Here is a 57,671-nt window from a genome sequence, read left to right on the forward strand (position 1 = left end):
GCGGAACAGGGAAAACCCGTGGTCCTATCCGACATTTTTTCGCCGCCTGCGTGGGTGGGTGTCGGGGTGTGGTGGCGTCGACTGGGATTCCCGTTGCTGCGGCGTGGGGTGGTGCAGCATCGCCATTGCCTTCCCCAGGGGGGAAGGTGCCCCAGTGCGCACACTGGGGCGGATGAGGGGGGACGTTGGGGATTAGCCGGCCTTTCCCCTCATCAGTCGCCTTCGGCGACAGCTTCCCCCAGGGGAAGCCTTATGGTCAGGCCAGCTCGCCGAAGAGGGCCCAGGTGGAGGCGTCGGTGATCTTGAGGTCCACGTACTGCCCCAGCAGGGACTCGTCCCCGGAGAAGTGGACCAGCCGCCCGCCGGCGGTGCGGGCGTTGAGGTTGTGCCGGGGGTCGTCGCTGAGCACGTCCACCAGGCAGCGCATGGTCTTGCCCACGTAGGCCGCCTGCTTCTCGGCGGAGATGGCGTTCTGGAGGTCTACCAGTCGCTGGAAGTTGGCCGCCTTCTCCTCCTTGGACATGGGGTCGGGCATTCTGGCCGCCGGGGTGCCCTCCCGGGGGGAGTAGATGAAGGTGAAGAGGGCGTCGAAGCGGACGGCCTCCAGCACTTTGAGGGTATCCTCAAACTCCTCGGTGGTCTCCCCGGGGAAGCCCACGATGATGTCGCTGGTGAGGACGATGTCGGGGATGCGCTGCCGCAGGGCGGCGATGAGCCCCAGGTAGTGCTCCCGGGTGTAGCCACGGTTCATGGCCTTGAGGACCCGGTCGTTGCCCGCCTGGAAGGGGAGATGGAGGTGGGGGGCCACCTTCTCGCACTTGGCCATCACGTCGAAGAGCCGCTCGGAGGCGTCCTTGGGGTGGCTGGTCATGAAGCGGATGAGGAAGTCCCCGGGGACGGCGTTCACCTGCTCCAGGAGCCAGGCGAAGTCCACCCCCTCCCGGCCCAGGTCCTTGCCGTAGGAGTTGACGTTCTGGCCCAGGAGAGTGATGTCCTTATATCCCTCGGCGGCAAGCTGCCGCACCTCGGCCAAAATGTCCTCCGGCTGACGGGAGCGCTCCCGGCCCCGGACGTAGGGGACGATGCAGTAGGAGCAGAAGTTGTTGCAGCCGTACATGATGGACACCCAGGCCTTCACCTTCCCCTCCCGGCGGACGGGGATGCCCTCGGCGATGGAGCCGGCCTCGTCGGGGGTGTCGAAGATGCGTCCCCTCCGGGTGTGGATGCGCCAGAGAAGCTCGGGGAACCGCCACAGGGCGTGGGGTCCAAAGACCAGGTCCACGTGGCGGAAGGACTGCTTGATCTTCTCGGAGACGTGCTTTTCCTGGGCCATGCAGCCGCAGACGCAGATGATCTGCCCCGGGTGGTTCCGCTTGGCGTGGACCAGGGCCCCCAGGTTGCCGAAGACCCGCTGCTCGGCGTGCTCCCGGATGGCGCAGGTGTTGAGGATGATGACGTCGGCGGCGTTCTCGTCGGCGGTGAAGCCGTAGCCCATCTCGCTCAGGTAGCCCCGCAGCCGCTCCGAGTCGGCCTCGTTCTGCTGGCAGCCGTAGGTGTCCACGTAGGCCAGAGGCTCTTTGGGCAGGGCGGCGTTCATGGTGTGGATCTGGGCGCAGAAGTCCTTCTGCCGGGCGATCTCCTCGGGGGAGATCCGGGTGGTGTTCTGGTTCAAGGCGCTTCCTCCATCGGTTCACGGTTTTCCCTTCATTTTATCAGCTTTTCCCCGGAAATACAAGCGCAGCGCCGGAGTTTTCCCCTGGAAAGGCAAGGGCTTTTCGTTGACGCTTCTGCCGGGGACTGATATAATGTTGTCTACGATACACCATAGACGAGAGAAAGGCGGCGACGCCGTGAAAACACTGGTGATCGAGAAGGAAGCCGTCCGCCGCAACGCGGCGGTCATCAAGGAAAAGGCGGGGAGCGCGGCCATCTACGCCGTCCTCACCGGGGACGCCTGCGGCGCCGGACTGGTGGACCTGGCCAAACTCCTGCGGGAGGAGGGCATCGGCCGTTTCGCCGTGTCCGAGCCGGAGGAGGCCCGGCAGCTCCGGAAGGCGGGCTTTGTGGACGAGGAGATCCTCATGCTCCGCTCCACCACCGACCGGGAGGAGCTGGAGGAGCTCATCGACCTGGGCGTGGTGTGCACCATCGGCTCCCACGACACGGGGGTGGCCCTCAACGCCCTGGCCGAGGCCCGCTCCACCGTGGTGGAGGCCCACATCCAGGTGGACACCGGCATGGGCTACGGCGGCTTTCTGGCCACCGAGCCGGAGAAGGTCCTGTCCATGTACCGGTATCTCCCCAACGTGGCCCTCTCGGGCATCTATACCCAGATCCACGCCGCCGGGAAAAAGGGCCGGGAGGCGGCGGAGCAGCTGGCCCTCTTCCAGCAGGTGGTGGAGGCCGTCCACGCCGCCGGGTTTGAGTCGGGCACCGTCCACGCCGCCGGGTCTACCGCCCTCATGAATTACGAGTTTGCCCGGCTGGACGCGGTGCGGGTGGGGTCGGCCTTCCTGGGCCGGTGCCGCCGCAGCCGCGGGGACCGGCTCACCACCGTGGGCACCGGCGAGGCCGCCATCGAGGAGGTCCGCTGGCTCCCCAAGGGCCACACCGTGGGCAACAGCGCCCTGGTGAAGCTGAAAAAGCCCACCCGGGTGGCGGTGGTGCCGGTGGGCTACCAGAACGGCCTGGGGGTGGAGCGCCCCCGGGAGACGGGACTCTTCTCCTTCCTGAGCGCCTGGCGGCGGAGCCGCCGGCGGTATCTCCGCATCGGGGAGCAGAAGGCCCGGGTCATCGGCCAGATCGGCGCCCTGGAGACCCTGGTGGACGTGACCAATATCAAATGCGCCCCGGGAGACCTGGCGGTCTTTGCGGTGGACCCGCTCTACGCCAAGGGCCTCAAGCGGGTATACAGATAACAAAGGAGTTTTTTACGCCATGAGAGCAGTCGTGACAAGAGTGACCTCCGCCTCGGTGACCATCGACGGCAAGGTCAACGGCGCCATCGGCCGGGGCTTTCTGGTGCTGCTGGGCATCGGTCCCAACGACACCCCCGCCCAGGCCGCCAAGCTGGCCGACAAGGTGGTGGGCCTGCGGGTCTTTGAGGACGAGAACGAGAAGATGAACCTGAACCTGGCCACCGTGGGGGGCGAGCTGCTGGTGGTGAGCCAGTTTACCCTTTACGCCGACACCAAGTCCCGCCGCCCCAGCTTCACCGGGGCCGCCAAGCCGGACCTGGCCATCCCCCTCTACGAGGAGTTTCTGAGACAGTGTGAAGCCCTGGGCTTCCCGCCCCAGCACGGGGAGTTCGGCGCCGATATGGCGGTGGCCTCGGTGAACGACGGCCCCGTCACCATCCTGCTGGATACCGATACAATGTGAGGTGTTGAATATGCTGGTCAAGACCATGCAGGTGCCCCCCATCGGCACCAACTGCTACGTGCTCGCGGACGAAAAAGAAAAGGTCTGCGCCGTCATTGATCCCGGCGGGGACGCCGCCGGCATCCTGGAGCTGCTGAAGGAGGACGGCCTCACCCTGACCGCCATCCTCCTGACCCACGGCCACTTCGACCACACCGGCGGCGTGGCCGACCTGGAGAAGGCCTGCCCCAACACCCCCGTCTACATCCACAAGGGGGATGTGGAGGGGGCCAGTCCCTCCGTCTTTCCGCCCCTCACCGGCATCGCCCTCACCTACTACGACGAGGGAGACAGGGTCATGGTGGGGTCCATCCCCGTGGACGTACTCCACACCCCGGGCCACTCCAAGGGCTCGGTGGTGCTGAAGGCCGGGGACATCCTCTTCACCGGGGACACCCTCTTCCGGGGCTCTATGGGCCGCACCGACTTCCCCGGCGGCAGCTATGAGGAGATCATGGCCTCCCTGAAGCGGCTGGCCGCCCTGCCCGGGGACTACCGGGTCTGCCCCGGCCACGAGGGCCTCTCCACCCTGGAGACCGAGCGGCAACAGAACTACTATATGCGCGCGGCGGTGGAGGGCTGAGCCCGTCATCCCGCGACAGATAGGATCATATTATGAAGCTATACCTCAAAGGACACGACTACAAGTACGCAACCGAGCAGATGATGCTCATGCTGTTCCCGGGCCAGCGGCCGGAGTATCCGGCCGAGCCAACCGCGGAGGGAGAGGACAGCCTGGTGCTCACCCTGTCACGGACGGCGGGCCGGGCCACCGGCCACGCCGTGCTCACTTGGGCGGGGCGGCTTTACAGCCGCTTTGCCTGGGCGGCTGACCCCGGGGAGGAGGACCGTCTGGAGCGGGACCGGGTGCTCCAGCGGGTGCTCAAGAACGCCTTCTACCGGGCGGGGACCGACGCCCTGGGCCGGGAGCCGGCCTGGGGGGCCCTCACCGGGGTGCGCCCGGTGAAGATCCCCACCAAGGCCCTCACCAAGGGCCTGACCCCGGCCCAGGCCGACCGGCAGCTCCGGGACCTCTACCGGGTCTCCCCTGACCGGCGGCGGCTGGCCATGGACTGCGCCCGGGCCACCCTGGCTGTCCGGGACAGCCTGAACCCCGAGGAGCTCTCCCTCTATGTGGGCGTCCCCTTCTGCCCCACCCGGTGCGCCTACTGCTCCTTTGTCTCCGCCGACGTGGGCAAGACCCTGAGCATGCTCGAGCCCTACGCCCAGGCCCTGTGCCGGGAGATCGCCGCCGCCGGGGCCATGCTGAAGCGGGCCGGGCGGAAGGTGCGCTCGGTCTACTTCGGGGGCGGCACCCCCACCACCCTGTCCGCCCAGCAGCTGGACCTGGTCATGTCCGCCCTGGAGGAGCACGTGGACCTCTCCGGCTGCACCGAGTACACTGTGGAGGCGGGGCGGCCCGACACCATCACGGCGGAGAAGCTCTCCGTCCTCAGACAGCACGGCTGCGACCGGATCTCGGTGAATCCCCAGTCCATGTCGGAGGCGGTGCTGCGGGCCATCGGCCGCTCCCACACCCCGGAGGACATTCTCAAAGCCTGGGACCTGGTGGCCCAGGCCGGCTTCCCGGTGCGGAACATGGACCTCATCGCCGGGCTCCCCGCCGACAGTGAGGCGGGGTTCCGGGACTCCCTGGACCGGGTCATCGCCCTGGACCCGGAGAACATCACCGTCCACACCCTGGCCCTCAAGAAGGGCTCCCGGCTCATGCTGGAGGGGAGCGGCCTCCCCACGCCGGAGGCGGTGGCCGCCATGCTGGACTACGCCTGGCAGACCCTGCGCTCCGCCGGATACGTCCCCTACTACCTCTACCGCCAGAAGTACATGTCCGGCGGCTTTGAAAATGTGGGCTGGTGCCGTCCGGGCACCGAGAGCCTTTACAACATCTGCATGATGGAGGAGCTCCACACCATCGTGTCCCTGGGCTCCGGCGGGGTGACCAAGCTCATCGACCCCGCCGCCGGCAGCCTGAAACGGCTCAGCAACCCCAAATTCCCCAAGGAGTATATCGAGCACATCGACGACATCATCGCCCAGAAGGAGGAGATCGCGTGGCCTATCAGCTAGAGGAGATCAACCGCCGCCTGAAAGAGGACCCGGCGGGATTTGTGGCCGAGTGCGACGGGGTGTACCAGAAGCGGCTGGAGACGGCCGCTGACCGCATCCTGGAGCGGATGAAGGAGAGCCCCATCGTCCTGCTGTCGGGGCCCTCCGGCTCGGGCAAGACCACCACCGCCCTGAAGCTGGAGCAGGAGCTGGAGCGGCGGGGGGTGCAGACCCACACCATCTCCATGGACAACTACTTCAAGACCCTCAACCGAAAGACGGCCCCCCGAAACGCCGAGGGGGACATCGACTACGAGTCCCCCGAGCTGCTGGACATGGACCTGCTGGACGAGACCTTCACCAGGCTCTCCCGGGGGGAGTGGGTCATCGTGCCCAAGTTCGAGTTCGCCCGGCAGATGCGCAACGACAGCCGGGGCACACCCCTGAAGCTGGACAAGAACGAAATTGCCATTTTTGAGGGCATCCACGCCCTTAACGACGACATCGCCGGGCGCCACCCCGAGGCCACCACCCTCTATATCTCCGCCCGCTCCAACATTCTGGAGGGGGAGGCGCTGCGGTTCAAGGGCACCTGGATGCGCATTTCCCGCCGGGCGGTCCGGGACTATAATTTCCGGGGCACCGACCTGGTGGAGACGCTTTCCATGTGGTATAATGTGCGCCGGGGCGAGAAGCTGCACATCTCCCCCTTCAAGGGCCGGGCCAACGTCATTATCGACTCCTCCCTGCGCTACGAGGTCCCCGTCTTTGCCAACTACGCCGCCCCTCTGCGCCAGGCGGTGGAGCAGGTGCCGGCGGACAACGAGCGCCGGGCCGAGCTGGAGGCCATGGTGGACGCCTTCCGGTACTTCCAGCCCCTCTCCCCCGACCTGGTCCCCGCCGACTCCCTCATCCGTGAGTTCATCGGCGGCGGCAGCTATCACTACTGATCCTCCCCCGACCCGGGGGTACAACAAAGGAAAGAAGGAAACGACACCATGTCAGAATGTACCCATGACTGTTCCACCTGCGGCGAGAGCTGCGGGGAGCGCACCGCCCCCATGGACCTGAGAGAGCCGGTCAACGGCCTGTCCAGCGTGGGCAAGGTCATCGCCGTGGTCAGCGGCAAGGGTGGCGTGGGCAAGTCCACCGTCACCTGCTCCCTGGCCACCGCCATGGCCAAGCTGGGCAAGAAGGTGGCGGTGCTGGACGCCGACATCACCGGCCCCAGCGTCCCCACCGCCTTCGGCATCCATGAGCACGCCGTGGGCAGCGAGCTGGGCATCTATCCCGCCGTCAGCAAGGGCGGCGTGGAGCTCATGAGCCTCAACCTCCTCACCGAGCACGAGACCGACCCCGTGGTGTGGAGAGGCCCCATCATCGCCGGCACCGTGAAGCAGTTCTGGACCGACGTCATCTGGGGTGACGTGGACTACATGTTTGTGGATATGCCGCCCGGAACCGGCGACGTGCCCCTCACCGTATTTCAGTCCCTGCCCGTGGACGGGGTCATTGTGGTGACCTCCCCCCAGGACCTGGTGAGCATGATCGTCACCAAGGCGGTGAAGATGGCCGAGATGATGAACATCCCCATCCTGGGCCTGGTGGAGAATTACAGCTACTTCAAGTGCCCCGACTGCGGCAAGGAGCACGCCATCTTCGGCGAGAGCCACATTGAGCAGGTGGCCGCCGATCTGGGCCTGAAGGTCCTGGCCAAGCTGCCCATCGACCCGGCTCTGGCCGCCGCCTGTGACAACGGCGGCGTGGAGGACTACCAGCCCAATCCCCTGTCCGGCCTGGCCAAGGCCCTGGACGAGGGCACCGTATAAGAAACCCCGAACGCAAAAAAGATCCCGTGGACTGCGGTCCACGGGATCTTTTTTTGCCTGTCGGCGTTTATACGGAGATGGTGCTGCCCCGGAGACTGGCGTCCATGTTCTGGTGGTCCAGGGAGGCGAAATGATCGCAGATGTGGCTGAAGAGCTGGTTGGCGGCGAAGGAGCGGTAGCCCTCCCGGCGGCGGATGATGGCGATCTCCCAGGGGATCACCGGCTCCAGGGGGACGGTGACCAGCTCCTCGCACAGGTCGGGCTGGAGGATGGGCAGGGGCAGCACGGCGATGCACTGCTGCATGCCCACCATCTTGAGGCAGAACCGGGTCATCAGGCTCTTGTAGGCGATGCGGGGGGCAAAGCCGCACTCGCCGCACATGCGGATGAAGCTGTCGTGAAGGGTGGCCGTCTCGCTGTAGGTGAGGATGGTCTCGTCCTTCAGATCCTTGATGTGTACGCTGCTCATCTGGGCGAAGGGGTGGTGGCGGCTCACCACCAGGGAGCAGACATTGCTGATGAGGGTCTTGCTCTCGAAGCGGTAGGGCTCGTCCACCGGCAGCATGACCAGGCCCAGGTCGGCCCGGCCGGAGCCCACGGAGGCGGCGGTGAGCTTGGAGCCCTCCTCCACCACGGAGATGTCAATGCCGGGGAAATGGCGGTGGAACCGGGTGATCAGCGGAGGGAAGTAGACGTCCAGCAGCACGCCGGGGGTACTCAGGTGAACCTCACCCACCCGCACGGAGCGCACGTCGTCCATGGTCTGGAAGAGATCGTCATATTGGAGGAGGAAGTCCAGGGCGCGGTCATAGAGGATGCGCCCGGCGTCGGTGAGGTAGAAGCTCTTGCTGGTGCGCTCGATGAGCCGGACGTTGAGCTCCTCCTCCAGGTGCTTGATGGAGCGGGTGAGCATGGGCTGGGTGACAAAGAGCTGGGCTGCCGCCTTGGTAAAGCTCTGCTGACGAACCACCTCTACAAAATACTTCAGCTGTTGGATCTCCATACCTATCCCTCCATATTCTCTCAGAAACAATAAAAAAAGTGACAGTGCCTCCTCACATCACTAAGACTTGTCCTCTATCATACCGGAAAACGGGCCATTTTTCCAATAAAACTTATCTAAATAATTGTAATGATTTTTGAAACAAATCCACAAAACCATTCTTCAGATGCATGGACCGATAACCAGGAGGTATAGTTCTGGAGAACTTCCACAAAAACCAGGAAATAATTTCTTTCGAAAGGTGTAAAGTATAATTTTTTTGCATGCTTGCCGCTGGAAACGGCATTTTACACCCCCGGCCTTCTGCGGCTATACTTTGGCTACGCCGAGTGGCTTGCAGGCGTCCAACAGCCATTTTTCCCAAAAACTGTTTTCGTCTGCCCCAAACGGCGCGGGACAAAAAACACGATCGCAAGTCAGGAAAGGAAGTGGTGTTCCATGCCAAAGGTCATGTCAGCACAGGAGGCCGTCCGCGCCTACATCCATGACGGAGCCACCGTCGCCTTCGGTGGCTTTGTGGGCGCCATGGTGCCGGAAGAAGTCAACAAGACCATTCAGGAACTCTACCTGAGCACCGGTTCTCCCAAGGGGCTCACCGCCATCTATGCCGCTGGCCAGGGCGACTCCGACCAGCGTGGCCTCAACCACCTGGGCGAGGAGGGCCTGCTCAGCCGGGTCATCGGCGGGCACTGGGGCCTGGTTCCCCGGCTGCAGAAGCTGGCCCTGGAGAACAAATTTGCTGCCTATAACTACCCGCAGGGTGTTATTTCTCAGCTTTTCCGCGACATTGCCGCCGGCAAGCCGGGGCTCATCACCCACGTGGGCATGAAGACCTTTGTGGACCCGGAGCTGGAGGGCGGTATGCTCAACGACAAGGCCCGGGAGGCCGGACCTCTGGTGGAGCGAATCGACATCGGCGGCGAGACCCGCCTGCTGTATAAGGCCCTGCCCATCAATGTGGCTGTCATCCGTGCCACCTACGCCGATACCCACGGCAACTGCACCTTCCAGCGGGAGGGCGTCAGCGCCGAGACCCTGGCCATCGCCCAGGCCGCCAAGAACTCCGGCGGCAAGGTCATCGTGCAGGTGGAAGACGTGGTGGAGTACGGCGCGCTGGACACCCGGCTGGTGCGGCTCCCCGGCATCTATGTGGACGCCATCGTGGTGGCCGCCCCGGAGAACCACATGCAGACCTTCGGCACCGGCTACAATCCCTCCTACTGCGGTGAGATCCGTGTGCCCATGAGCTCTGTGAAGCCCCTGAAGCTGGACCAGCGCAAGATTGTGGCCCGCCGGGCGGCCATGGAGCTGGTGCCCAACGCCGTGACCAACCTGGGCATCGGCATGCCCGAGGGCGTGGCGGCCGTGGCGGCCGAGGAGGGCCTGGAGGGCATGGTGCTCACCACCGAGGCCGGCACCATCGGCGGCATCCCCGCCGGCGGCAAGGATTTCGGCGTCACCATCAACCCCGACTGTATCCTGGACCAGCCCTATCAGTTTGACTTCTATGACGGCGGCGGTCTGGATGTGGCCTTCCTGGGCCTGGCGCAGGCCGACGAGAAGGGCAACATCAACGTCTCCAAGTTCGGTCCCAAGATCGCCGGCTGCGGCGGCTTCATCAACATCACCCAGAACGCCAAAAAAGTGGTCTACTGCGGCACCTTTACCGCCGGCGGGCTGAAGATTGGTGTGGCCGACAGCAAGCTGCAGATCCTGCAGGAGGGCCGGGACAAAAAGTTCCTCAAGCAGGTGGAGCAGGTCACCTTCTCCGGCGAGTACGCCGTGGAGAAGGGCCAGCCGGTGCTCTATATCACCGAGCGCGCGGTCTTTGAGCTCACCCCGGAGGGTGTGGAGCTCAAGGAGATCGCCCCCGGCGTCGATCTGCAGAAGGACGTGCTGGATCTGATGGACTTTACCCCCATCGTCAGGGACGTAAAGACCATGGACAGCTGCATTTTCCAGGAAGGCCCCATGGGTCTTTCCAATTGAGAGATGATTCAGTGAGAGATCCCCGCTCCTCCGGGAGAGAAAATGTGTTGAGGAGGTATCATTTATGAGTTTGTTGGGCATCGTATTGGGTCTGGTGCTCCTGATGTTCCTGGCCTACAAGGGCTATTCCATCATCTGGGTCGCCCCGGTGTGCGCCGTGGTGGTGGCCGTCCTGGGTGGATACAGTATCCTGGACGCCTACATCGGCGACTACATGAAGGGTATGGCCGACTACGTATTCCAGTGGTTCCCCGCCTTCTTCCTGGGCGCTGTCTACGGCAAGGTCATGGACATGACCGGCTCCGCCCGGAGTCTGGCCGACGCCCTGGTAAAGCTGATCGGCTCCCGTTTCGCCGTCCTGGCCGTGGTCATCCCCTGCCTGCTGATGACCTACGGCGGCATTTCCCTCTTCGTGGTGGTTTTCGTCATCTACCCCATGGGCTACTCCATCTACCGGGCCGCTGACCTGCCCCGCACCCTGCTGCCCGGCGCCATCGCCACCGGCGCCTTCGGCATCACCATGACCGCCATCCCCGGCACCCCCCAGATCCAGAATATGATCCCCACCCAGTACTACGGCACCACCGCCATGGCCGCTCCCCTGCTGTCCGTGGTGGCCTGCATCGTGATGTTTGTCCCCGCCTATATCTATCTGGAGTGGCGTGTGGCCCAGTGCCGCAAGAAGGGCCTCCACTTCGTGCCCGATCCCAAGCACAAGGAGACCGACTTCAGCGACCGCAACCTGCCCTCCTGGCACTGGATCACCGGCCTCATCCCCCTCGTCGTTGTGGTCCTGATGCTCAACCTCTTCCCCAAGCTGCTGCTGAACGCCACCGGTGTGGAGCTGGCCTCCAACTACGCCATCGTCATCGCTCTGGTCTGCGGCATCCTGGTGGCCTGCCTGCTCAACCTGAACCAGGCCAAGCTGCTGCTGCCCGCCATCAATGAGGGCGCCAACGGCTCCATGGGCGCCATCATGAACACCGCCTGCGCCGTGGGCTTCGGCTCCGTGGTCAAGGTGGTCCCCGGCTTCGCCGTTCTCACCAACCTGGCTCTGAACATGCCCGGCTCCATCCTCTTCTCTGAGGCCGTGGCCGTCAACGTGCTGGCCGGTGCTACCGGCTCCGCCTCCGGCGGCATGTCCATCGCCCTGGAGGCCCTGGGTCCCAAGTACCTGGAGATGGCCAACGCCATTGGCATGAGCCCTGAGGTCCTCCACCGCATCGCCTCCATCTCCTCCGGCGGTCTGGACACCCTGCCCCACAACGGCGCCGTCCTCACCCTGCTGGCGGTGTCCAACTGCACCCACAAGGAGTCCTACATCGATATCTGCATCACCACCTGCATCATCCCCCTGGTGGGTTCCCTGCTGCTGGCCCTGGTCTGGGGCTTCATCGGGATCTAAATTCCCCGGTTTGCTGTGCCCGGCCCCATCCACGGCTTCGGCACAGGCCAAATAGGAAGGAGCATACACCATGACCATTCAGGAAATGAAGATCGGTGATTCCGCCAGCACGGTGAAGACCATCGGCGAGTCCGACGTCTATCTCTTTGCCGGCATCACCGGTGACCTCAACCCCGCCCATACCGACGAGGTGTCGGCCAGCCAGACCCCCTTCGGCGGCCGGATCGCCCACGGTATCCTCTCCGCCGGCCTCATCTCGGCGGTGCTGGGCATGAAGCTCCCCGGCCCCGGCACCATCTATCTGGGCCAGGAGCTCAAGTTCACCAAGCCCGTCCACATCGGCGACACCGTCACCGCCACTGCCACCGTCAGTGAGATCGTGGCCGAGAAGAACATCGTCAAGCTGGAGACCATCTGCACCAACCAGAACGGCGATGTGGTCGTCAAGGGCATGGCCACCGTCATGCCGCCCAAACACTGAGTTCCCCTTTTTTCTGGGATCGTTCCCCTCCATACCAACAGCCATCGTGCCCCGGACGCTCTGCCGCGCGTCCGGGGCACGGTGGCGTTTTGGCAAAGCAGCGCGTCCCGCAGATAGGGAAAAGCCCGCCGTGAGGCGGGCTTTTTCGCGGATTTGTGGATGTCACTGTCCCAACAGAGTGCGGTACTCCTCCTCGGGGGCGGGGCGGCCCACCACGGAGAGGGAGGACTGGGAGAGCTGGAAGAGCCGCCCGGCCAGGGCCCGGATGTCCTCGGCGGTGACGGTGTTATAGGCGTCGATGACCTCACTGGTGGTGAGGGTGCGGTTCTGGAGGAGGAGTCCACGGCCCAGGGCGCTCATCCGGGACTGGGTGGACTCCAGACCCATGAGGACGTTGGCCTTGGAGAGCTCCCTGGCCCGTTCCAGCTCCTCGGGAGTGGGGCCGTGTTCGGCGAAGTCGGCCACCACCCGGAGGATGGTCTCCAGGGCCTCCCGCTCGGTGTCCTTGCTGAGGGCGGTGTAGATGGCGAACACGCCCGTCTCGGCGTGGCCGGCGCCGTAGGTGTAGATGGAGTAGCACAGCCCCCGCTTCTCCCGGACCTCCTGCCACAGCCGGGAGGACATGCCGGAGCCCAGCATGGTGGAGAGAAGCTGGAGGACGAACCGGTCCTTGTCCCCGTAGGGCAGGCCGGGGAAGGCCAGGGTCAGGTGGTTCTGCTCGGTGGCCTTCTTCTTCAGGGTGATGGCGGGGGTGTAGACGGCGGGGACGGCGGTGGGGGTCTCCCCCGGCTCCAGATCCAGCAGCCGGGCTTTCAAGGCGTCGGCCATGAGGGGGGTGAAGCTCCCCGCCATGGCGGCGACCATGGCGCCGGGCCGGTAGTGGGTCCGCTGGTAGCTTTTCAGCCACTCCCCCGTCATCTTGTCCAGGGTGGCCTTCCTGCCCAGGATGGGCCGGGCCAAGGGGCTCCCCTTGTAGACGGCGGCCATGAGCCGCTCAGAGCACAGGTCCTCGGGGTTATCCTGGTACATGCCGATCTCCTCCAGGATGACCCCCCGCTCGGTGTCCACGTCGGCCTGGTCGAATTTGGAGTCAAAGACCATGTTGCACAGGAGGTCCAGGGCCCGGGGCAGGTGCTCGTCCAGGCACCGGGCATAAAAGCAGGTGCACTCCTTGGTGGTGTAGGCGTTGACCTGGCCGCCGATGGCGTCCATCTCCTGGGCCAGCTCCCGGGCGGAGCGGCGCTGCGTGCCCTTGAAGACCATGTGCTCGATGAAGTGGGCGGCGCCGCTCTCCCCCGCCTTCTCGTGGCGGGAGCCGGTGGCCACCCACAATCCCAGGGAGACCGACCGGACGGCGGGCACGGCCTCCGTGACGATACGGGCCCCGTTGGGCAGGGTTTCGATGTCGTAGTGTTCTTCCATGTGGTGACCTCTCCCGTGGTGAAAATGGAAACGCCTCAGCCGTCCCGGCGGATGGTGGTGCCCATGGTCTGGCCGGAGACGGCGTCCAGGAGCATGACGTGGTCGATGCGCCCGTCCAGGACCACCACCTCCGTCACCCCGTTCTCCAGGGCGCGGATGCAGCTTCTCAGCTTGGGCACCATGCCGCCCTGGATGAGGCCGCTGTCCAGCAGGTCCCGGGCCTCGGAGGCGGTGAGGGAGGGGATGGCGGTCTTGGCGTTGCGGTTGTCCATGAGGATGCCGTCCACGTCGGTGAGGAAGACCAGCTTGTCCGCCTTCAGGGCCTCGGCCACGGCGCAGGCGGCGTCGTCGGCGTTGCAGTTATAGCTTTCCCCATTTTCTCCCGCGCAAACCGGGGAGATGACGGGAACATAGCCTCCGGAGAGGAGGAGGCGGATGAGGTCCCCGTCGGCGGCGGTGATGTCGCCCACGTGGCCCAGCTCGGGGTCCTTCTGCCGGGCGGTGAGGATGGCGCCGTCCTTGCCGGAGACGCCGGCGGCCTTCACGCCCAGACCCCGGAGGGCCATGACCACCTGCTTGTTCATCTGGGCGGAGAGAACCATCTCGGCCACCGCCATGGCGGTGGCGTCGGTGACCCGGTAGCCGTCCCGGAACCGGGGGGGCTCCCCCAGTTTTTCCAGCCAGCCGGAGATGGTCTTGCCGCCGCCGTGGACCAGCACCACCCGGACCCCGGCCATCTGGAGAGCGGCCACATCCCGGAGGATGGAGTCCACCGCCCCGTTCTCCCCCAGGGCGGAGCCGCCGTACTTCAGGACCACCGTCTTTCCGGCGCTCCGGGCCAGCCGGGGCAGGGTGTCCAGCAGCCCCAGCACCTTCTCCATGCCGTCCAGGTGGTGGGCCACGTCGTACTCGTGGAGCCACTGCTTGGTGTAGTCCACGTCGGAGATGCAGTTGATATAGGCGGTGCCCCGCTTCTGCCGGGTCTCCGCCCCCTTACCGGTGATGAGGATGACGGTGGGGGTCTGGGCCTCCATCACCGCCATGCGGATGGCCTCGCCTCGGTCGGGCTCGATGGAGTAGTCACACTTGCCCTCGATGTGCCCGGCCATCTCACGGGAGATGTCCAGCACGTCCTCCTCGCCGGGGTCCTCCTCGGTGATGATGATCTTGTCGGCGTATTTGGCCGAGATCTCGGAGAGGTCCTTCCGCCGGTCCAGGGCCTTCTTGCCCGGGCAGCCGAAGACGATGACCACCTGCTGGCCCGGGTACTCCTCCTTCACAGAGAGGAAGAGCTTTTCAAAGCTCAGGCGGTTGTGGGCGTAGTCCACGATGGCGGTGATGTGACCGTCGGCGTTCTGGTAGACCTCCATGCGGCCGGGCACCCGGGCCTTCATGAGGCCCACGTAGATGTGCTGCTCGGGGATGCCCAGGCCCTCGCACACGGCGATGGCGGCCAGGGCGTTCTGGACGTTGAAGAGCCCCGGCATGGTGAGCCGGAACTCCCGGCTGAACCGGGGGGTCTTGACCCGGAAAAGGATGTCCCGGCCCTGCTTGCGCACGTCGGTGGCGTAGACCGTGGCGGCCGGGTCGTGCTCGGAGAAGGTGATGAGCCGCCCGCCGGCCTCCCCGGCGGCGTTGAGCACGTCCTCCACCCGCTCGATGTCCAGGTTGACCACGGCCAGGGGCGCGTGGCGGAAGATCTTCAGCTTGGAGGTAAAGTAATCCTCAAAGTCGGGGTGCTCGATGGGGGAGATGTGGTCGTAGCCGATGTTGAGAAAGACGGCGGCGGAGAGGGCCACGCAGTCCATGCGGTCGTATTTCAGGGCCTGAGAGGAGACCTCCATGGTGAGGTACTCCACCCCGCTCCCGGCGGCGTTGGCGAAGTGGCGCTGGAGGTCCAGGGGCTCCGGGGTGGTGAGGTGGGACTCGAACCGCTCCACGCCGTCGTAGGTGTCGATGGAGGAGATGACGCCGCTCTCCGGCTTCTTCCGGGCGGAGAGATACTCATCAAAAATATACTTGAGGTAATATGTGGTGGAGCTTTTACCCTTTGTACCGGTAATGCCCACCACGTGGAGCTTGGCGCTGGGGTGGTCGTAGTAGAAGTCGGCCAGGAGGGCCATGGCCCGGCGCACGTCGGTCACCTGGAGGCAGGGGGTCTCTCCTGCCTCCGGCCAGACATGGTCGGAGAGGTAGATAAAGGCCCCTTTTTGGAGGGCGTCGGTCAGGTACTGGCCTTTGAAGTGGGCGCCCTTGACGATGAAGAGGGTGTTGGGGCGGACGTTCTGGGAGTCGCAGGAGACCAGCTCCACGGGGGTGGAGAGGAGGGCGGGCGAGAGGGCCTGTCCGCCGGTGAGGAGCCCCTCCTTCTGGAGAAGCTGCCAGTAGTCGCCCAGGGGGCGGATGGGAAGATCCATGTGTGTCACCTCATGAAAGATTATCGCAGGAGGGTATTTTCCGGGGTCACGGTCTCCATGCCGCTGCCGGCGGAGAAGTAGTACTCCAAAATCTCGGCGGCGATGTTGGCCAGGGTGGAGCCGGAGCCGCCCTTTTCCACCACGATGGCCAGGGCGATCTCGGGATTTTCATAGGGGGCGAAGGCCACGAAAAGGGCGTTGGACTCGGTGGCGCTGCTCACCTGGGCGGAGCCGGTCTTGGCGGCCACCTGGACGCCCAGGTCGGCGAAGTAGGCCTTGGCGGAGCCCTCGGCGGTCACCCGGAGCATGCCCTCGGTGACGGCAGCCAGGTTTTCGGGGTCGATGTCCAGCTGGTTGAGGACGGTGGGCTCATACTGCTCCACCACCTGGGAGAAGTCGTTGGACTTGACCTCCTTGAGGAGGTGGGCGGAATAGTGGGTGCCGCCGTTGGCCAGGGTGGCCACGTAGTTGGCCAGCTGGAGGGGGGTGAAGCGGCTGTTGCCCTGGCCGATGGCGGCGGGGAGGGTGTTGCCCTCGTACCAGGTCTGGCCCTGGCTCTCGGTGTACTCGGGGCCGTCCATCCAGCCGGTGGCCTCGTAGAGCTCAATGCCGGTGGGCTCCCCCAGGCCGAACATGGCGGCGTACTGCTCCAGCAGGCTGATGCCCAGCCGCCGGCCCACGTCGAAGAAAAAGACGTTGCAGGAGTCCTTGATGGCACCGGAGACGTTCTCGCTGCCATGGGTGCTGCGGCCGCCGCTGTCGCGGTAGATCCAGCACTGGGGCCGGTAGTCGTCGTAGTAGAGGTAGCGGCCGGTGTCCAGGATCTCGGTGTCCGGCTCGATGATGCCCTCCTCCAGGGCGCCGATGGCGGTGACCATCTTGAAGGTGGAGCCGGGGGGATAGACCTCCTGGGTGGCCCGGTTCAGGAGGGGGTTGAGGGGGTCGGCCAGGAGGGCATTGTAGTTCTGGGTGTAGGTGGTGAGGTCGAAGGTGGGGTAGGAGGCCATGGCCAGCACACCGCCGTCCCGGACGTCGATGACCACGGCTGCGCCGCCCTGGGTGTCCTCCGATTTGAGGCCCCCGATGCCGGTGGCCAGGGCCCGCTCCACCGCCTCCTGGAGCTTGATGTCCAGGGTGAGGATCACGTTGTCACCGGGGTCGGGGGCCTGGACCTCGCCGGTGGTCTGATTCACCACCCAGTTGTCGTCCCCGCTGACCACCTTGCCCTGGTCGTTGGTCTCGATGTTGCGCTTGCCGGGGGTGCCGTGGAGGTAGGACTCGAAGGCCAGCTCCACCCCCTCCTTGCCCACGGTGGCGTTGTAGGGGTAGTTGAGGGCCTGGTAGACGTTGTTCCACTCGTCGGAGTTCATGAGGCCCACCCGGCCCAGCAGGTGGGCGGCGTAGGCGGTGTTGTACTCCCGGACGGTGGTGGTGTCGATGTTGACGCCGGGCAGGTCGGCCTCCTTCACCGTGACGATGAAGGGCATCTGCACGTCCTGGGCAAAGACGTAGGCGGTGTAGGTGATCTCACGGGAGCGGAGGGTGAGCTCATAGCGCACCCCCAGCAGGGCCCGGGCCTCGCCATCGGGCAGGAGGGGGTCGATCTCGTAGTATTCCCGCAGCTTGTCCAGGAAGGCGTCGGCGCTAGGGTAGCTGACCCCCTGGCCCTCCTGGGCGGCGGTGCGGATGGCGTCGGCCTCCTCCCGGGCGGGGAGGGTGTCCGTCCACTTCAGGCTCTCGGCCAGGGCGTAGAGGTTGCTGATGGCGCCGGAGGAGGCGGTGTCAAAGGTAAAGACAAAGGGAGTCTCCGCCGAGATGGGCAGGGTGTCGGCCCAGGTCACCCCCTGGGTCCGGCAGATGTCCAGGAGCTTGGTGAGGGTGGTGTTCACGTCCTCCATGAAGGAGGTGTCCAGGCTCACGTTGTAGCTTTCCCGGTTGGTGACCAGCACCCGGCCGTAGCGGTCCAGGATCTCACCCCGGGCGGCCTCCACGGTTTCGGTCTTGGCGATCTTCCGCCGGGACTGGGCCAGGTAGTCGGCGCCGTGGACGTACTGGAGGTCGTAGAGGACCCAGGCAAAGAGGAGGATGAGGATGAGAAGCACGCCCACAATGCTGCGGACCCGCCAATGAAATTGCTTGCCGTCCATGAAGGCTCCTTTCTTGTATGGATGGGGGGTGCGGTCAGAGGCGAAGAGTTTTGATGATGCGCCGGCGGACCCAGTAGAACCAGGGGTACAGCAGGCACACGAAGCACAGGGACCAGAGGAGCTCGGGCACGGCCACCCGCAGCAGGGAGTAGAGGTCGGCCAGGCCGGTGAAGAGGCCGAAGGCCAGGTGGCAGAGCTCCAGCAGGCTCAATCCGGCGGCGCAGCAGAGGAGGCAGCCGCCGAAGTTCCGGCGCAGCACATACTGGGAGGCGGCGCCGGCGCCCCAGCCCAGCAGGCACAGCCCCAGGGTCATGCCGCCCCAGGCGCCGTAGTAGACGGCGTCGCAGAGGACACCCACGGCCAGGCCGAAGCCGGCGCCCCCCACGGTGCCCTCCAGCACCGCCACAGTGATGGCGGCCACGGGCAGCAGCCGGGGGCTCACCCCCAGGACGGTAAAGCGGTTGAGGACAAAGACGTCCAGCCACCACACCGGCAGCAGGGAGAGGGCATAGAAGAGCCATTTTAAGATGAAATCCTGTCGGGTCAAAGGGGACACTCCTTGTGCTCAGATCATTCCACGATGTCGAAGGACTTGATGATAAAGACCTGGAGCAGGCTGTCCAGATCGGCAGAGGGCTGGATGACGGCGTACCGGGAGACGCCGGAGGCATCGGTGTGGATGGACTCGATGGAACCCACCACCAGGTCGGAGGGGTAGTTGCCCCCCATGCTGGAGGTGAGCACCAGGTCGCCGGTGATGAGCTCGGTGTTCTCGGGCAGGTAGGTGAGCTTCAGCTTGCCCTCGGCCATGAGGGCAAAGTCGCCCTCCAGGATGGCGATGGACTCGGTGCGGGAGAGGAAGGCGCCCATCTCCAGGTTGGCGTCCACCACCGTGAGCATGGCGGACCAGTTGGTGCCCACCTCGTCGATGATGCCCACCAGGTTGCCGGCGGCGTCCACCACGCAGTTGCCCGCCGCCACCCCCTGGCTGGAGCCCTTGTTCAGGGTGAGGGTGGAGGACCAGTTGGTGCTGCTCCGGGCGGTCACCGTGGCCGACTCAAACTCCAACTCCCGGCGCTTCTGCCGCAGGCCCAGCAGCTCCCGGAGCCGCTCGTTCTCCTTGCTGTCGGCCTCGCCCTCCCGGGCATCCTCCTCCAGCTCGGCGATCTCGGCCTTGAGCCGCTCGTTTTCCGCCTGGAGCTCATCGTAGCGGAAGGAGTAGTTGTACACACCCTCCGCCCAGCCGGCCAGGGAGGAGATGCCGTTGCGGACGGGGGTGGTCACCACCCCCAGCACGTTGCCCAGGGGGTTGGGCACCCCCTGAAGGGCATAAGAGGCCACCGCCGTGATGGCACAGAGCAGCACGGCGATGACCAGAATGAGCCATCCGTTGTTGCGGAAAAAGTCCTTCAAGGCATTTCCTCCCCGGTCCCGCCGGCCAGGGGGTCCAGGCCAAAGCGGGTGAGCATCCTGCCCACGCGGCACAGGGGCAGGCCCATGACGTTGAAGTAGTCCCCCTCCAGGCGTTCGGCCAGCAGGGCGCCCAGGCCCTGGATGCCGTAGGCGCCCGCCTTGTCCATGGGCTCGCCGCTCTGGACATAGGCCTCGATCTCGGCGGCGGTGAGGGGGCGGAAGGTAACGGCGGTGACCTCATGCTCGGTGAGGATATTCTCCCCCCGGGCCAGGGTGACGCCGGTGTAGACCTGGTGGGTGCGACCGGAGAGGGCGGTGAGCATGCTCACGGCCTCCTCCCTGCTGTGGGGCTTGCCCAGGATGGCCCCATCCAGGGCCACCACCGTGTCGGCGGAGAGGATGAGGTCCCCCTCCCCCGCCTGGGCCCGAGCCGCCTCCCCCTTCCGCCGGGAGAGGAGCTCCACCGCCGCGCCGGGGTCGATGCCGTCGGGCAGGGACTCGTCGGCGTCAGTGGGGCGGACCACAAAGTCGCGGATGCCGATCTGTTCCAGAAGCTGGCGCCGCCGGGGAGACCCGGAGGCCAGAATGAATTCCATAGGGATGAGCTCCTTTCGATGTGCGCGGACGTTGGCGGATGCCGTTCGCCTGCTGACCTTCCCCCTTTGAGGGGGAAGGTGGCCCGCAGGGCCGGATGAGGGTGGGCATCGAATGTGGTTTGGCGCACCGGGGTCGTCGCGCCCCACAAGGGAAGCGGTCAGAAAGACGGCCTTATAGCCCAGTCGAGCCGAAGCCGCCGCTCCCACGCTCGGTCTCGTCCAGGTCGGCCACGGGCACGGGGTTCACCTGGACCACGGGGACCACCGCCAGCTGGGCGATGCGGTCGGCGGGGGAAATGGTGTAGGGGGTGCGGGAGAGGTTGGTGAGCCCGACCTTGATCTCGCCCCGGTAGTCGCTGTCGATAACCCCCACCCCGTTGGAGAGGGCGATGCCGTGTTTGACGCCCAGGCCGGAGCGGGCAAAGACCAGGGCCACATAGGTCGCCGAGGGGAGGGCGATGGCGATGCCGGTGGGGATGCTCACCAGCTCGCCGGGGGCGATGGTGACGGGCTCGTCCAGGCAGGCGTGCAGGTCCATGGCGGCGGCGCCGGCACTGGCGTAGAAGGGATAGGGGATCTCCCCGCCGATCTTGGGGGAGACAGCCTTGATGGGTAAATCCATAAATACCTCCAGGGAAAGGGGGTCACTCCACGTCGCGGTAGTAGAGCCCCCGGGTGATGTCGTCCAGGGCGGGGCGCTCCTGGCCCAGGTACTGCCGGGCCACGTGGAGGCACTCCTGAGCGCTCTCGGTGGTGAAGCTCAGGCGGGCGGCCCAGGCCCCCACCCGGCGGTAATCATTGGCCTTGTCGGCCAGATAGAGCCGCTTGGCGTTGAAGATCTCGCTGCGGCAGCCGGGGGCACGGAGCACCGGGAACCGCTCTCCCTTCCGGTCCACCAGCAGGCGGTTTTGGCCCTCACAGGACCGCTTGCAGCCGCCGTCCCGGTTTTTGAGGATGCAGTTTTCGGTGATCATCAGGGGCAGCCGGCCGTAGACCACCACCTCCAGGTCGATGAGCTTGGAGAGGTCCCGGATCTGGGCCAGCTTGAGCTCGAAGGAGGCGGTGCAGGAGGCAAAGCCCAGGCGCTTAAGCTCCTTGATGGCCTGGGAGTTGAAAACGGGCAGACCGAAGTCCCCACGGAGGGTAAATCCGTGGTCACGGGCGGGGGCGATGAGGTCCAGGGTGCCCACCAGGGCGTCGGTGACCCCCAGGCCCCGGGCGGCCTCCAGCTGCTTGTCCAGCTCCTCCCGCTCCCGGTCCCAGCAGACCCGGGGCAGGGTCACCCCCACCCGGACCCCGGCGGACAGGGCGGTCTGGGCGGCCTCGGGGTGGGCGGCAAGCTCCTCCGCCGGGAGATAGACCAGGGCGGGCTTTATGTCGCACAGCGCCGGGGTGAGCTGTCCGGCGGAGCGGAGGGACAGGGTGAGGAGGGGGGGCTCTTTGCGGTTCTCGTACCGGACTCCGGCGTGGAAGGGCCCCACGTTGGGGGCGGCGGGGGCGGCCCCCCGCTGGCGGGTGAGCGCCTCCAGCACCTGGCGGCGCAGGGCGTTAAGGGCGGCCACCGGCACGGAGAGGTCGGGCTCCACCAGGGCCCGGACCTTGGCGCAGCGGTAGGGGGTGCCGCCGGTGCGGGCGAGCTGCTTCTCCACCGCCTCGGGGGTGAGGGGCTTGGTGCGGGCGGCCTCGGGGACGGGGCCGGAGGCGGTGACCACCCGGCCGTCCACGTCCTGGACCCCCACCTGGACCGGCTCACCGGGGCGGACCATGGCGTAGAGGATCACGTCCACCCGCTGGAGCTCGCCGCTCTGGTACTGGCTCCGGGCCTGGGCAAAGAGCTCCCGGGGCTCCGGGGTCTCCTCCCGGACGCCGAACATGGCGGGGCCCTTCTTGTCCTGATAATAGCCGTCGGTAAAGCCCTGGCGGGAGAAGGCGGCCTCCAGGTCCCGGAGCTCCTGGTCGGTGGGCTCCCTATCCTCCTTGATGGCCCGGGCGTAGACCCCGGTGACCACCGAGACGTACTCCGGCCGCTTCATGCGGCCCTCGATCTTCAGGCACTTGACCCCCAGCTTCTTGAGGTCCTGGATGTAGCCGGCCAGGGACATGTCCTTGAGGGAGAGGGGGTTGCCGTCGGCCTTCTTGCCCCAGCCGTACTTGAGGCGGCAGGGCTGGGCGCACAGGCCCCGGTTGCCCGACCGGCCCCCGATGACGGAGGAGAAGTAGCACTGACCGGAGTAGCACATGCACAGGGCCCCGTGGACGAAGGTCTCGATCTCGATGGGGGAGTTGAGGCAGATGTGCTCGATGGCGTCCCGGGAGAGCTCCCGGGAGAGGACCACCCGGGACATGCCCAGCTCGGCGCAGCGGCGCACGCCGTCCAGGGAGTGGACGGTGAGCTGGGTGGAGCCGTGGACGGCCAGGCCGGGGGCGGCCTGGCGGAGCATCCGCAGCATGCCCAGGTCCTGGATGAGAACGGCGTCCACCCCCACCTCGGCGGCCTGGGCGGCCACCTGGGCGGCGGCGGGGAGTTCCCGGTCGGTGACCAGGGTGTTGAGGGTCAGATAGACCTTGGCGCCCCGGACGTGGCAGTAAGAAACCGCCGAGGCCAGCTCCTCCAGGGAGAAGTTTTTGGCGTTGCGGCGGGCGTTGAAGTCCCCGTAGCCCAGGTAGACGGCGTCGGCGCCGGCCTGGATGGCGGCGGTGACGGCTTCTAAGGACCCGGCGGGGGCGAGCAGTTCCAGCATGGCAAAAGTCCTCCAAGGGAAAAATGAGGTGGGTACGTCACCGCCGCGACCGGCGTGAGCCGGCCCGGCGCAGTGCGCCGCACAAGCGTTTTGGGCCTGGCCCAAAACCTTGCCGCAGGGGCAATTCACTTGCCCCGAGAATGTGAAGTGAGAAGGGGTGCCCCGCGGGAGCGGTCAGCTCCCGTGGGGGGTGACGATCCGGCGCGCCCTATAAAACCTTCCCCCTCCCAGGGGGAAGGTGGCATTTGCGGAGCAAATGACGGATGAGGGTGGGCTGGTAAAATGGATTTCACTTTCCGTTCTATCCAACGCCCCCTCATCCGCCCCTGCGGGGCACCTTCCCCCCATTGGGGGGAAGGTTATGTTATTTGGGCAAATGCCAATCAACATACGTTTTTGGAGAAAGGAGACGATCTCAAAACCCGTTTCGCTTCCCTGCTGGAAAAAGAACGGTTTTTGGAATCCAAAGAAAAAGGGGCTCCCGTGGGGGTTGAGTGGTCCCAAATAGGAATCCGGCGGCCCGTCTTTACGCCCCCGTTGCGGTCCAGCCCCGTCCACGGTAGACTACCTGGTTGGAACAGGGGCAAGCTGTGGTCCTATCCGACATTTTTTCGCCGCCTGCGTGGGTGGGAGTTGAAACGTGGGGGTGCGTCAGTTGCGGCGTGGGTGCGGTTTGCAGCGTGGGGCGCGGCTCCGTCTCTATTCCCTATTCACACTTCCCTCTTCCTTTTATTTGTGGGGCGCGACGACCTCGGCGCGCCAAATCACGCCGCAGGGTGGGCGTAGGGGCGGATATCATCCGCCCGCGGTCCCCGTTTATTTCTTGTTCTGGAGCTTGAAGATCTCCCGCTTGGCCTCGGAGAGCTCCATTTTCAGCTTGGTTGCCTCCTCCAGGTACTCCTTGAGCTGGCGGCGCAGGTTCTCGGAGGCCTCCACCTCCTTGAAGTATTCGTCGGCGATGTTGAGGGCGCCCAGGATGGCGCCGTCTACCAGGGAGACCTTGGACTCGTCCAAAACCTCCTGGACCTTGGCGTCCACGTGGGACGCCACCTTTTCCATATAGGCCGCGTCCTCGGCGGCCACCAGAGTATAGCTCTGACCGGCGATATTGACTGTGATCTTGTTTTTCACGACGGGCCCTCCCTATCTGTTTTTTCAGGCGTGTTCCGGTGGGGAAAGTCCCATAGACCGGAGCGAACATGCTTGGAGAATATTATACCATAACTCCCCCCGCCGGGACAAGGGGCGGTGGGCCTTTCCAACCTGGGCCGCAGGAGGGAAAGTGGCAGAAATTTGTCTTTTCTTCCGACGGATTTTGAGATAAAATAGTTCCTACAGCTTCTACGCAAATGACGAAAGGAGGAGATGGATATGGCCGCAGGGGTGCTGCTCCCGGGGGGCGTGCTCTCCATGACGTCTTCGGCGGCGGAGCGGCTGGTCCGGTCCGGCAGCGGGGACGCCGCCCTGCTCTATCTCCAGCTCCTCCGCCAGGGTGGACAGTTTGACGCCGAGGGGGTGCGGAAGGCTCTGGGCTGGTCGGCGGACCGGATTTCCACCACCTACACCCAGCTGGCCGACCTGGGACTGGCCCGGAAGGACGCCGACCTCTCCCCCGCCCCGGCCCCGCCGGAGCCGGACAGCCCGCCGGACTACACCTCCGCCGATATCGCCCGGGAGATGGAGGGCCCCGGCGCCTTCCCCCACCTGGTCCGGGAGCTGGAGCGACGGCTGGGGAAGGTCCTCTCCGCCTCAGATCTGAAGATGCTCTACACCATGTTCGACTACCTGGCCCTGCCGGCGGAGGTCATCCTGCTGCTCACCACCTGGTGCATCGAGGAGACCGAGCGGAAGTACGGCCCCGGCCGGAAGCCCCGGATGTCCCAGCTCAAGAAGGAGGCCTTCGTGTGGCGGCGGCTGGGGGTGGACACCCCCGAGACCGCCGACGCCCACGTCCGGGCCCTCTCCGCCCTCCGGAGCCGGGAGGCCCGGTTGCTGCCCCTGCTGGGCATCTCCGGCCGGGTGCCGGTGGAGGGGGAGCGCAAGTACATCAACGCCTGGATCGAGATGGGCTTCGACGACGAGGCCATCGCCCTGGCCTACGAGAAGACCGTCCTCAAGAAGGGCTCTCTCAACTGGCCGTACATGAACTCCATTCTGCGAAATTGGCACCAGAAGGGCCTCCACACCCGGCAGCAGGTGGAGGCCGGGGATTCGGCCTGGCCCAAGGACCGGCCGGCCAAGGCGCCGGCGGCCCAGGGTCCCGGCGCCCAGCCCACCGGCAAGGCGGTGGAGCGGCTCAAGGAGGACATGGACTGGATGGACCGCTTCCTGGAGCAGACCGGGGGAAAGGAGTAAGCCATGTCATACAGCCCCAACGTACTGCGCCGGGCCCAGGCCCGGCTGTCCCAGCGGCGGGAGGAGCGGCAGGCCCGGCAGGAGGCCCTGCGGCGGCAGGTGTACGCCCAGCTGCCCCGGGTGGCCGAGATCGACCGGCTGCTGCGCCGCACCATGGCCCAGGTCATCGCCGCCGCCCTCCGGGAGGGGGGCGACCCCACCGCCCAGGTGGCGGACATCCGGCAGAAGAACCAGGCCCTCCAGCGGGAGCGTGCCGAGCTCCTCACCGGCCACGGCTTTCCCGCCGACGCCCTGGACGACAAGCCCCTGTGCGCCAAGTGCGGGGACTCGGGCTGGGTGGGCTCGGACATGTGCGATTGCCTGAAGGTGCTGTGCACCCAGAAGCAGATCCAGGAGCTCTCCCAGCTCCTGGACCTGGGAGAGCAGTCCTTTGACACCTTCGATCTGGGCTTTTACTCCCCGGAGGTGTGGCCGGCCTGGGGCCGGTCGCCCCGGGAGAACATGGAGAAGGTGTTGAAGATCTGCCGGGATTATGCCCAGAATTTCGGCCGTTACTACTTCAACAACCTCTTTCTCAGCGGCAGCACCGGCCTGGGCAAGACCTTCCTCTCGGCCTGCATCGCCCGGACGGTGTCGGAGAACGGCTTTTCGGTGGTCTACGACACGGCGGGCGAGGTCTTTGCCCGGTTTGAGACCCAGAAGTTCTCCCGGGACGAGGAGGACGCCCGGGAGGCCCGGGACGACACCCGGCGGTATTTGAAGTGCGACTTGCTGATCCTGGACGACCTGGGCAGCGAGATGACCACCCCCTTCGTCCAGTCGGCCCTCTACCAGCTGGTGAACAGCCGGCTGACGGCGGAGAAGCGGACGGTCATCAGCTCCAACCTGACCATGGATGACGTGCGGGGGCGGTACAGCCCCCAGATCGCCTCCCGGCTGGAGGGTGAGTACCGGGTCCTCCCCTTTTTCGGCGAGGATATCCGCCTTCAGCGGAAGGGACGCATGTGAAAAAGCGAAACCACAGGGCCACCGCAATTTGTCATGTTTCCCGGGAATAAGGCCAGCGGACATGGAGCAAAGGGAGGGACGGCTATGGAGAGTGGGAAACGAATCGCGCTGGCGAGGCTGACAGTAAGCCAATACGATGCCATATTAAATCATTGCGATTCTATTATTTTTGTCACCGATGGAGCAGGACAAATTATATATGCTAATGATGCGGCGGAACGTGGACTAAACTGCTCATTTGAGAAAATGAAGCGGATGGACATCTACCAGTTTCGGAAAGAGGGGTATACCAGCAAATCTTCCAGCGAAGAGGCGATCCGCACCAGAAAAAAGGCCCTTGTAGTCTATAAGAATAATTCAGGTGAGGAAATCGCCGCGACTTCTATTCCTGTGTTTGACGCAAAAGGGAATATTACCATGGTGGTGACGCGCAGCAACGAGATGGAATATATTCTCGAGTGGCAGAAGGCGGTGGATCATTATCGTGTTCTGTATGAGCGGGCGCTGATGCATGAGAATTCGCAGGCGGTAAAAATTATTGCGGAAAGTCCCCAAATGAAAAAAATCTTGTCTATTCTCCAAAAATATGCGCAAACCGATGCAACAATACTGCTCACAGGTGAATCTGGGACAGGAAAAGAAGTTTTGGCAAACTATATTAAACAAAAGAGCAATAGGTGTGGAGAAACATTCCTGTCCATAAACTGTGCCGCTATTCCCAATGATCTGATTGAATCAGAGCTATTCGGATACGATCGAGGTGCATTTACAGGTGCAAACAAAGAGGGCAAGCCCGGTATATTTGAGCTTGCCGACGGCGGCAGTATCTTTCTGGACGAAGTGGGAGAGTTGCCGTTGCTTGCACAGTCTAAGCTGCTGCGTGTATTGGAAAGTGGAGAGTTCATGCGGGTAGGGGCGAAGAAGGTACAGAAAACAGATGTCCGCATTGTTGCAGCAACCAATCGCAATCTGCAGGAGATGGTCGAAAAAAAGCAGTTTCGTGAGGATTTGTATTATCGGCTTTGTGTGATCCCAGTGAAAATTCCGCCGCTCAGGGAGCGGGTGATGGATATCGAACCTCTGGCGTTACAGTTTTTGGATTCCTTTAATCGCAAGTATCGCGCAGAACGAATGATTCCGCCGGGGATGATGGAGCATCTGCTGGCATATCAATGGCCGGGAAATATCAGAGAGCTGCGCAATATGATGGAAAACTACGTCATAACAGGAGAAGAACCAAATTGGGTGGAAAAAAGCCTGGCTACAAGCACGAAGAATAACCCGCCTGCTCAGGAATTGGAGGCGGAGGGGAGCTGCACGCCACTAAAGGAAATTATGGAGCGTGCGGAGAAAACACATATTAAAGCAACACTAAAGGCATGTCATGGAGATGTCAACGAAGCTGCCCGGCGGCTGGGCATTCATAGAAGCGTGCTTTATAAAAAAATAAATAAGTATCAGTTACGGCTGCGTATTGGGATGGACTAGACAGAAAAAATCAGGGGCACAGCAAATCAAGTAGGCAGTTGCAACAAAGAATATGCGTGGCCTATAACAGCGGCGGCGAAGAATTGTGCATGGTGCAATTCTTCGCCGCATTTTATTTTAAAAAGGGTACATTTCATTTCGGGGTGGCATAGGTGGTGCCGTATTAAAAATGGTAGGAACATCTGCACGTCAAATGAATCTTAAAATAAAGAAAAATTCTCAATATAAAGACAAATATTCTTTCAAATGAGAATTGTAAAGTGAAAATACACAAAAAAACGCTTAAATATTATAAATTGTATCAAAATATAACAATGTGAAATTTGGCACACTTGTTGCTTAAGTTAAATCCAGAGGAAGAGCCACACAACTCTCGACAGGATCACTCAATTTTGAAAGGCAGGTATTTATTATGTCTAATCTAAGCAACAAGCGCATCATTACTGTAGCTACAACTGGAGCATGGCCCACCAAGAAGAACAATCCCAATCTGCCGCTCCAACCGCCGGAGATCGTGGAGGAAGTCTATCAGTGCTGGAAGGCGGGTGCCGCGATCGCGCATATTCATGTCCGCGATGAGGCGGGCAACGACTCCATGAAGGTAGAGACCTTCAAGAAGGTCATTGATCTGCTCCATGACAACCACCCCGACTGTGACATTATTCTAAACTTGACCGCCGCCGGCGGCATTGCTAACTCTGAGGACGACCGGATGGCACCCTTTAAGACGCTGAAGCCGGAAATGGCCAGCTTCGACTGTGGTACCATGAACTGGATGCATATGGGTGTGTTCAACAACAATCCCCCCTTCCTGGAGAAGATGGGGCTCGCCATGCAGGAGGTAGGTGTAAAGCCGGAGATCGAGGTTTTTGACACCGGTATGATTTACGATGCGGCATACTACCTGAAAAAGGGAATTCTCAAGGCCCCCTTACACTTCCAGTTCTGCATGGGCTGTGCAGGCGGAATTTCGGCCACTGCTGAGAATCTGCTGTTTATGAAGCGTACGATGGAAGAGGTGGCGCCTGGTTCTACCTGGAGTGCCTTTGGCGTAGGAAAAGGTTCTATGGAGATCATGTACACTGCCATTGCCGCCGGCGGCAATATTCGCGTGGGCATGGAGGACAACGTAGTGTACAAGGCGGGTGTTCTGGCTGAGAGCAACAAACAGCTGATCGAGCGGGCTCGTCGGGTGGTGGAGGAGTACGGCTGCGAGGTGGCCACCCCTGCCGAGGCACGTCAGCTCCTGGGGCTGGTCTGAGTTCGGAAAAGAGAATTGCTAAATATGTGAGGAGGGGTTTCAGTGTCATTTGCTCTGGGGTTAGGCGGTATTATCGTTGCCCTGGTCTTTCTGACTGTTGCGGTCTATAAGGGCTGGAGCATTCTTTACAGCAGCATTATCACAGTCATTATCATCGCCGTTACAAACGGATTAAACCTCTATGAGGCGTTATCGGTCAACTATGTCAGCAGCTTTACCTCCTATGCCGCCTCCTATTTCATCCTGTTTTGTGAAGGGGCTATGCTGGGCAAGCTGTATGATGTCAGCGGTGCCGCCTGGAAAATCGGCAAAACGGTTGTGGAAAGGTGCGGCACCAAATTTGCCTTGGTAGGCTATATCGCCGTGGCCGCCATTCTGGAGTACGGCGGCATTTCCACCTTCGTCATCTGCTTTGTGTTGCTGCCCCTGGCTAAGCCCATCTTCAAGGAGACTGGTACCCCCTGGTACATGTGGCCGGCCATCACCATTGTCCCCATTATCGGGCCCGAGCTCATGACACCCGGAGGTCTGCAGACTCACAACATTATTCCCACTCAGATTCTGGGCACCGAGCTTACCGCCGCGCCGGTGATGGGCACAGTATTTACAGTCCTCTACTTTGCAGTGTGTGGCATATATATCGTATTTGAGCTGAAACGGGCAAAAAACGTAGAATGGAAACGCAATTCTCTGCCGCCGGTCGATCCGTCTGATGCCGGTGCCGAGCGGGACAACCCACCCAATATCATAGCTTCTATCATTCCGATTCTTGTGGGCGTTCTGCTGATAAATGTTGCAAAGCTTCAGCCTATCTATGGTTTGGGCATCAGCGCCATCCTGGGAATCATTCTCTTCTATCGCAATATTCCAAAGGGCAGTATGGTGCCTACCCTGAATGAGGGCTTTGCAAACGGTGTCATGCCCCTCATTATGGTCACCGCTGTGGTGGGCATTGCCCAAGTGGTGGCTCAGACCGATGCCTTTGTAGTGGTGCGGGATGAGTTGCTTACCTTCAGCAGCACCTCCAAAGTCGCCACCGCTCTCTCCGTCGTGGGCATTACCAACGTGATGGCCCTTATCTGTGGCTCGGCCTCCGGCGCAATCGCGATGACTCTGGACATGTTCAGTGATGCTTGGCTGGCTGCCGGCCTGGACCCGGAGTGGATCCACCGCATTGTTACGACGGCCTCCGGCGGCTTTGATACGGTACCCTGGAACTCTTTTGTGGTGCTTATGCTGACCATGAGCAAACTGGATCACAAGAGATCCTACATGCCCGTCTTCTGGGTCTCCCTGGTGGCTCCAATCCTGATTTCCTTGCTGGGAGTATTCTTTATCTGATCCCCCAATGAGAACTTGTTTAATAAAGGAGGAATATAATGATGATTCACACTATTACTGTTGTAGGCGCTGGCACGATGGGCCACGGCATTGCCCATACCTTTTCCAGACATGGATATCAAGTCCATCTGTATGAGCCCTTTGAGGCCGTGCGCACGGCTGCCCCGGATAAAATCCGCACTGAGCTCCAGTTTATGGTGGATGAGGGATACATCACCCCGGCCGATCTGGAGACCGGCATAAATAATATTACCATGTTCGATGATCTGGAGGCTGCCGCCAAGGATGCCGACTATGTCATTGAGGCCTGTCCGGAAAAGTTGGAACTTAAACAGGAGCTCTTTGCTCAGCTGGACAAAATTTGTAAGCCAACCACCATTTTTGCCACCAATACCTCCAGCCTGAAACTTTTCGAGATGATTGCCCAATTACCCGAGGAGCGCAAAAAACGTTGCATGGTGAGCCACTGGTATAACCCTGCCTACCTGATCCCCATTGCTGAACTCTCCAAGTTCGGAAACATGGATGAGGAGACCTTTCAGGAGGTCTATGACCTCTATGTTGCCTGCGAAAAGCAACCTGTCCGGGTGCTTAAGGATATTGCTGGGATGGTAGCCAATCGCATTCTCCATGCCCAGGCCCGGGAGTGCTTCTATCTGGCCGAGATCGGTGCCGCATCCCCGGAGGATATCGACAAGGCCCTGAAATATGGACCCTGCTTCCGCAATGCTACCACTGGCATGTTGGAGGTGGCTGATATGGGAGGACTAGACATATGGCTGGCGACCGAGGACAACATGTTCCCGGTGCTGTGCAATGGAGATAAGGCCTGCTCCGCCATGAGAGAGTTGGTAGAGGCCGGGCACTTGGGCATTAAGACAGGACAGGGCTTCTTTTCCTATCCCGAGGAGAAACGTACCCGGACTCAGATGGAGTTTTACAAGCGCCTTATCGTCCAGCTCAAGGCCAGCAAAGCCTACGGCTGACCGCGAAAAGAAAAGAAGACAGCCCTGCCGGCTTTCCGGCAGGGCTGCTTAGCTTGGCCTGTTCCGTTAACTAACGGGGGTCACCTGAGCTGTGCTCAGGTGACCCCCGTTATCAGCGTTAATTGAGGTAGGCGGAAGGGTTGACGGCGGTGCCGTTGATGCGGATCTCGAAGTGGCAGTGGCTGCCGGTGGAGCGACCGGTGGAGCCGGCCTTGGCGATGACCTGGCCCTGATAGACCTTGTCGCCGGCGGAGACCAGCAGGCTGGAGTTGTGGCCGTAGTAGGTCTGCTCGCCGTTGCCGTGGTCGATGATGACCAGGTAGCCATAGCTGCCCTTGTAGCCGGCGAAGGTGACGGTGCCGCCGTCGGAGGCCTTCACGCTGGTGCCGTAGGGGACGGCGATGTCCAGGCCGGAGTGGTAGCTGTAGGAGCCGAAGATATACCGGTAGCCGAACCGGGAGGTGATGGAGCCGTACACCGGCCAGATATAGTTGCCGGTGGGGTACCAGGTGGGACGCTCCTTGGTGCCCACGGCGATGACCTTCTCGGTGGCCTCACGGACGGTGGTGGAGGAGGTGATATTCCGCTCCCGCTCTACGCCATTGACGTAGGTCACGTCGGCGGTGATGAGGGCCTCGCCGGGGACGCCCTCGTCCAGGACCTTGGAGTCGCCCTGGTACATGCTGTCGTCCTCCACCTCGCGGACGGGACACTCAATGGCCTCGGTGTAGGTGAGGGAGTCCACCGTCTCCACGCCCAGGAAGGGGATCTCCTCCTTGATGTTGAGGATCTGACCGATATAGAGCTTGTTGATGTCCACGTCGGGGTTGAGGGCCTCCATCTCGGCCATGGTCATGTCGTTGTCGAAGGCCAGGGCCATGAAGGTGTCGCCCTTCTGGACCTCATAGGTGGTCTGGCCGTTGGTGTTGGCGGTGAGGGCGGCCATCATGTCGGTCACGTCCTGCTCCACGTCGGAGGGGACGTACTCCCGGGTGATGTGGACGTTCTTGGTGTAGTTCACAGAAATGGTGTTATCGTTGACATAGGGGGCGGCCAGGTCCTCCAGCAGCTGGTCCAGGGCGGCCCGGTCCTCGGCGGCGCCCACCAGCTGGCCGTCCACGGTGAGGACGTAGCTCTTCATGACCTCGCCGATCTGATCGAAGAGATAGGTCTCCAGCTCGGCGGAAGGGGTGAGCTCATCCTGCTCCACCAGGGCCGAGGCGTAGGTCACGGTGTGGTCCAGGGTGTAGTCATAGCCCAGGATCTCACTGGCCCGCTCCGCCACCCGGGCCTCGGCCTGCTCAAAGACGGCCTGGTCCCGGACCACGCCCACGTCGGTACCGTCCACGGTGACTACATAGGCGGGGGTGTACATGGTGCCCACCACGGCCGCCACGCCGATGACGGCGCTGATGGCCAGGAAGGGCAGCGGCGCCATCTTGGGCTTGCCGGCGATGGCCGACCAGGCCCGGTGATAGACCCGGGTGCCCTGCCGGTGGAGCACCTGGCTCCTGGCGCCGGCGGCGTCCATGAATTTGGAAAACCGCTCCTTCAGGCGCTCGGCCCTCTCTTCCCCGGCGGGGACGGAGCCTTTGCGCTGCCGACGGCGCGGCAGTTCTCGCTGTGGTGAATGCAGGATTTCATCCATGCAGGTGATGCCTCCCTTGCACGATCTACAGAAATTCCGACTGGAATAGTCGGACAAAAATGACAAACCGATCATAAATAATTACAAAAGGTTACAAAGAAATGATACACGCTTTCCCCCCCACCGTCAAGTCCTTTTTGGTCGAAGTGGGTCGGGTGGCACAGCACTTTTTAAACAAGAAAAAGTGAATATATCATTGGTTTACAATGTTATTTGGCATGTTTTGTCGATGTGGGACCTGAAATGGGGGGCTTGTTCCCCCGGCGCCGAGGGAAAATTTCGTGATTTTGCCGTAACAATTCTGTAACATAACGAGAAAGATCGCCCGCCTTAACTTCCAGAAAATAACTAAAAAGGCACTCTCGCCCTTCGGCTTCCACCGGTGGGCGGGAGTGCGCAGAATGTCAGGAGACGTTGTTTGACTAAAAATGGTGGAGGTGCCGGCTTTGTCAGCCCACGGCAGGGGTCATGAGGCGCTGAAGGATGACGGCCAGCTGGGCCCGGGTGGCGGCGCCGGCGGGCTCCAGGTTGCCCTCGTCGGTACCGGTGATGAATCCGGCGCCCACGGCGTGGGCCATGCCCTCCTTGGCCCAGGTGTGGACGCTGTCCACATCGTTATAGATGTCCAGGACGCCGTTGGCCAGCTCCTGACCGGCGTACTGGCTGTACCGGTAGAGGAAGACGGACAGCTGTTCCCGGGTGACGATGCTGCCGCCGCCGAAGGTGCCGTCACCCAGGCCGCTGGCCACGCCTGTCTCCTGGGCCCAGGCCACGGCGTCGGCGTAGTAGTACCAGTCCTCCACGTCGGGGAAGGTGCTGGGGGCGCTGGGGGCGGGGCTGCCGGAAAGCCGCCAGAGGACGGCCATCACCATGCCCCGGGTCACCTGCTCGTCGGGGGAGAAGGTGGCGGCGGTGGTGCCGTTCATGATGCCGGCGGCAGAGACCTCGTTCACCGCCTGGGCGTACCAGGCGTCGGAGGCCACATCGGTAAAAGCGGCGGCGGAGGCGGGCAGGGCGGTGCCGACGGCCAGACCCAGGGCCAGAAGCCACGCGCAGATCGTTCGTTTCATCCTTGGAGTCACCTGCTTTTCTCTGTCCCGCCGGTGAGAGGGGCGGGCATCGTATTTGAGCAGGGTACATTTTATCCTACTTTTGTTTCTAAACTGTGAACAAGGGCGAAAAAAAGAAAAAGGACCCCGGTCAGATGGCCAGGGCCCAGTTGAGGAGGAGGAGAAGGCCGAAGCCCGGGGCGCCCAGGAGGGCCATGACCAGGGCGTTGGCCAGGTTGACCCCCAGGGAGCAGCCCAGGAGGGCGCCCAGGGGGCTGAAGGCGGCCAGGGCGCCCAGGGAGACCAGGGTGCGCAGGCACAGGCCGCCCAGGCAGCGGATGGGCTCCCGCAGGAGGAGCAGGGCGCCCACCGCCGTGAGGCCCACCAGCAGCCAAGGCAGGGTGTCACCCAGCATGGCCATCCTCGGTCACCTGCCCTTCCAGGCCCTTGACCCGGCGCAGCAGGTAGGCGTACCGGGCCTGGAGGGAATTGATCTCAAAGACGTAGGACTCGATGAGGTCGGGGTCGTCGGTGCCGTTGAAGCCGGCGTAGGCCTGGTTGATGAGGACGCGGGTGCGGTCCAGGCCCTCCTTCAGGGCCCGGAGCTCCCCCTCCCGTACGCTCTCCCCTTTGCGGCGGAAAAAAAAGACTTTTTTGCGCTGGGCCTCCACCATGGCAGCGCCTCCTTTCCGGTCGTACCTGTTTTCAGTAGACTCTATGCCTATTCTGGACAAATATGACAGGCTCTATACCAGAAAATGGTGTGTATGTTCCGTATGGGCCGGGACATACTAGACTCGGACAGGCCGAAAGGCAGTCCGCTGGACCTGGACAAAGACCTCTCCTTTTAAGCCGGTGCCGGGTGACGTCACCCTCTGGCGAAAGGCGAAAGGACGGGGCGTTTCCTCCGACGAAGGGGGAGACGGACAGCGGAATTGGACTCTGTGGTCCCTGTCCCGCAAATCCGGGCCGGTCCGGGTCGGGGCAATGTCCCCGGCCAGACGGACCGGGCACGGTAAAAAGGCCCTCCGCCGGGTAATCCGGCGGAGGGCCTTCAGCATACATTTCTATATTTATGGTAGAGCCAACCTCAATAGGCGGGGGCGGAGGTGGGGATGCCGTGGAACTCCTCCCGGGGCAGGAGCCCCTTGAAGTCCCGGTCCAGCCAGGGGTCCAGGGCGGCGCCGGTCTCCACGGCCCGGAAGAGCCGGGCGATCTGATTGGCGGCCTCGGGGACGGTGTCGGCCAGGCGGCGGGTGAGGAAATCGTTGCTCTTGGCAAACCGGCTGTGGGAGTCGGCAGTGAGAAAGACCCCCCGGAGGGCCCGCAGGGCGGGCAGGGTGCCCACCAGACGGTTCACCGGGCGGCTGAGCTTGTGGCCGGAGAGCCGGGCGAAGAGGGCGGTGTCCCGGCACATGGAGCGGTAGCCCTCCTCCACCTGCTCGGGGGAGGATTTGACATAGGCCCGGGCGGCGGCGGCAAAGACGGCGGCCTCCGGCGGGGCGGGCAGGTAGGACTTGCCCAGGGAGACCAGCCCCGCCCGCTCCATGAGGAGCCGGTCGAACTCGGCCTCCATGGCCAGATGGGTCACGGGGCCGGCGGCGGCCTGCTGGTCCACCCACTTGTGGCAGGCGTGGTCCAGGGCCAGGTGGCACAGGAAGCCGGCGGCATAGCCGGAGGCCATGGGAAGCCCCTCCTCCAGAGCGCCCCGGAGCCGCTCAAAGGCGGGCATGGCGGATTTGGCGTGCATGGTCATGCCCTCCCGGCGGACGGCGTTGGGCCGCCCCACACGGTAGAAAAAGAGAGGGTCCGGGCCCAGACAGCCCAGGTCGAAGGCGGGCCGCTCCCGCTCCAGGCGCAGGCGCAGTTCCCGGGGCAGGCGGTCCAGACACTGGGCGCCGAAGGTCAGATGGGCAAAGTAGTTGGGCATGACCGCTCTCTCCTTTTTTATAAAACGGGTATCAAGTGGTATTCTACCACCATTTCCGTCCCGGGAAAAGTGGGAAATTTGCCAAAGAAAAAAAGCGCCCGGCGAAGGTCCGCCGGACGCCGGGGCTGCAGATCCGGCCGGTCTGGAGGCATTTTTACGGCCAGAGGGGCTCATAGGCGCTGGATGTCTTGTCCAGGAAGGAAAAGTCCGCCAGAGGCTGGAGGTACTCCACACCGTCCTTGACAAAGCCTACAGAGAGGGTGAAGGGGGTGCCGGCCTGCGACTGCTCCAGATTGATGGTGGCGGCATATACGCCGGTGTCCTGTGCAGACGAAACCCTGTCGGCCTGCGCCCGTTCTGCCCCCACTCCGAGCCCGCTGAGCAGGAAGAACACCTCCAGATCCTCCGCCGGATCATACCGGGCAATGGTTACCTGAAACTCAACGGCCCGTCCCGCTTTGTTGTCATTGATTACCCAAAAGTCCCAGCCCGCCACCAGCTCCGCGGGGTCCGGTTCCTGTGCCCTGCTCTGGAGAGCGGCCACCTGTTCCTCCAGGGCGGTCACCCGATCGGCCAGGGAGAGGGTGGTCCCCGCCAGCGCCAGCAGAGCCAGGACCAGCACCGCCGCCAGAACGGTCTTCGCCCTGGGACGGTGGGCGGGCAAAGGCTCTCCCGCCGGAGGTGGACCATCCACTTGCAGCAGCTCGTTCAGGCTGAGGCCGAACAACTTGGAGAGGGCGATGAGCTTGTCGGTGTCGGGCACGGCTCTGTCGGCCTCCCATTTGCTCACCGCCTGACGGGATACCCCCAGCCTGTCCCCCAACCCCTCCTGAGAGAGGCCCAGCCTGGTCCTGTGGGCCTGGATACGCTGTCCCAATGTCATAAAGCCACCCCCCTTTCTGCCTCTATCCTACCCGATTTCTCCTCGGATGGCAAGGCGCGGCCCCTTCCATTCCGTCAACCGGCGGTTGACAGAGGGGCTATGCGGGGCGAAAAGGCCCTTTTCATAAACAAAAAGCGCCCGGCGAAAATCGCCGAGCGCTCCAGGTGTCAAAAGCCGATATGCGCTGGACGATGGAGAAAGCCTCGCAGAGTTTCGCCGTCCGCAGACGGCGAAATCAAATGAAGGCTGTTTTTTCCGGCGACTCGGGCCGCCACCCGGGCAGCATAGCTGCCCGGGCCTACGCTAAAAATGTGCCACCGGCACATTTTCTTAACGCTGCGGCGTCGGGAAAAACTCTGCTCAACCTGCAAGCGTGCGAGCGCAGCGAGTGCGACGCAGCAGGCTGTAACTCTTTCGAGTACGCACTTGTGCGTGCGAGAGGCAATCAGCCGCCCAGGTAGGCCTTTTTCACGGCCTCGTCGGCCAGCAGCTCCTTGCCGGGGCCGGTGAGGGTGATGCGGCCGGTCTCCAGCACGTAGCCCCGGTCGGCCACGGAGAGGGCCATCTGGGCGTTCTGCTCCACCAGGAGGATGGTGGTGCCCGCCTTGTGGAGGCGCTGGATGATCTCAAAAATCTGCTCCACCAGGATGGGGGCCAGGCCCATGGAGGGCTCGTCCAGCATGAGGAGCTTGGGGTTGGACATGAGGGCGCGGCCCATGGCCAGCATCTGCTGCTCGCCGCCGGAGAGGGTGCCGGCCACCTGCCGCCGCCGCTCCTTGAGCCGGGGGAACTGCTCGTACACCCGCTCCATATTGGGGGCGATGGTGGAATTGGCCTGGGTGAAGGCGCCCATCTCCAGGTTCTCCTCCACCGTCATCTGCTGAAAGACCCGGCGCCCCTCGGGCACCTGGGCCAGGCCGTGGGCCACCAGCTTGGAGGCAGGGACGTTCTGGATGGCCTTGCCCAGAAACTCGATGGAGCCGGTGCGGGAGCGCAGCAGGCCGGAGATGGTCTGGAGGGTGGTGGATTTGCCGGCGCCGTTGGCGCCGATGAGGGTGACAATCTCCCCCTCGTCCACGTAGAAGGAGATGTCCTTGACGGCGTGGATGGCGCCGTAATAGACGTTGATGTTATCCACTTGGAGCATGCTCATGGCGTCACTCCCCCTTTCCCGAACCCAGGTAGGCCTTGATGACCTCGGGGTCGTTCTGGATCTCGTCGGGCGTGCCCTTGGCGATGATCTGGCCGAAGTTGAGCACGGCGATGCCCTCGCAGATGCCCATGACCAGGCTCATGTCGTGCTCGATAAGGAGGACGGCGATCTGGAAGGTGTCCCGGATCTTAACGATGTTCTCCATGAGCTCGGCGGTCTCGGAGGGGTTCATGCCGGCGGCGGGCTCGTCCAGCAGCAGCAGGCTGGGGTTGGTGGCCAGGGCCCGGACGATCTCCAGCCGGCGCTGGGCGCCGTAGGGCAGGCTGCCCGCCTTGGCGTTGGCCAGGTCCTGCATGTCGAAGATGGAGAGGAGCTCCAACGCCCGCTCATGGGCGATCTTCTCCTCCTTCCAGTAGTTGGGGAGACGCAAAAGGCCGCTGAAAAGGCCATAGCCGATGTGGTTGTGCAGGCCGATCTTCACGTTGTCCTCCACGCTCAGGTTGGAGAAGAGGCGGATGTTCTGGAAGGTGCGGGCGATGCCCATGCGGTTGACCTGCACGGTGGTCTTGCCGGCGGTGTCGTGGCCGTCCAGCAGAATGGTGCCCCGGGTGGGCTGATAGACCTTGGTGAGCAGGTTAAAGACGGTGGTCTTGCCGGCGCCGTTGGGGCCGATGAGGCCGGCGATCTCGGTGCGGCCGATGGCCATGTTGAAGTCGTTGACGGCGGTGAGGCCGCCGAAGTCGATACCCAGGTGGCGGGCCTCCAGGATGGGGGACTTGTCCACGTCACGCTCGGGGATCTTGTTGGTGCTGGGCACCGGCACCAGCTTGGTGGGCTCTTTCTGGAACTTACTCACGGCCCTGGCCTCCTTTCGCCTTGGCATCGGCCTTGGCCATGGCCCGCTCGCGGAGCCACTCCTGGAACCGGCCCTTCAGATCCCGGAAGAAGGGACTGTTGGTGGCCAGCATGACCAGGATGAGGACGATGGCGTAGATGAGCATGCGGTAGTCATAGAAGTCGCGCAGGAGCTCGGGCAGCACGTAGAGGAGGGCGGCGGCGATGATGGAGCCCCGGATGTTGCCCAGGCCGCCCAGCACCACAAAGACCAGAATGAGGATGGAGGTGTTGAAGTCGAACTTCTTGGCGGCCAGAGAGGAGTAGTTCATGGCGTAGAGGGCGCCGGCGGCGCCGGCCAGCACGGCGGAGGTGACGAAGGCGGTGAGCTTGTACTTAGTGGCGCCGATGCCCACGCTCTCGGCGGCAATGCGGTTGTCCCGCAGGGCCATGATGGCCCGGCCGGAGCGGCTGTTCACCAGGTTGAGGACCACGGTGAGGGCGATGAGCACCAGGATAAAGCCGGCGGTGAAGGTGGAGAGCTTCACGTTGGTGGTGACGCCCATGGGCCCCTTGAGGATGGCCTTTCCGCCCTCGGCCAGATTGAGGGCCATCTCATTCTGAGTGGAGAAGTGGAGGCCGTTTTCATCCACACCGATGTAGAGGATGTTGATGATGTTCTTGATGATCTCGCCGAAGGCCAGGGTGACGATGGCCAGGTAGTCGCCCCGGAGACGGAGGACGGGGACGCCCACGATGGTGCCGGCGATACCGGCCAGGATGGCGCCGATGACCATGGCCACCAGCAGCCGGACGGGGCCGGAGGGGATGGCGGACTGGAGGGAGAGGTTGGCCACCACGCCGGAGAAGGCGCCCACGCTCATGAAGCCGGCGTGGCCTAGGCTGAGCTCGCCGGAGATGCCCACCACCAGGTTGAGGGAGATGGCCATGGTGACGTAGGCGCAGATGGGCACCAGCTGGCCCTGGAGGGAGGGGGAGAGCATGCCGCCTGCGTTGAGGAGCTGGAGCACCACGAAGGCGATGATGACCATGGCATATGTAATGGTGTTGTTGACCAGCCGCTTGCGGCCGGGAGCGATCGTTTTCATAGGGACCACCTCACACTTTCTCCCGCACGACCTTGCCGAGAAGGCCGGTGGGCTTGACCAGCAGCACCACGATGAGCACGGCAAAGACCACCGCGTCGGAGATGTTGGTGTTGAAGGCCTTGGCGAAGATCTCGATGATGCCCAGCAGGATGCCGCCCAGCATGGCCCCGGGGATGGAGCCGATGCCGCCGAAGACGGCGGCGGTGAAGGCCTTGATGCCGGGGAGGGAGCCGGTGGTGGGCATGAGGGAGGGGTAGGTGGAGCACAGCAGCACGCCGGCGATGGCGGCCAGGGCGGAGCCGATGGCGAAGGTCATGGAGATGGTGCGGTCCACGTCGATGCCCATAAGCTGGGCGGCGGCCTTATCCTCGGAGCAGGCCCGCATGGCCTTGCCCATCTTGGTGCGGCCGGTGAACCAGGTGAGGGCCAGCATGATGACCACGCAGGCCAGCACGGTGACGATGGCCACGTGGGTGATGGTGAGCTGGCCGCCGAAGAGCTTCACCGAGCCGGTGCCCACCACGGAGGTAAACACCTTGGGGTCGGACTTCCACAGCAGCAGGGCGGAGTTCTGGAGGAAGTAGCTCACACCGATGGCGGTGATGAGGACGGCCAGGGAGGGGGCCTGCCGCAGGGGCTTGTAGGCCAGGCGCTCGATGACCATGCCCAGCACGGTGCACACCACCATGGCCAGCAGCACGCCCACCAGGGGGGGCAGGCCGAACTGGCCGGTGGCGAAGAAACAGACGTAGGCGCCCACCATGATAACGTCGCCGTGGGCGAAGTTGAGCATCTTGGCGATGCCGTAGACCATGGTGTAGCCCAGGGCGATGATGGCGTAGACGCTGCCCAGGCTGATGCCGTTGATGAGGTTATTGAGGATGCTCATATCGGGTCACCTCTTTCTTTCTCTCTCGGGGAATGGCTGTATGGCAGGCACATCCGCGGCCGGCGTGGGCTGCGGATGTGCCCGCCATACAGGCGGGTAGGGCCGTGAGGCCCGAAACGGGGAAAAAGGGCTGCCGGCGCAGGCCGGCAGCCCTTTCTTCAGGGCCGTTGGAAAGGTCCTTACTGGGTGACGTAGACGCCGCCCTCGACCTTGACCACGACGGGGGCCTTGGAGACCTCGCCGCTGGTGGACCAGGTCATGCCGGTGCCGGTCAGGCCGTCCACGCTGAAGTCGGCGGAGGTGAACTGGGCGATCAGGGCCTCGCAGATGTCCTGGGCGCTCATGTCGGCGGTGATGCCGGCGGCCTGGCAGGCCTCGTAGATGGCGTACATGCAGTCGTAGCCGTCAGCGGCGAACTGGTTGGGGATGCCGCCGTAGGCCTCCTGGTACTCGGTGACGAAGGTGACGGTGCGCTCATCCTCGCCCCAGGCGTTGAAGGGGGTCATGAGCATCAGGCCCTCGGCCAGGGAGGTGTCGAAGCCCTCCAGGTCCAGGATGCCGTCCATGCCGTCGCAGCCGAAGAAGACGGGCTCAAAGCTCAGGGTCTTGGCCTGGTTCAGGATGAGAGAGGTGGGGGTGTAGTAAATGGGCAGGAACACCAGATCGGCGCCGGCGTTCTGAGCCTGGGCCAGCTGCACGGTGAAATCGGCGTTGGTGTCGTCGGGGAAGGTGGTGACAGAGACGATCTCCAGGCCGATCTCGTCAGCGGTGGCCTGGAAGGCGTTGTAGATACCGGTGGAGTAGGCGTCGCCATTGTTATAGATGACGGCTACCTTGCTGCCCAGATTGTTGTCCTTGATGTAGTTGGCGGCGGTGATACCCTGGTTGGGGTCGGTGAAGCAAATCTGGAAGACGTTGTCCTTGCCGGCGGTGACATCAGTGGAGGAGGCGGAGGGGGTCAGCTGGAAGTAGCGGGCGGCGTTGGTCTCGGCGGCCACGGCCACGCAGGGGGTGGTGGTGGTGCAGCCGTAGATGATCTGAGCGCCGTCGCCGATGAGGGCGTTGTAGGCGTTGACGGCCTTCTCGGCGTCGCCCTCGTCGTCCTGGAAGTCCAGCTCGAACTGGAGGCCGCCCAGGGCGTTGATCTCGTTCACGGCCACCTCGGCGCCCTGCTTGGTGGCAAGGCCGTACACGGCGGCGGAGCCGGTCAGGGGGCCGATGCCGCCGATCTTGATGACGCCGGAAGCGGAGCCGGAGCCGGTCTCAGCGGGAGTGGTCTCGGCGGAGCCGGTCTCGGTGGGAGCGGGAGTGCTGCTGGTACCGCCGCCGCAGCCAGCCAGCAGGCTGAGGCCCAGCGCGCCAGCCAGAGCAAGAGACAAAGCGCGATTCATTTTCATTGTAAAAACCTCCTTTAGGTTGTTGACAATTATAAGCCTGCGCCCTGTAAATTGTCAACCGTCGTTTTGACCAACCGGGTGGGGGAAATATGTCCGAATTATGAACAAAAGACACAATGTCCGCCCTTAGAGGAATCCACCGTCCACCCCGATGACCTGTCCGGTGACAAAGGACGCCTCCGGGGAGGCCAGAAAGAGGAGGGTGTTGGCCACGTCCTGGGGGGTGCCCAGCCGGCCAAGGGGGGTCTCCCCTGCCAGATCCTCCAGGGCCTCGGGGCCCAGATGGGCGTTCATTTCGGTGTCGATGACCCCCGGGGCCACACAGTTCACGGTGATGCCGGAGGGGCCAAGCTCCTTGGCCAGAGCCTGCGTGAGACCGATGACGCCGGCCTTGGCGGCGGAATAGGCCGCCTCGCAGGAGGCCCCCGACCGGCCCCACATGGAGGAGACGGTGAGGATTCGCCCGGTTTTCCGGGAGACCATGTGGCGGTAGACCGCCCGGCAGCAGTAAAAGACGCCGTCCAGGTCGGCCCCCATCAGTGTCCGCCAATCCCGGTCGCTCATGTCGCACAGCAGACCGGTCCAGGCGCGGCCGGCGTTACATATCAGAATGTCAAGTTGACAAAAATTATCCAACACATTGTCAACCATTGCCCGGACCTGCTCCGGGTCGGAGACGTCGGCCCGGACGGCCATGGCGGTGTGCCCGGCGGCGGTGAGCTGGGCGGTGAGGGCCAGGGCCTCGGCCTCGGAGGTGTGGTAGTGGACAGCCACGGCGTAGCCGGCGGCGGCAAAGGCCCGGGCGGCGGCGGCGCCGATGCCCCGGCTGGCGCCGGTGATGAGGACGGTCTTTTGCTCCATATGGGGCTCCTTTCTTCCGGGCCCGGGCGGCGGCCCGGGTCACCGTCTGATATCGTAGTTCATGTTCATGAGGTTGAGGATGGCGTTGGCGTCGTCGGTGATGTTGGCGTCGCCGTGGATGGTGTGCTTGATGGCGCTGCTGGCCACGGCGAAGTTCACCATGTCCATGGGCCGGAAGTCGTGCATCATGGCGTAGATAAGGCCGCTGGCGAAGGCGTCTCCCCCGCCCACCCGGTCCAGGATGTTGAAGGTGAAGAGCTTGCTCTCAAAGGTGTGCCCCTCGTACCACAGGAAGGCCTTCAGGCTGTTCTCGCTGCCGGAGTAGGCGTAGCGCACGTGGCGGGCGATGCACTTGAGGTTGGGGTAGCGGCGGATGAAGGCCTGGAAGATCTCGTCCTGCTCCTCGTAGCTGGGCTGGAGGGGGACCCCGTCCTTCCAGTCTCCCCTGCTGTGGTCGGCCTCATCCTTCCAGAGGTGGTAGGGCTCGATGCCCAGGAGGACGTCCACATAGGGCAGGCACTGGGTGCAGAAGTCCCGGGCCTCCTCCCAGCTCCAGAGGGTGGAGCGGAAGTTGCCGTCGAAGCTGACGGTGAGGCCCAGCTCCCTGGCCACCTTGAGGCAGTCCATGGTGAGCTGGCGGCAGTTGGGGGCCAGAGCGGGGGTGATGCCGCTGAGGTGGAGCCAGTCGAAGCCCTCCAGCAGGGCGCGGAGGTCCACCTGGGAGAAGTCGTACTCGGTGATGGCGCTGTGCTTGCGGTCATAGGTGACCTTGCTGGGGCGGATGCCGTAGCCGGTTTCCAGGTAGTAGGTGCCCAGGCGGTGGGTGGGGGTCTCCTCCGGGGTGGAGAGGATGATGGGGGTGCAGTGGACGTCGTTGCTGCGGAGCATGCGGATGGCGCTCTTGCCCAGGCTGTTGTTGGGCACCACGCTGAAGAAGGTGGCGTCCACGCCCAGGTTGGCCAGGGCCAGGGCAATGTTGGCCTCGCTGCCGCCGTAGCTGGCCTCGAAGCTGGTGGCCATGCGGATCTTCTCATAGTCCGGCGGGGTGAGCCGGAGCATGATCTCGCCGATGGTGATGAATTTCTGGGGACTGATGCTGTCTTTGAGCAGGGGATTGAAATGTTCCATGGGAGCCTCCTTGGGTCACGGCGGTCAGCCGCCGCTGGTATGGTACATTGTACCGGTTGACTGGCAAAAATGCAACGGCCATCCGGGTTCTGACGGACACGGCGTCGGATGGCAGAGAAAAAGCGCGGCCCCGGCGACGGGTCGCCGGAGCCGCGCTTTGCGGTGTGGAGATCAGTTCTGCGCCATCTGGCAAAAGCGCATGAGGATGGTGGCCACCTGGGCCCGGGTGGCGGAGCCGCGGGGGACCAGGGTGTGGGCGCTGACGCCGGTGATGAGCCCCCGGTCCACCGCCCAGCCCATGGGTGCGGCGGCGTAGGCCGAGACCAGGCCGGCGTCGGTATAGCCGCTCAGGTCGGCCTGTCCGGCGGTGCTCTGTCCGGCGAAACCGGCGTAGCGGTACAGGATGGCGGCCATCTGCTCCCGGGTGATGGGGTCGCTGGGGCCGAAGCGGCCGTCGCCGTAGCCGGTGACGATGCCGTTGGCGCTGGCCCAGGCCACGCCGCTTGCGAACCAGTCGCCGCCGGATACGTCGGTGAAGGCGGCGGCGCCGGAGACGGCGGGGCTGCCCGCCAGGCGGTACAGGATGGTGACCAGCATGGCCCGGTTGGTGGTGAGGTCCGGGGAGAACTGGTTCAGGGCGGTGCCGCTCATGAGACCCTGCCGGTAGACGTAGGCCACCGCCTGGGCGTACCAGTCGCCGGACGCCACGTCGGTGAAGGGCAAGGGCCCCTCCCCTTCTGTCTGGCTCTTCGGGGTGAAGGCGGCGGAGACGGTGACCTTGGCGGCGGGCATGGTAAAGGTGTAGGTCCCGTCCTTCTGCTTGGAGAGGGAGAGGGACTTGCCGGCGGCGGTGACGGCGGTCACCTTCTGGAGCACATAGCCCTGGTCGGGTACGGCAGTGAGGGTGACGGTCCTGCCGCTGGCGGCCTGGGAGCGGCTGGCGGTGAGGGTGCCTCCTGTGGGCCGGTCCACCTGGATGGACCACAGGGCCTCCCCGTCGCTGCCGGAGCCGCCGCTGGTCTGGCTGCCGGAGCCGCCGCTGGTCTGGCCGCCGGAGCCGCTGCCGGTGCCGTCCGAAGCGCCGCCGCCGGAGTTACCGCTGTCGGAAGGGCCGGCGTCCAGTTCTCCGCTGTTGCTCCCCAGCAGCTTGCTGTTGGAAAAACCGGTCACGGAAAAGGAGGCGCCGGGGGTGGAGAGGGTGCCCAGGGTGAGGCTGCCATTGTCGGTGAGGGTGCCGGTGCGGAGGGTCACGTAGACCGTGACCCGGTCCCCCTCCTGCCGGTGTGTGGCGTGGACGCCGGGCAGGGCGGCCAGGGAGCCGTCCAGGGCAAAGTCATAGCTGGGGCTGGACTGGGAGAGGGTGAAGGTGACCTGGAGGCTCTGGCAGTCCTCAGGCACACCGGTGAAGCCCACCGCCTGGCTGGTGGCCTCCTGGCCGGAGGTCACCAGGGACAGTCCGCCGGAGACAGCCGACGCCCAGGGGGTGAGGGCTGCGGCCGCCATGGCCAGGGCCAGCAGGATGGAGAGGAAGGAAGTTCTGCGGGGCATGGTCATGCGTCCTCCTGACTGTTGTCGCTCTTGAGCTCGATGTAGGGCAGGGAGCCCGGGTCCTGGGCGGTGCCTTCCCCGCCGTCGGGGAAGGGCAGCCACAGGGTTCGGCTGGTGAGCCGCTTGCTGCTGGTGTCGCCGGGCACGTCGGTGCGGTAGAAGTTGATGCGGATCTCCAGGGGGTAGTTGTCGGTGACGCCGCTCTGGGCGTTGAGGGCCTTTTCGGCCTCCAGATCGGGCACGAAGAGGAGGAAGCCGTCGCTGGTGTCGCTGACCGCCCCGTCGGCGGGGATCTCGGCCAGGAGCAGGCCGTAGCCGTTCATGGGCCGGGTGACGGTGGTGACGCTGCCGGCCTCGGCGGTGGTGTTATAGACCGCCTCCACCTCCACGTAGTTGTAGCGGGGGTCGCCCCGGTAGGTGCCCAGAATGACCAGGGTGCCGGCCTCGATGACCTCGCCGTCGTTGTAGTGGTAGTCGCCGGACAGGATGCCCACGGCGGCGCCGTCGTAGAAGTCCACCCGGTCGCCGGGGTAATCCAGCAGCTCCACGTGGGCCTCCTCCGGGATGCCGGAAAGCTCCAGCACGGCGGCGTCGTAGGTCCAGATGCGGGTGTCGGAGGGATCTGCCCCCGGCTTGGTAAAGTAGGCCGTCACCGTGTCGCCGGACAGGGCGCCCTCCTTGACGTCAGTCCAGTCCTCCGCCTGGGCGTCGGCCTTCATCTTCACGGTATAATGGCCGCTGAGGTCGCCGCCGGTGACCTTGATGCCGGTGACGGGGACGGCGCCGCCCTTCATGGTGATGGTGACGGTCTCGCCGGACCGCTTCAGGTCGTAGAGGGCGGGATCGATGGTCTTGTCGTAGGCCACCCGGACCTCGTCGGCCTCCGCCTCGCTGCCCAGGTTGCCCAGCTGGTCCAGGGGCACCACGGAGTAGGTGTAGGTCAGGTTGTTGGCGGCGCCCAGGTCGTCCACGTAGACGTTCTCGGTGGTAAAGCCGATGGCGGCGCCGTTGCGGCGGATCTCGTAGCCCAGGATCTTGTCCCGGTCGGTGTGGGTGATGGTCAGGGTCACCTGGGAGCCCTCCACGGCGGCGGCGACGGCGGCCTCACCGCGGGCGGCGCTGCCGCTCTCCAGGCGGTAATTCCGGGCGGCGTCATTGAGGTACCAGATGGCCCGCTCCTCGGCGGGGTGGTCGTCCAGGATGGCCTTTACGGCGGGGCTGAGGGTCATGCCCCAGCGGGTAAAGAAAGCGGTGAGGTCCCGGTCGGCTACTTGAGCGGCAATGAGGGCAAAGCGCTCGTCGTAGCCGTAGCCGCTGTATGCGCCGGACTTCCACAGCCGGAAGAACTGGTTGTAGAAGGCCATGGGCTCCTCTGCCCCGTCGTAGGCCAGGTGGAGCTGCCAGTACATGCCCAGTTGGACAAAGACGTTGTTGGCGGTGCCGGGACGGCCCTGGGCCACCTTGTTAAAAATGTCCGCCCAGCGGCCGTCGGCGGTGAGCCGGGTGGAAAGGGTCATGGCCTCCCCGTCCCAGGCCTGGGCGGCCAGGGAATAGAGGTTGTTGGTACACTCGGCCTTGCCCAGCTTGTCCATGTTGTGGCCGATCTCGTGGGCGATGCCCCAGCCGAAGAGGCCGTTTTCCGCCGCTCCGGCGGTCTGGGCGGCGGGCTTGCCCTGGACCAGGGCGGCGGTAGAGCCGTACTCCACGCCGATGTGTTCCCCGGCGGCGTACATGAAGGCGCCGGCGAACATGCGCATGTAACGGATGTTCTGTCGGGTGGTCATGGGATAGCGGTAGGTCTCCAGGTCGGCGTCGGCGTCGATGATGCCCTGGACCTGGTTAACCACGAAGAGCTCCTCCTCCCAGGCCAGCACGTTCTGGTACATGGTCTCCACCATGGACTCCTCATCGCCGCCCACCCCCTTCAGTCCGGCGAGGACCTGGTCGGCGGGCAGGGACAGGAGGATGCTGGGGGTGGCGATCTCGGTGGCGTTGCGGACGTCGGTGGTGAGGGCGGCGCCGGTGAGGCCGGAGACGTAGGTCTCCAGGGCCTGGACATAGGCCCGGATGGCGTCCTTGCGGGCGCTCTCGCCCATGTCGTACCAGCCGGACAGCTCCAGCACCGGCATCTGCCAGACGTTGGCGGCGTTGCGGATCTGGATCTCAATGTCCTCGGGCCGGACCCCGGCGTAGGTCAGGTAGAGCACGCCGCCCCGGGTGTCCTTCAGGGAGCCGATCTCGGGCACAGTGATGTAGTTGCGGCCGTTTTTCAGCTCGATGGGGCTGCCCTTCCACACGCCGGACTCGCCGTAGAACTGGGTGGGCACCACATAGACGGGCTGATCGCCGGGCAGGTCGGCGTAGATGGCCACGGTGGCGCCCGCCCTGGCGGTGACGCCCAGGGGCTGGAGGGCGCTGGCGGTCTGACCGGCGGACTTGTCCCCGGCGGCGGAGGCCGAGCGGCTCTGGAAGTCGTTCTTCACCAGGGCCAGGGCGTTGTCCTTGCGCTCCAGCAGGGCCTGGGCCAGGTCCAGCTCGTCCTTCAGCCGGGTGCGGTCCAGGTAGAAGCTGCTCAGGACGCTCAGCCGCTCCCGCAGGGCGGTGATGTCGCCCTGCTCAACAGCGCCGTTGAGGGCGGTGAAGGAGCCGTTTGCGAAGAGGGCGGCGATGTCGTCGCTGAGGGTGTTGCTCTTATAGAAGGCGATCTCGGAGATGCTCACCCGGGCGCCGCCGCCCTCCACCTCGTTGAGGGCGATGGTGAGGCTGTGGACGCCCTTGAGTTCGGGGAAGGCCAGGGCCACGTAGCTACCGTCGATGAGACCGCTGGCCGGGAGGGCCTCGGCGGTGTAGAGCACCTCGCCCTCCTGGTCTCTGGCCGTCACGTTAAAGGTCTTGATGCACTTTTTGTGCTTGGCGTCCAGATAGGGTACCACCAGCACATAGTTCATGTCATAGGAGCCGTCAAAGGTGTAGGTGATGTTGCTGGAGGTCCAGTAGTCCCGGGCCACCCAGTAGGTGTTGGGGTCGCCGTCGGTGAGGTGGGTGGTGACGTCAAAGTTGGGGCACAGGCTCTTATTTACGTTGGAGGGGACCTCCATGACGATGGAGGTGACGGAGCCCTTGTCAATGCGCCCGTCGGCGGGCAGCTCCGGCATGTCGAAGGCCTCCTTTTTGGGGGTGCCCAGGGCCACGGCGGAGAGGGGCCCCACGCCCCGGAGGTTGCCCGCCTTCACCGCCACCTCGTACTCGGTGCCGTTGGTGAGACCGGTAATTACGGTGCCGGTGGAGGCGATGTCGCCGCCCCAGCGCCGGAAGTCGCTCTCCCCTTTTGCCCGGTAGAACACCTGGTAGTAGGTAGCGTCCTTGGTGGAGCCCCAGGTCAGGCGCAGGGCAGTGTCGGCGCCCTCCACCAGAAGGTTGGAGGGGGCGCCGGGGGCGTTGGCGGGGACGGGCACGGCGGAGATCACCGCCGAGGGGGTGCCGCTCCAGCCGTCGCTGACGGCGGTCACCTGGAAGTAGTAGGTCTTGTTGTTGGTGAGGCCGGAGAGGGTGGCCTTGTTGGTGCTCACCGACAGGCTCTGGCCCAGGCTGTTCCGGTCCTGGCCGTAGGAGACGGTGTAGCCGGTGACGTTCTTCACGCTGTCCCACACCAGCTTTACCTCCCCGTCGCCGGTGGCGGCGGACAGGCCCTTCACCTGGGTGTCGGCCTGGATGGCGTCGGAGACGCTGTCCTTGAGAAACTGGATCTGGGTCACGGCGGCAAACTCCGGGGTCCCGCCGGTCTGACCCTCCACCTTGGTGACGGTGATGGTGACCTTGGTCACGGCCACCTTCTTGCCCAGGTTGATGGAGATGACGCTCTGGCCGGCGGTGCGGCCGGTGGCGTGGACTCCGCTGGGGGCGGAGATGTTGAAGGGGACGGTCATGGTGCCGCCGCCCTCCAGCTCCACCAGCGCGGAGCCCGCCTGGATGGCTCCGTCGGAGACGGGGGTGGTGATGGTGATCTCGCTCATCTCGGTGGGTGTCTCCAGGGCGATGGGGAGAGAGAGCTCACTTTTGCCCTGGGCGGGGGCCAGAGTGACGGTGCTCCCGCCGGTGAAGAGGTCGTCGGCGGTGCCGCCGGTAAAGGTCACGGCCCCCTCCTCCACGGTGGTGCGCACGATGGCGGCGGTGGAGAGAATCTGGGGATCGCCCTCCAGGCCCACCATCTTATTGATATAGGAGAGGTCGGTGACATCCACCACTCCGTCGCCGTTAAGGTCGTAGGTGTCCAGGTCGCCGGTTTTTCCCAGCTGGGCGTCCATGGCGTCCCGGTCGGCGGTGGTGACGGCGCCGTCGCCGTCCACGTCGCCCAGGGCAAAGCTGCCGTTGCCGGTGCTCAGGAGCACGTGCTGGGAATAGTTCTCCAGTTCCACCGGGGTGGTGCAGGTGGTGTAGCCCCGGCCGGAGAGGGACAGGTTGTAGTCCCCGGTGGGCAGGCCGTCCAGGGTCACCTGATAGTAACCGATGCGGCGCTCGGTGGTGAGGGGGACGCCGTGGATGTTCTGTGCCTCCACCGAGACAGCCAGGCCGTCGGTGCCTTGGGAGGTGCCGTCGGCCAGGGAGACCGTGACGGCCTTGCCGCTGCCGGTCAGGGTCAGCCGGAGGTCCCGGGCGGACACCTCGTCGGCCTGCTGGGGCAGGTCAAAGCGGACGGTGAGGGCGATGGAGCCTGTGGCGGCATCCGACGCCGGCCCCACCCCGGCCGCGGCGGCGGGGTATCCTATCGTACAGAAAGAGCCAGTCAGGGCCAGGCTCAAAAGCCCGGAAACGGCTCTGCGAAGGCGGTTCGATCTGCTCATCTCTTTTCTTTCTCCTATCACGGTGTTGTCCCGGGCCGGTGAGACCCGGCCCTGGGCAGCCTCGTGATTATAGCGAATCCCCGCCCCAAAATACAACCAAAAAACGGTTACAAAATATTTTCATGAAATACGTAAGAATTATTTTTTGTGACTGTCTACTTCTGGTGAAAACCCTACAAATTTACTATGTTTCTTTTGCCGGGGGCGGAGATGCCTGGTCCACAGGCGCGGACCGAACATGAGGCCGGACCGGGCGTCATATAGTGGAACTGTGCAAGACACCCCGTTGGGGGGGAACCAATAAGGAGGCGTATGGAATGAAATTATACCTGATCCGGCGGCGGGTCTTTACGGTGGGGCTGTGTCTGCTGGCAGCGGCGGGCATGCTCTACGTGGTGAACCACCCGGCCATCGTGGGGGCGTCGGCCACCACCCGGCAGCTGCCCATCTACTGTGTGGCCCGGGACCAGAAGGTGGCCTCTCTCACCTTTGATGCCGCCTGGGGCAACGAGGACACCCAGCAGCTCATCGACATTCTGGGAAAGTACGACGTAAAGGCCACCTTTTTTGTGGTGGGCGAGTGGGTGGACAAATACCCCGAGTCGGTGAAGGCTCTCTCCGACGCGGGGCACGAGGTCATGGACCACTCCAACACCCACCCCCACATGTCCCAGCTCAGCCGGGAGGAGATTCAAGCCGACGTCGCCGCCTGTGCCGACAAGATCGAGACTGTCACCGGGGTCCGGCCCACCCTCTTCCGGCCGCCCTACGGCGAGTACGACGACAAGGTCATCACCGCCGTCCGGGCCCTGGGCATTGAGCCCATCCAGTGGGACGTGGATGGTTCCCAAACAGCTTCAAGCCATTCATCCATCTTGACCTGTGGGTTTTTGGATACCCTTCCAATGACGGCGCCGGAGCCTCCCTTTATGGCGGCATGGATCATAAAACGTCCTGCTGCGGACAATGTTTTGAGGGGGGGAGGACTATACGCACAGCATCATTTGCGCTCTGAGGCTCCGGGTGTATAATGAAGACAACACTGCATCCGGAGCGCCACCGTCATCTCCGCCACCCTTAGCAATGGCACGACTATTTCCAAGACCATCACTGTCACCGACGTCCTGGCCGATACGGTCATCAACCTGCCCCAGTTCCCCTGCACGGTGGAGCTTCGCAATTCCTCCGGCGACCGGCTCTACCAGGGCACCATTACCGAAGGCCGGTATGATCTCCGGGACGGACTGCGGTTCTATCTGAAGGGCACGGTGGACGAGATCACGCCCTCCGCCGCCTCCACCAACGCGCTGAGTTTCCAGATCACCGATGACGCCACCGGTGAGGTGGTGGACTACGGCGTGCCGGATATCTCCGGCCAGCTCGGGTCCTTTACCTACACCCCCTCCGGTTATAGCCCGGACGGCTACGGCCCGTTCAGCAAGGGTCGCAGCTATACCGTCACCTTCCAGTAACCGCCCCCGCAAAGGCCGGGGTCCCACCGGAAGTAACGCAGTCCATGCCGCCGCACTGCCGAAACGGCTTAGACATGCTGTAAAATAAGCGCATAAAAACGAGCGAGATTTGGAGCCTGAAAGAGGTTCCAAACCTCGCCGTTTACTTTATGCTTCATTTGTGCGTGCAAAGGGAAAGCGGGGCCGATGATCTCAGCCGGGACGTCTGAGGTCGGGAGCGCTTTGCCAAGGTCTCCGAAATGCCCATATTTGAAGGCCCCGGGGCCTTCTGCTTTTCGATAGAGACGTCGACGATCATGACCGGCCAGCTGCACTTCCGGGTCAGGGCCGGAGCAGCGGCAGGATACCGCCATCCCCAGGGTACTCGCTGAGACGCCTTCTCTATCCCGTCCACCCGACCTGGACTCCGGTTGTCAGATTTGTCAGCCCATCTGAAGCTCATATCCACGCGGCATTCCACATAGAATACTTCCAACGTACTCGTTCAAAGAGAAAGGGATGAATGACATGAGAATTGTGCATCGGCATCCGCAGCAAACCGATGATATCCAGCGATCTCAAGTCCTGGCCAGGCTTTACCTGACCTGTGTCTCGCTTCTAAAAAAGCGCTAGCGTATGTGGCCATGACCATAGCCGGCGTGCAGCAAAGCCGCTTATGCAGAAGAAAGGAGGTGTCCGACTTGGACGCAATCTATGCCCGGCAGTCTGTGGATAAGGCGGACAGCCTTTCCATTCAGGGCCAAATCGACCTGTGCCGGCAGCAGGCTGGCGATGACTGCAAAATCTATCAGGACAAGGGTTTCTCCGGCAAAAACACCAACCGCCCGTCCTTTCAGAAAATGATGGAGGATGTGGAGGGGGGACTGATCCGGAAAATCATTGTCTACCGCCTGGACCGCTTCTCCCGCTCCATTGCCGATTTCGGACGGCTGTGGGAGATCCTAAAGGCACATCAGGTGGAGTTTGTCTCCATGAACGAGACCTTCGATACCGCTACACCCATGGGCCGGGCCATGCTCAATATCATCATGGTCTTTGCCCAACTGGAGCGGGAGACCACAGCCGAGCGGGTACGGGACAACTATTATCAGCGGGCCAAACTGGGCTCCTGGCCGGGCGGTCCCCCACCCTATGGTTTTGCTATCGGGAAACTGCCGGGAACCGACGGGATGCTGGTCCCTACGCTGCTCCCCGATGACCATGCCCCAGTGGTGGAGCGTATCTTTCGGAGCTACGACCGTTCCGAGAGTACCCTGGGCAGTGTGGCCCGTGAACTGAACGCGGATGGTATCCCGGCTCCCAGACGGGTTACCTGGGACAACGTATCCCTGTCCCGCATCCTACACAGCCCCTTATATGTTATGGCGGACGAGGACATCTACCTTTATTATCAGGGAAAGGGGCTGAACTTTGCCAACCGTCTGGAAGAGTTTGACGGCCTGCATGCCGGTATGATCGTTGGGAAACGGGACCGGAGCGCCGGGAAGTATCAGGACCTCAGGGACCAGCATTTCTCCCTGGCCAATCACTACGGTCTCCTTCCCTCAGAGCTGTGGCTCCGGTGCCAGTATAAGCTGGACCGTAACCGGCAGCTGGGAGGGGCGGGCAGGGGCAAACACACCTGGCTGACGGGATTGTTGAAATGCGCCAAATGCGGGTACAGTGTCAAGGTAAACCGGGACAAAGACAAATACTACCTTGTGTGCAGCGGACGGTCCAATCTGGGGCTGTGTGATGCGTCTATCCGTGTGGATCTCCGGGCGCTGGAGCACTCTGTGGAACAGGAACTGGAGCAGCTGCTGGCCCAGTGCCCTGAGGTGGAGCGTGACACCGGGGAGGACCGGGAGACGGCACAGGCCCTGGCGGAGATTGACCGGAAGATCGAACACCTGATGTCGGCGCTGGCCGAGGGCAGCGAACTGACTATGTCTTACATAAACCGCACCATTGAAAAGCTGGAACAACAGCGCACCCGGCTGCTGGAAAAGGAGGACAGGCTGCATCGGTATCCAAAGCAGCTGCCGGGCCGCCTGAGATTCGGACCGCTGGACTTTGAGCAGAAAAAGCTGGTGGCGGCACAGTTCATCCGGGAGATCCAGATGTCCGGGGAGACGGCGGAAGTGATCTGGAATATATGAGAGCATGGCGTATGCCATGCCTCTGTATTCCGGGTCACTTTTTCCTTTCTATAGACAGTTGGTGAGTAGATTATTCCCTTTATGTGTCAAGGAGCGAAGTACTGGCGTTTCTCGCTGCACAAACGCTGGAGAGACGCCGTGGAATTGGAGCAGCCCTGTGGGAGCAATGCCCTTTTGAACAATTTCCCCCATGCTGGAACAATCTCTTTCCAGTACCGTTTTGAATAAGATGGAGATCCGGACGCGGTGTGTCGCTGAAGTACAGATTGGCTCAATAATGAGACGAATCACAAGAGAAAACTGGGAATATTTAATAAATTTCGGCAAATAAAAGGCGCTAAAAAGGGACACTTTGACCATATGGCTCATTTGCGAGTCTGATGCGGCTTGAATGTGGGCCGAAAATTTGATTTCCCATTTTAAGGAAAATAATAAAATTAAAATTGGTTAATATTTTGGAAAATATTTATAATAATTTGCCATTTTTAAAGCGAAAAAATTCAAGTCAAAAAATGGCACATGGGTTGCTTTATTTAGGGACAGGCATGCCTGGCTAAAAGATGAATTTGTATTGTGTAAGAAAGAGAAAGGTGGCATTTATGAATCAAAATGAAAAAGTGTCATGGGGGACAATCCTGAGCGTATCGTCTGTGGCATTTGGCATCCATGTAGGTGGAGGCTTTGCCACTGGTAACCAGACGGTGACCTATTTTGTCAAGTATGGCTGGTGGGCCGCCGTGCTTCCCTTCGTCGCAATGCTCATTTTAAATCTGGTCTTTCGTTCCGCACTGATCAACGCGCAGATCAATAAATCCGGCAACTACCGTGAGTGGGCTGATGGTGCTTTTGCACCCTTAAGCATGGTGTTCGGTACCATTTTTGAGATATGCTTTGTCATCATTACCTTGATCGCGGTGGCAACCTCCATTGCAGGAGCCGGATCTCTGCTAGAGACCTACGGGATTCCCTATAATGTCGGTATTTTGCTCACCAGTATTCTGTTCCTTGTCCTGACCATTTTTGGAAAGGAACTGGTGGCAAAGGCATCTTCCTTTATGACCATCTGCATCGTAATCTGCATGCTGATGCTCTGCTATGTGGGCCTGACCATGGATGGCGGTGATTTGAGCGGCGCAGTCAGTCCCTCCAACAACCCCATCGGATTCCTCCCCGCGGTGTGGAGCATGCTCCAATATGTGGGCTATCAGTCTTATACCGGCGCCACCATTTCGCCCTATGCCGCCACCCTGAAAAATAAGCATAACATCAACAAAATGGTAATTGTCAACTTTATCCTCAACAGTGCCATGCTGGGTCTGTCCACCTTCACTTTGATGGCGTGGTCTGGAAAAGTAATGGACAGCACCCTCCCCATTCTGGAGATCGCCACCATGAGCGGTGTCGGGATTCTGCGCTATGCTTACACTATCGTTTTGTTCATGGCGTTTGTCTCCACCGGTGTGGGTTGTACCTTTGGCTGTGTGACTCGATTTGAGGGCAAGGTGCTCAAGAATCTTGGCATGCTTCCCCGTCGTACCATTATCTCCTTTGTGGCCATTGCCCTGGCCATGGGTATGAGTACGTTCGGCCTGACCGCGCTGGTAATGCAGGGCTACGGCAAGCTTGGTATCGTTGGTATCGTCATTATGATTATTCCTTGCCTGACCTTTATTTGGGCGCGCAATGTGAAGGGTGTTCCCACCCGCAAGGAGGCAATGGAAGAGCCCGGGCAGAAAAACTGAACAAGCAAACAGCAGGGCCTGGTAACAGGCACTTTCCAAATTGATGATTCAAGGGAGGAAATATCAAATGATCATTCCACAAGATGTGCAAGACCTGCGGGACCTGGTTCGCCAGTTTGTAGATCATGAGATCATTCCGTATGTCGCCGAGTATGACCGCTCCGGCGAGATGCCTACAGAGCTTTATGACAAGTGTATCGAACTGGGGCTGAACGCCGCATATATGCCTGCGAAGTATGGTGGGCCCGAACTGAGCAAACTGGCTTTTGCCGTTTTGCAGGAGGAACTGGCCAGAGGTGACATTGGCATCTCTACCACCATGGGCGCTACCTGCCTGGCCTCCCTCCCTGTGATGCTGGGTGGTACTGAGGAGCAGAAGGATCTCTGGTGGAATATCGTTGCGGAGAAGCACTTCGCGGCGTTTTGCCTGACTGAGCCCAATGCTGGATCTGATGCCGCCGGTATGCGCACCACCGCGGAGCGTGACGGGGATGACTACATCATCAACGGTACAAAGTGCTTTATCTCTAACGGCGGCCTGGCAGGTGTATATTCCGTCCTGGCTACCGTGGACCGCTCCAAAGGGCATAAGGGCCTGACCGCCTTTATCGTGGAACGGGACCGCCCCGGCGTTTCCGTGGGTAAGGAAGAGGACAAGATGGGCATGCGCCTTTCCAACACCACAGAAGTTATTTTTGACAACGTGCGCATTCCTGCCTCCAACCGCATTGGCCCCGAGGGCGGCGGTTTCAAGGTTATCATGCAGACCCTGGACTATTCCCGCCCCGGCGTGGGCGCTCAGGGCGTGGGCATCGCCCAGCGGGCTTTGGAGGAGGCCGTGAAGTATGCCAAGCAGCGCAAACAGTTTGACCGGCCGATCGCCAGCTTCCAGGCGATTCAGTTCATGTTGGCCGACATGGCCATCGAGGTGGAGACGGCTCGTCAGATGGCCTATCATGTAGCCGACCTGATTGATCACGGAGCGACCGACTTTACCTATGAAGCCTGCATTGCCAAGACCCGGGGCGGTGATGCGGCCATGAAGGTAGCTGTGGATGCCGTGCAGGTGCTGGGCGGCTACGGCTATATGCGTGAGTACCCCGTGGAGAAGCTGATGAGAGATGCGAAGATCATCCAGATCTATGAAGGCACAAACCAGATTCAGCGGTCGGTGATTGCGGGGAAATTGCTGAAATAAAAGGAAGGAGACTCCATTATGGCGGAAAATGTGCAAAAAACTGCGCCGTCCTCCAGGGAAATGCTGGGGTATTATCTCAACAAGAGCTATCAGGATGCCATAGAGGGAAAGGCCCGGGGGGAGCTGGTCTGCTGGGCAAGTTCGATCGCTCCTTGTGAGTTTTGTGAGACGATGGGCATACATATGCTCTATCCCGAAAATCATGCCGCTGCCATTGCCGCCAAGCACGGCGCGGAGGAAATGATCGAGCATGCAGAGAGCATGGGATATTCGGTTGACAATTGCTCTTATGCACGCATCAATCTGGCCTATATGGATATCCAAAAATGCGTTGCGGAGAATATGCCCCTGCCTGATTTTGTCCTGGTGTGCAATAACATCTGTGAGACGCTGATCAAGTGGTATGAGAACATTGCCTATCAGCTAAAGGTGCCCATCATTATGATTGATGTGCCGTACAACTATGAATACGAGCCATCTGA

Annotated in this window: 47 protein-coding genes (1 of these 47 running past the window's edge); 21 read left to right on the forward strand and 26 right to left on the reverse strand. The window is 62.9% G+C overall.

Features of this window, described 5'->3' with window-relative positions; all coding sequences use genetic code 11:
- Nucleotides 1-256: 256 nt before the first annotated feature.
- Nucleotides 257-1,597 carry a tRNA (N6-isopentenyl adenosine(37)-C2)-methylthiotransferase MiaB gene (gene miaB, locus Q0K15_RS00535; protein ID WP_294510669.1) on the reverse strand — a complete coding sequence of 447 codons (1,341 nt, stop codon included), beginning with the start codon at nt 1,595-1,597 and terminating at the stop codon, nt 257-259.
- A gap of 253 nt (nt 1,598-1,850) precedes the next feature.
- On the opposite strand from miaB, the gene Q0K15_RS00540 reads away from it, so the two are divergent.
- The 6 genes from Q0K15_RS00540 to Q0K15_RS00565 are packed head-to-tail and all read left to right on the forward strand — an operon-like array spanning nt 1,851 to nt 7,316.
- Nucleotides 1,851-2,918, forward strand: a complete 1,068-nt coding sequence (locus Q0K15_RS00540) for an alanine racemase (RefSeq protein ID WP_294510454.1) — start codon at nt 1,851-1,853, stop codon at nt 2,916-2,918.
- A gap of 19 nt (nt 2,919-2,937) precedes the next feature.
- Nucleotides 2,938-3,381 (forward strand): D-aminoacyl-tRNA deacylase, encoded by a 444-nt coding sequence (gene dtd / locus Q0K15_RS00545; protein ID WP_227603781.1) that lies wholly within the window; start codon nt 2,938-2,940, stop codon nt 3,379-3,381.
- Nucleotides 3,382-3,391: 10 nt separating this feature from the next.
- Nucleotides 3,392-4,003 (forward strand): MBL fold metallo-hydrolase, encoded by a 612-nt coding sequence (locus Q0K15_RS00550; protein ID WP_294510460.1) that lies wholly within the window; start codon nt 3,392-3,394, stop codon nt 4,001-4,003.
- Nucleotides 4,004-4,035: 32 nt separating this feature from the next.
- Entirely contained in the window at nt 4,036-5,508 is a 1,473-nt protein-coding gene (hemZ, locus tag Q0K15_RS00555) for a coproporphyrinogen dehydrogenase HemZ (RefSeq protein WP_294510463.1), read from the forward strand.
- On the forward strand, nt 5,493-6,437 hold the full coding sequence (locus tag Q0K15_RS00560) for an adenylyl-sulfate kinase (protein ID WP_294510466.1): 945 nt from the start codon (nt 5,493-5,495) through the stop codon (nt 6,435-6,437). The genes hemZ and Q0K15_RS00560 overlap by 16 nt, the downstream gene beginning before the upstream one ends.
- 48 nt (nt 6,438-6,485) lie before the next feature.
- The gene (locus Q0K15_RS00565; RefSeq protein ID WP_294510469.1) at nt 6,486-7,316 is read left to right on the forward strand and encodes an Mrp/NBP35 family ATP-binding protein; all 831 of its coding nucleotides are present in this window, start codon (nt 6,486-6,488) and stop codon (nt 7,314-7,316) included.
- A 67-nt stretch (nt 7,317-7,383) separates the two neighbouring features.
- Here the strand turns inward: Q0K15_RS00565 and Q0K15_RS00570 are convergent, their stop codons facing one another.
- Entirely contained in the window at nt 7,384-8,319 is a 936-nt protein-coding gene (locus tag Q0K15_RS00570) for a LysR family transcriptional regulator (protein ID WP_294510472.1), read from the reverse strand.
- Nucleotides 8,320-8,757: 438 nt separating this feature from the next.
- Here Q0K15_RS00570 and Q0K15_RS00575 point away from each other — a divergent pair, with 438 nt between their 5' ends.
- The 3 genes from Q0K15_RS00575 to Q0K15_RS00585 all read left to right on the forward strand — a co-directional run bounded on the left by Q0K15_RS00575 (nt 8,758) and on the right by Q0K15_RS00585 (nt 12,194).
- The gene (locus Q0K15_RS00575; protein ID WP_294510475.1) at nt 8,758-10,308 is read left to right on the forward strand and encodes an acyl CoA:acetate/3-ketoacid CoA transferase; all 1,551 of its coding nucleotides are present in this window, start codon (nt 8,758-8,760) and stop codon (nt 10,306-10,308) included.
- A 64-nt stretch (nt 10,309-10,372) separates the two neighbouring features.
- Complete coding sequence (locus Q0K15_RS00580) at nt 10,373-11,713, forward strand: Na+/H+ antiporter NhaC family protein (RefSeq protein WP_294510478.1); 1,341 nt, start codon at nt 10,373-10,375, stop codon at nt 11,711-11,713.
- Between the two features lie 70 nt (nt 11,714-11,783).
- The gene (locus tag Q0K15_RS00585) at nt 11,784-12,194 is read left to right on the forward strand and encodes a MaoC family dehydratase (RefSeq protein WP_294510481.1); all 411 of its coding nucleotides are present in this window, start codon (nt 11,784-11,786) and stop codon (nt 12,192-12,194) included.
- Between the two features lie 162 nt (nt 12,195-12,356).
- On the opposite strand, the gene Q0K15_RS00590 is transcribed toward Q0K15_RS00585, so the two are convergent.
- From Q0K15_RS00590 to Q0K15_RS00630, 9 genes are all read right to left on the reverse strand, one after another.
- The gene (locus Q0K15_RS00590) at nt 12,357-13,616 is read right to left on the reverse strand and encodes a pitrilysin family protein (RefSeq protein WP_294510484.1); all 1,260 of its coding nucleotides are present in this window, start codon (nt 13,614-13,616) and stop codon (nt 12,357-12,359) included.
- A gap of 35 nt (nt 13,617-13,651) precedes the next feature.
- On the reverse strand, nt 13,652-16,033 hold the full coding sequence (gene argB, locus Q0K15_RS00595) for an acetylglutamate kinase (protein WP_294510487.1): 2,382 nt from the start codon (nt 16,031-16,033) through the stop codon (nt 13,652-13,654).
- A gap of 20 nt (nt 16,034-16,053) precedes the next feature.
- Entirely contained in the window at nt 16,054-18,180 is a 2,127-nt protein-coding gene (locus tag Q0K15_RS00600) for a penicillin-binding transpeptidase domain-containing protein (protein ID WP_294510491.1), read from the reverse strand.
- 34 nt (nt 18,181-18,214) lie between these two features.
- On the reverse strand, nt 18,215-18,727 hold the full coding sequence (gene mreD, locus Q0K15_RS00605; protein ID WP_294510494.1) for a rod shape-determining protein MreD: 513 nt from the start codon (nt 18,725-18,727) through the stop codon (nt 18,215-18,217).
- A 23-nt stretch (nt 18,728-18,750) separates the two neighbouring features.
- The gene (gene mreC, locus Q0K15_RS00610) at nt 18,751-19,593 is read right to left on the reverse strand and encodes a rod shape-determining protein MreC (RefSeq protein WP_294510497.1); all 843 of its coding nucleotides are present in this window, start codon (nt 19,591-19,593) and stop codon (nt 18,751-18,753) included.
- Nucleotides 19,590-20,189 (reverse strand): Maf family protein, encoded by a 600-nt coding sequence (locus Q0K15_RS00615; RefSeq protein WP_294510500.1) that lies wholly within the window; start codon nt 20,187-20,189, stop codon nt 19,590-19,592. Before Q0K15_RS00615 ends, mreC begins: the two co-directional genes overlap by 4 nt.
- Before the next feature lie 172 nt (nt 20,190-20,361).
- Nucleotides 20,362-20,811 carry a dUTP diphosphatase gene (dut, locus tag Q0K15_RS00620; RefSeq protein ID WP_294510503.1) on the reverse strand — a complete coding sequence of 150 codons (450 nt, stop codon included), beginning with the start codon at nt 20,809-20,811 and terminating at the stop codon, nt 20,362-20,364.
- Between the two features lie 22 nt (nt 20,812-20,833).
- Nucleotides 20,834-22,930, reverse strand: a complete 2,097-nt coding sequence (locus Q0K15_RS00625; RefSeq protein WP_294510506.1) for a U32 family peptidase — start codon at nt 22,928-22,930, stop codon at nt 20,834-20,836.
- An 816-nt stretch (nt 22,931-23,746) separates the two neighbouring features.
- A complete protein-coding gene (locus tag Q0K15_RS00630; protein ID WP_130848745.1) occupies nt 23,747-24,061 on the reverse strand; it encodes a cell division protein ZapA in 315 nt (104 codons plus the stop codon).
- Nucleotides 24,062-24,301: 240 nt separating this feature from the next.
- Here Q0K15_RS00630 and Q0K15_RS00635 point away from each other — a divergent pair, with 240 nt between their 5' ends.
- The 6 genes from Q0K15_RS00635 to Q0K15_RS00660 all read left to right on the forward strand — a co-directional run bounded on the left by Q0K15_RS00635 (nt 24,302) and on the right by Q0K15_RS00660 (nt 31,369).
- Nucleotides 24,302-25,285: a DnaD domain protein gene (locus tag Q0K15_RS00635; RefSeq protein WP_294510514.1), complete on the forward strand. Its 984-nt coding sequence runs from the start codon at nt 24,302-24,304 to the stop codon at nt 25,283-25,285.
- A 3-nt stretch (nt 25,286-25,288) separates the two neighbouring features.
- Nucleotides 25,289-26,293: an ATP-binding protein gene (locus Q0K15_RS00640; protein WP_294510517.1), complete on the forward strand. Its 1,005-nt coding sequence runs from the start codon at nt 25,289-25,291 to the stop codon at nt 26,291-26,293.
- 84 nt (nt 26,294-26,377) lie between these two features.
- Complete coding sequence (locus Q0K15_RS00645) at nt 26,378-27,781, forward strand: sigma 54-interacting transcriptional regulator (RefSeq protein ID WP_294510520.1); 1,404 nt, start codon at nt 26,378-26,380, stop codon at nt 27,779-27,781.
- Between the two features lie 412 nt (nt 27,782-28,193).
- Nucleotides 28,194-29,042, forward strand: coding sequence for a 3-keto-5-aminohexanoate cleavage protein (locus Q0K15_RS00650; protein ID WP_294510523.1), 849 nt, complete (start codon nt 28,194-28,196; stop codon nt 29,040-29,042).
- Nucleotides 29,043-29,084: 42 nt separating this feature from the next.
- A complete protein-coding gene (locus Q0K15_RS00655) occupies nt 29,085-30,383 on the forward strand; it encodes a hypothetical protein (RefSeq protein ID WP_294510527.1) in 1,299 nt (432 codons plus the stop codon).
- Between the two features lie 38 nt (nt 30,384-30,421).
- Nucleotides 30,422-31,369, forward strand: coding sequence for a 3-hydroxyacyl-CoA dehydrogenase NAD-binding domain-containing protein (locus tag Q0K15_RS00660; protein WP_294510530.1), 948 nt, complete (start codon nt 30,422-30,424; stop codon nt 31,367-31,369).
- 118 nt (nt 31,370-31,487) lie between these two features.
- Here Q0K15_RS00660 and Q0K15_RS00665 read toward each other — a convergent pair whose 3' ends face one another.
- The 15 genes from Q0K15_RS00665 to Q0K15_RS00735 form a co-directional block, all read right to left on the reverse strand.
- Nucleotides 31,488-33,017, reverse strand: a complete 1,530-nt coding sequence (locus Q0K15_RS00665; RefSeq protein WP_294510533.1) for a M23 family metallopeptidase — start codon at nt 33,015-33,017, stop codon at nt 31,488-31,490.
- 449 nt (nt 33,018-33,466) lie between these two features.
- Nucleotides 33,467-34,087 (reverse strand): S-layer homology domain-containing protein, encoded by a 621-nt coding sequence (locus Q0K15_RS00670; RefSeq protein ID WP_294510536.1) that lies wholly within the window; start codon nt 34,085-34,087, stop codon nt 33,467-33,469.
- A 130-nt stretch (nt 34,088-34,217) separates the two neighbouring features.
- Nucleotides 34,218-34,487, reverse strand: a complete 270-nt coding sequence (locus tag Q0K15_RS00675; protein ID WP_294510539.1) for a pro-sigmaK processing inhibitor BofA family protein — start codon at nt 34,485-34,487, stop codon at nt 34,218-34,220.
- Complete coding sequence (locus tag Q0K15_RS00680) at nt 34,471-34,740, reverse strand: DUF2508 family protein (protein WP_294510543.1); 270 nt, start codon at nt 34,738-34,740, stop codon at nt 34,471-34,473. Before Q0K15_RS00680 ends, Q0K15_RS00675 begins: the two co-directional genes overlap by 17 nt.
- A 416-nt stretch (nt 34,741-35,156) precedes the next feature.
- On the reverse strand, nt 35,157-35,996 hold the full coding sequence (locus Q0K15_RS00685; protein WP_294510546.1) for a zinc dependent phospholipase C family protein: 840 nt from the start codon (nt 35,994-35,996) through the stop codon (nt 35,157-35,159).
- Between the two features lie 154 nt (nt 35,997-36,150).
- On the reverse strand, nt 36,151-36,879 hold the full coding sequence (locus Q0K15_RS00690) for a helix-turn-helix transcriptional regulator (protein ID WP_294510549.1): 729 nt from the start codon (nt 36,877-36,879) through the stop codon (nt 36,151-36,153).
- A gap of 445 nt (nt 36,880-37,324) precedes the next feature.
- Nucleotides 37,325-38,026 (reverse strand): ABC transporter ATP-binding protein, encoded by a 702-nt coding sequence (locus Q0K15_RS00695; RefSeq protein WP_294510672.1) that lies wholly within the window; start codon nt 38,024-38,026, stop codon nt 37,325-37,327.
- Between the two features lie 10 nt (nt 38,027-38,036).
- Complete coding sequence (locus Q0K15_RS00700; protein ID WP_294510553.1) at nt 38,037-38,888, reverse strand: ABC transporter ATP-binding protein; 852 nt, start codon at nt 38,886-38,888, stop codon at nt 38,037-38,039.
- A complete protein-coding gene (locus tag Q0K15_RS00705; protein ID WP_294510556.1) occupies nt 38,881-39,975 on the reverse strand; it encodes a branched-chain amino acid ABC transporter permease in 1,095 nt (364 codons plus the stop codon). Before Q0K15_RS00705 ends, Q0K15_RS00700 begins: the two co-directional genes overlap by 8 nt.
- Before the next feature lie 10 nt (nt 39,976-39,985).
- A complete protein-coding gene (locus tag Q0K15_RS00710) occupies nt 39,986-40,864 on the reverse strand; it encodes a branched-chain amino acid ABC transporter permease (protein ID WP_294510559.1) in 879 nt (292 codons plus the stop codon).
- A 179-nt stretch (nt 40,865-41,043) separates the two neighbouring features.
- Nucleotides 41,044-42,261, reverse strand: a complete 1,218-nt coding sequence (locus tag Q0K15_RS00715; RefSeq protein ID WP_365932821.1) for an ABC transporter substrate-binding protein — start codon at nt 42,259-42,261, stop codon at nt 41,044-41,046.
- Nucleotides 42,262-42,387: 126 nt separating this feature from the next.
- Nucleotides 42,388-43,122 (reverse strand): 3-oxoacyl-ACP reductase FabG, encoded by a 735-nt coding sequence (gene fabG / locus Q0K15_RS00720; protein ID WP_294510562.1) that lies wholly within the window; start codon nt 43,120-43,122, stop codon nt 42,388-42,390.
- Nucleotides 43,123-43,161: 39 nt separating this feature from the next.
- Nucleotides 43,162-44,250 (reverse strand): sugar kinase, encoded by a 1,089-nt coding sequence (locus tag Q0K15_RS00725; protein WP_294510565.1) that lies wholly within the window; start codon nt 44,248-44,250, stop codon nt 43,162-43,164.
- Between the two features lie 171 nt (nt 44,251-44,421).
- Nucleotides 44,422-45,798, reverse strand: coding sequence for an S-layer homology domain-containing protein (locus Q0K15_RS00730; RefSeq protein ID WP_294510568.1), 1,377 nt, complete (start codon nt 45,796-45,798; stop codon nt 44,422-44,424).
- 2 nt (nt 45,799-45,800) lie between these two features.
- Nucleotides 45,801-50,639: a M60 family metallopeptidase gene (locus Q0K15_RS00735; RefSeq protein ID WP_294510571.1), complete on the reverse strand. Its 4,839-nt coding sequence runs from the start codon at nt 50,637-50,639 to the stop codon at nt 45,801-45,803.
- A 317-nt stretch (nt 50,640-50,956) separates the two neighbouring features.
- On the opposite strand from Q0K15_RS00735, the gene Q0K15_RS00740 reads away from it, so the two are divergent.
- The 6 genes from Q0K15_RS00740 to Q0K15_RS00765 form a co-directional block, all read left to right on the forward strand.
- Entirely contained in the window at nt 50,957-51,670 is a 714-nt protein-coding gene (locus Q0K15_RS00740) for a polysaccharide deacetylase family protein (RefSeq protein WP_294510573.1), read from the forward strand.
- A gap of 135 nt (nt 51,671-51,805) precedes the next feature.
- Nucleotides 51,806-52,111, forward strand: a complete 306-nt coding sequence (locus Q0K15_RS00745; RefSeq protein WP_294510576.1) for a hypothetical protein — start codon at nt 51,806-51,808, stop codon at nt 52,109-52,111.
- 680 nt (nt 52,112-52,791) lie between these two features.
- Nucleotides 52,792-54,249, forward strand: a complete 1,458-nt coding sequence (locus Q0K15_RS00750) for a recombinase family protein (protein WP_294510579.1) — start codon at nt 52,792-52,794, stop codon at nt 54,247-54,249.
- Between the two features lie 599 nt (nt 54,250-54,848).
- Nucleotides 54,849-55,991 carry a hypothetical protein gene (locus tag Q0K15_RS00755; protein WP_294510583.1) on the forward strand — a complete coding sequence of 381 codons (1,143 nt, stop codon included), beginning with the start codon at nt 54,849-54,851 and terminating at the stop codon, nt 55,989-55,991.
- A 67-nt stretch (nt 55,992-56,058) separates the two neighbouring features.
- Nucleotides 56,059-57,189, forward strand: a complete 1,131-nt coding sequence (locus Q0K15_RS00760; protein WP_294510586.1) for an acyl-CoA dehydrogenase family protein — start codon at nt 56,059-56,061, stop codon at nt 57,187-57,189.
- Between the two features lie 18 nt (nt 57,190-57,207).
- On the forward strand, nt 57,208-57,671 hold the beginning of the coding sequence (locus tag Q0K15_RS00765; RefSeq protein ID WP_294510589.1) for a 2-hydroxyacyl-CoA dehydratase family protein. It continues 757 nt past the right edge of the window; only the first 464 of its 1,221 coding nucleotides appear in the window; it begins with the start codon at nt 57,208-57,210; its stop codon lies off the right edge, out of view.

This window comes from uncultured Intestinimonas sp. (assembly GCF_944387245.1).
Classification (GTDB): domain Bacteria; phylum Bacillota; class Clostridia; order Oscillospirales; family Oscillospiraceae; genus Intestinimonas.

Bases quoted from the DNA above. Each gene is read 5' to 3' on its own strand.
- miaB (WP_294510669.1), bottom strand. From the start codon at position 1,597: ATGAACGCCGCCCTGCCCAAAGAGCCTCTGGCCTACGTGGACACCTAC.
- dtd (WP_227603781.1), top strand. From the start codon at position 2,938: ATGAGAGCAGTCGTGACAAGAGTGACCTCCGCCTCGGTGACCATCGAC.
- Q0K15_RS00550 (WP_294510460.1), top strand. From the start codon at position 3,392: ATGCTGGTCAAGACCATGCAGGTGCCCCCCATCGGCACCAACTGCTAC.
- hemZ (WP_294510463.1), top strand. From the start codon at position 4,036: ATGAAGCTATACCTCAAAGGACACGACTACAAGTACGCAACCGAGCAG.
- Q0K15_RS00565 (WP_294510469.1), top strand. From the start codon at position 6,486: ATGTCAGAATGTACCCATGACTGTTCCACCTGCGGCGAGAGCTGCGGG.
- Q0K15_RS00570 (WP_294510472.1), bottom strand. From the start codon at position 8,319: ATGGAGATCCAACAGCTGAAGTATTTTGTAGAGGTGGTTCGTCAGCAG.
- Q0K15_RS00575 (WP_294510475.1), top strand. From the start codon at position 8,758: ATGCCAAAGGTCATGTCAGCACAGGAGGCCGTCCGCGCCTACATCCAT.
- Q0K15_RS00580 (WP_294510478.1), top strand. From the start codon at position 10,373: ATGAGTTTGTTGGGCATCGTATTGGGTCTGGTGCTCCTGATGTTCCTG.
- Q0K15_RS00585 (WP_294510481.1), top strand. From the start codon at position 11,784: ATGACCATTCAGGAAATGAAGATCGGTGATTCCGCCAGCACGGTGAAG.
- Q0K15_RS00590 (WP_294510484.1), bottom strand. From the start codon at position 13,616: ATGGAAGAACACTACGACATCGAAACCCTGCCCAACGGGGCCCGTATC.
- argB (WP_294510487.1), bottom strand. From the start codon at position 16,033: ATGGATCTTCCCATCCGCCCCCTGGGCGACTACTGGCAGCTTCTCCAG.
- Q0K15_RS00600 (WP_294510491.1), bottom strand. From the start codon at position 18,180: ATGGACGGCAAGCAATTTCATTGGCGGGTCCGCAGCATTGTGGGCGTG.
- Q0K15_RS00615 (WP_294510500.1), bottom strand. From the start codon at position 20,189: ATGGAATTCATTCTGGCCTCCGGGTCTCCCCGGCGGCGCCAGCTTCTG.
- dut (WP_294510503.1), bottom strand. From the start codon at position 20,811: ATGGATTTACCCATCAAGGCTGTCTCCCCCAAGATCGGCGGGGAGATC.
- Q0K15_RS00625 (WP_294510506.1), bottom strand. From the start codon at position 22,930: ATGCTGGAACTGCTCGCCCCCGCCGGGTCCTTAGAAGCCGTCACCGCC.
- Q0K15_RS00635 (WP_294510514.1), top strand. From the start codon at position 24,302: ATGGCCGCAGGGGTGCTGCTCCCGGGGGGCGTGCTCTCCATGACGTCT.
- Q0K15_RS00640 (WP_294510517.1), top strand. From the start codon at position 25,289: ATGTCATACAGCCCCAACGTACTGCGCCGGGCCCAGGCCCGGCTGTCC.
- Q0K15_RS00645 (WP_294510520.1), top strand. From the start codon at position 26,378: ATGGAGAGTGGGAAACGAATCGCGCTGGCGAGGCTGACAGTAAGCCAA.
- Q0K15_RS00650 (WP_294510523.1), top strand. From the start codon at position 28,194: ATGTCTAATCTAAGCAACAAGCGCATCATTACTGTAGCTACAACTGGA.
- Q0K15_RS00660 (WP_294510530.1), top strand. From the start codon at position 30,422: ATGATGATTCACACTATTACTGTTGTAGGCGCTGGCACGATGGGCCAC.
- Q0K15_RS00665 (WP_294510533.1), bottom strand. From the start codon at position 33,017: ATGGATGAAATCCTGCATTCACCACAGCGAGAACTGCCGCGCCGTCGG.
- Q0K15_RS00670 (WP_294510536.1), bottom strand. From the start codon at position 34,087: ATGAAACGAACGATCTGCGCGTGGCTTCTGGCCCTGGGTCTGGCCGTC.
- Q0K15_RS00675 (WP_294510539.1), bottom strand. From the start codon at position 34,487: ATGGCCATGCTGGGTGACACCCTGCCTTGGCTGCTGGTGGGCCTCACG.
- Q0K15_RS00680 (WP_294510543.1), bottom strand. From the start codon at position 34,740: ATGGTGGAGGCCCAGCGCAAAAAAGTCTTTTTTTTCCGCCGCAAAGGG.
- Q0K15_RS00685 (WP_294510546.1), bottom strand. From the start codon at position 35,996: ATGCCCAACTACTTTGCCCATCTGACCTTCGGCGCCCAGTGTCTGGAC.
- Q0K15_RS00690 (WP_294510549.1), bottom strand. From the start codon at position 36,879: ATGACATTGGGACAGCGTATCCAGGCCCACAGGACCAGGCTGGGCCTC.
- Q0K15_RS00695 (WP_294510672.1), bottom strand. From the start codon at position 38,026: ATGCTCCAAGTGGATAACATCAACGTCTATTACGGCGCCATCCACGCC.
- Q0K15_RS00705 (WP_294510556.1), bottom strand. From the start codon at position 39,975: ATGAAAACGATCGCTCCCGGCCGCAAGCGGCTGGTCAACAACACCATT.
- Q0K15_RS00710 (WP_294510559.1), bottom strand. From the start codon at position 40,864: ATGAGCATCCTCAATAACCTCATCAACGGCATCAGCCTGGGCAGCGTC.
- Q0K15_RS00715 (WP_365932821.1), bottom strand. From the start codon at position 42,261: ATGAAAATGAATCGCGCTTTGTCTCTTGCTCTGGCTGGCGCGCTGGGC.
- fabG (WP_294510562.1), bottom strand. From the start codon at position 43,122: ATGGAGCAAAAGACCGTCCTCATCACCGGCGCCAGCCGGGGCATCGGC.
- Q0K15_RS00725 (WP_294510565.1), bottom strand. From the start codon at position 44,250: ATGGAACATTTCAATCCCCTGCTCAAAGACAGCATCAGTCCCCAGAAA.
- Q0K15_RS00730 (WP_294510568.1), bottom strand. From the start codon at position 45,798: ATGCCCCGCAGAACTTCCTTCCTCTCCATCCTGCTGGCCCTGGCCATG.
- Q0K15_RS00735 (WP_294510571.1), bottom strand. From the start codon at position 50,639: ATGAGCAGATCGAACCGCCTTCGCAGAGCCGTTTCCGGGCTTTTGAGC.
- Q0K15_RS00740 (WP_294510573.1), top strand. From the start codon at position 50,957: ATGAAATTATACCTGATCCGGCGGCGGGTCTTTACGGTGGGGCTGTGT.
- Q0K15_RS00755 (WP_294510583.1), top strand. From the start codon at position 54,849: ATGAATCAAAATGAAAAAGTGTCATGGGGGACAATCCTGAGCGTATCG.
- Q0K15_RS00760 (WP_294510586.1), top strand. From the start codon at position 56,059: ATGATCATTCCACAAGATGTGCAAGACCTGCGGGACCTGGTTCGCCAG.